General features: G+C 66.3%; 49 protein-coding genes and 5 tRNA genes (2 of these 54 running past the window's edge). 31 read left to right on the top strand and 23 right to left on the bottom strand.

Annotation, left to right across the window (positions count from 1 at the left end; all coding sequences use genetic code 11):
• Positions 1–245, bottom strand: partial view of a ribosome assembly RNA-binding protein YhbY gene (gene yhbY, locus AC5P7E_RS14330; RefSeq protein WP_004152868.1) — the 5' portion only. 61 nt of this gene lie to the left of the window's left edge; 245 of the gene's 306 nt are visible here — the first part of the coding sequence; the start codon lies at positions 243–245; its stop codon lies beyond the left edge, outside the window.
• A gap of 65 nt (positions 246–310) precedes the next feature.
• Between yhbY and rlmE the strand changes: the two genes are divergently transcribed.
• The 15 genes from rlmE (at position 311) to AC5P7E_RS14255 (ending at position 15665) form a co-directional block, all read left to right on the top strand.
• On the top strand, positions 311–943 hold the full coding sequence (rlmE, locus tag AC5P7E_RS14325; protein WP_005409014.1) for a 23S rRNA (uridine(2552)-2'-O)-methyltransferase RlmE: 633 nt from the start codon (positions 311–313) through the stop codon (positions 941–943).
• Positions 944–1012: 69 nt separating this feature from the next.
• Positions 1013–2947 carry an ATP-dependent zinc metalloprotease FtsH gene (ftsH, locus tag AC5P7E_RS14320; protein WP_162792547.1) on the top strand — a complete coding sequence of 645 codons (1935 nt, stop codon included), beginning with the start codon at positions 1013–1015 and terminating at the stop codon, positions 2945–2947.
• A gap of 102 nt (positions 2948–3049) precedes the next feature.
• The gene (locus AC5P7E_RS14315; RefSeq protein WP_005409016.1) at positions 3050–3235 is read left to right on the top strand and encodes a hypothetical protein; all 186 of its coding nucleotides are present in this window, start codon (positions 3050–3052) and stop codon (positions 3233–3235) included.
• A gap of 584 nt (positions 3236–3819) precedes the next feature.
• Positions 3820–4716: a dihydropteroate synthase gene (gene folP / locus AC5P7E_RS14310; RefSeq protein ID WP_114618632.1), complete on the top strand. Its 897-nt coding sequence runs from the start codon at positions 3820–3822 to the stop codon at positions 4714–4716.
• Positions 4716–5669, top strand: coding sequence for a tRNA (adenosine(37)-N6)-dimethylallyltransferase MiaA (gene miaA / locus AC5P7E_RS14305; protein WP_012479733.1), 954 nt, complete (start codon positions 4716–4718; stop codon positions 5667–5669). The genes folP and miaA overlap by 1 nt, the downstream gene beginning before the upstream one ends.
• A gap of 96 nt (positions 5670–5765) precedes the next feature.
• Positions 5766–6041, top strand: coding sequence for an RNA chaperone Hfq (gene hfq, locus AC5P7E_RS14300; RefSeq protein ID WP_004152891.1), 276 nt, complete (start codon positions 5766–5768; stop codon positions 6039–6041).
• 14 nt (positions 6042–6055) lie between these two features.
• Complete coding sequence (hflX, locus tag AC5P7E_RS14295) at positions 6056–7366, top strand: ribosome rescue GTPase HflX (protein ID WP_005412934.1); 1311 nt, start codon at positions 6056–6058, stop codon at positions 7364–7366.
• Between the two features lie 120 nt (positions 7367–7486).
• On the top strand, positions 7487–7981 hold the full coding sequence (locus AC5P7E_RS14290; RefSeq protein ID WP_005409020.1) for a CinA family protein: 495 nt from the start codon (positions 7487–7489) through the stop codon (positions 7979–7981).
• A 34-nt stretch (positions 7982–8015) separates the two neighbouring features.
• The gene (ubiB, locus tag AC5P7E_RS14285) at positions 8016–9698 is read left to right on the top strand and encodes a 2-polyprenylphenol 6-hydroxylase (protein WP_049459647.1); all 1683 of its coding nucleotides are present in this window, start codon (positions 8016–8018) and stop codon (positions 9696–9698) included.
• 207 nt (positions 9699–9905) lie between these two features.
• Positions 9906–10541, top strand: a complete 636-nt coding sequence (gene lexA, locus AC5P7E_RS14280; RefSeq protein WP_005412936.1) for a transcriptional repressor LexA — start codon at positions 9906–9908, stop codon at positions 10539–10541.
• Positions 10542–10745: 204 nt separating this feature from the next.
• Positions 10746–11783, top strand: a complete 1038-nt coding sequence (gene recA / locus AC5P7E_RS14275; RefSeq protein ID WP_005412937.1) for a recombinase RecA — start codon at positions 10746–10748, stop codon at positions 11781–11783.
• 110 nt (positions 11784–11893) lie between these two features.
• Complete coding sequence (gene recX / locus AC5P7E_RS14270; RefSeq protein WP_005409024.1) at positions 11894–12385, top strand: recombination regulator RecX; 492 nt, start codon at positions 11894–11896, stop codon at positions 12383–12385.
• 109 nt (positions 12386–12494) lie between these two features.
• A complete protein-coding gene (gene alaS, locus AC5P7E_RS14265; RefSeq protein ID WP_062607602.1) occupies positions 12495–15143 on the top strand; it encodes an alanine--tRNA ligase in 2649 nt (882 codons plus the stop codon).
• A 147-nt stretch (positions 15144–15290) separates the two neighbouring features.
• A complete protein-coding gene (gene csrA, locus AC5P7E_RS14260; RefSeq protein ID WP_004152909.1) occupies positions 15291–15494 on the top strand; it encodes a carbon storage regulator CsrA in 204 nt (67 codons plus the stop codon).
• Positions 15495–15572: 78 nt separating this feature from the next.
• Positions 15573–15665 (top strand) — tRNA-Ser (locus AC5P7E_RS14255).
• 74 nt (positions 15666–15739) lie between these two features.
• Here AC5P7E_RS14255 and AC5P7E_RS14250 read toward each other — a convergent pair.
• Together AC5P7E_RS14250 and AC5P7E_RS14245 are read right to left on the bottom strand one after the other, a co-directional pair.
• Positions 15740–16201: a DUF4189 domain-containing protein gene (locus AC5P7E_RS14250; protein WP_005412939.1), complete on the bottom strand. Its 462-nt coding sequence runs from the start codon at positions 16199–16201 to the stop codon at positions 15740–15742.
• Positions 16202–16321: 120 nt separating this feature from the next.
• Positions 16322–18652 (bottom strand): TonB-dependent receptor domain-containing protein, encoded by a 2331-nt coding sequence (locus AC5P7E_RS14245; protein WP_114618633.1) that lies wholly within the window; start codon positions 18650–18652, stop codon positions 16322–16324.
• 226 nt (positions 18653–18878) lie between these two features.
• Here AC5P7E_RS14245 and AC5P7E_RS14240 point away from each other — a divergent pair, with 226 nt between their 5' ends.
• A complete protein-coding gene (locus AC5P7E_RS14240) occupies positions 18879–19361 on the top strand; it encodes a hypothetical protein (protein WP_005409028.1) in 483 nt (160 codons plus the stop codon).
• Positions 19362–19419: 58 nt separating this feature from the next.
• Here the strand turns inward: AC5P7E_RS14240 and aceE are convergent, their stop codons facing one another.
• Both aceE and AC5P7E_RS14230 read right to left on the bottom strand, forming a co-directional pair.
• Complete coding sequence (gene aceE, locus AC5P7E_RS14235) at positions 19420–22092, bottom strand: pyruvate dehydrogenase (acetyl-transferring), homodimeric type (RefSeq protein ID WP_114618634.1); 2673 nt, start codon at positions 22090–22092, stop codon at positions 19420–19422.
• Positions 22093–22337: 245 nt separating this feature from the next.
• Positions 22338–22736 (bottom strand): hypothetical protein, encoded by a 399-nt coding sequence (locus AC5P7E_RS14230; RefSeq protein ID WP_005409030.1) that lies wholly within the window; start codon positions 22734–22736, stop codon positions 22338–22340.
• 38 nt (positions 22737–22774) lie between these two features.
• Here AC5P7E_RS14230 and AC5P7E_RS14225 point away from each other — a divergent pair, with 38 nt between their 5' ends.
• The 4 genes from AC5P7E_RS14225 to AC5P7E_RS14210 all read left to right on the top strand — a co-directional run bounded on the left by AC5P7E_RS14225 (position 22775) and on the right by AC5P7E_RS14210 (position 28990).
• A complete protein-coding gene (locus AC5P7E_RS14225; RefSeq protein WP_005409031.1) occupies positions 22775–23290 on the top strand; it encodes an RNA polymerase sigma factor in 516 nt (171 codons plus the stop codon).
• Positions 23287–24309 carry a FecR family protein gene (locus tag AC5P7E_RS14220; protein ID WP_114618635.1) on the top strand — a complete coding sequence of 341 codons (1023 nt, stop codon included), beginning with the start codon at positions 23287–23289 and terminating at the stop codon, positions 24307–24309. The genes AC5P7E_RS14225 and AC5P7E_RS14220 overlap by 4 nt, the downstream gene beginning before the upstream one ends.
• Positions 24310–24450: 141 nt before the next feature.
• The gene (locus AC5P7E_RS14215) at positions 24451–27384 is read left to right on the top strand and encodes a TonB-dependent receptor (protein WP_076739277.1); all 2934 of its coding nucleotides are present in this window, start codon (positions 24451–24453) and stop codon (positions 27382–27384) included.
• A gap of 10 nt (positions 27385–27394) precedes the next feature.
• Positions 27395–28990 carry an alkaline phosphatase D family protein gene (locus tag AC5P7E_RS14210; RefSeq protein ID WP_114618636.1) on the top strand — a complete coding sequence of 532 codons (1596 nt, stop codon included), beginning with the start codon at positions 27395–27397 and terminating at the stop codon, positions 28988–28990.
• A gap of 23 nt (positions 28991–29013) precedes the next feature.
• Here the strand turns inward: AC5P7E_RS14210 and AC5P7E_RS14205 are convergent, their stop codons facing one another.
• Both AC5P7E_RS14205 and AC5P7E_RS14200 read right to left on the bottom strand, forming a co-directional pair.
• Complete coding sequence (locus AC5P7E_RS14205; protein ID WP_114618637.1) at positions 29014–31122, bottom strand: phosphocholine-specific phospholipase C; 2109 nt, start codon at positions 31120–31122, stop codon at positions 29014–29016.
• A gap of 8 nt (positions 31123–31130) precedes the next feature.
• Entirely contained in the window at positions 31131–33509 is a 2379-nt protein-coding gene (locus AC5P7E_RS14200; protein ID WP_114618638.1) for a TonB-dependent receptor, read from the bottom strand.
• 150 nt (positions 33510–33659) lie between these two features.
• Between AC5P7E_RS14200 and AC5P7E_RS14195 the strand changes: the two genes are divergently transcribed.
• Positions 33660–35186, top strand: coding sequence for an OmpA family protein (locus AC5P7E_RS14195; RefSeq protein WP_114618676.1), 1527 nt, complete (start codon positions 33660–33662; stop codon positions 35184–35186).
• Between the two features lie 12 nt (positions 35187–35198).
• On the opposite strand, the gene AC5P7E_RS14190 is transcribed toward AC5P7E_RS14195, so the two are convergent.
• Positions 35199–36125, bottom strand: a complete 927-nt coding sequence (locus tag AC5P7E_RS14190) for a c-type cytochrome (RefSeq protein ID WP_111174226.1) — start codon at positions 36123–36125, stop codon at positions 35199–35201.
• Positions 36122–37468 (bottom strand): c-type cytochrome, encoded by a 1347-nt coding sequence (locus AC5P7E_RS14185; RefSeq protein ID WP_111174227.1) that lies wholly within the window; start codon positions 37466–37468, stop codon positions 36122–36124. The genes AC5P7E_RS14190 and AC5P7E_RS14185 overlap by 4 nt, the downstream gene beginning before the upstream one ends.
• 183 nt (positions 37469–37651) lie before the next feature.
• Here AC5P7E_RS14185 and AC5P7E_RS14180 point away from each other — a divergent pair, with 183 nt between their 5' ends.
• On the top strand, positions 37652–38770 hold the full coding sequence (locus tag AC5P7E_RS14180) for an alpha/beta fold hydrolase (RefSeq protein ID WP_049459638.1): 1119 nt from the start codon (positions 37652–37654) through the stop codon (positions 38768–38770).
• An 81-nt stretch (positions 38771–38851) separates the two neighbouring features.
• Here the strand turns inward: AC5P7E_RS14180 and AC5P7E_RS14175 are convergent, their stop codons facing one another.
• Complete coding sequence (locus AC5P7E_RS14175; RefSeq protein ID WP_114618639.1) at positions 38852–39991, bottom strand: MFS transporter; 1140 nt, start codon at positions 39989–39991, stop codon at positions 38852–38854.
• A 184-nt stretch (positions 39992–40175) separates the two neighbouring features.
• On the opposite strand from AC5P7E_RS14175, the gene AC5P7E_RS14170 reads away from it, so the two are divergent.
• Together AC5P7E_RS14170 and AC5P7E_RS14165 are read left to right on the top strand one after the other, a co-directional pair.
• Positions 40176–40871, top strand: a complete 696-nt coding sequence (locus AC5P7E_RS14170) for an alpha/beta hydrolase (RefSeq protein WP_114618640.1) — start codon at positions 40176–40178, stop codon at positions 40869–40871.
• A gap of 131 nt (positions 40872–41002) precedes the next feature.
• Positions 41003–43207 carry a TonB-dependent siderophore receptor gene (locus tag AC5P7E_RS14165; protein ID WP_099472931.1) on the top strand — a complete coding sequence of 735 codons (2205 nt, stop codon included), beginning with the start codon at positions 41003–41005 and terminating at the stop codon, positions 43205–43207.
• 44 nt (positions 43208–43251) lie between these two features.
• Here the strand turns inward: AC5P7E_RS14165 and AC5P7E_RS14160 are convergent, their stop codons facing one another.
• The gene (locus AC5P7E_RS14160) at positions 43252–43953 is read right to left on the bottom strand and encodes a pirin family protein (RefSeq protein ID WP_099472933.1); all 702 of its coding nucleotides are present in this window, start codon (positions 43951–43953) and stop codon (positions 43252–43254) included.
• 140 nt (positions 43954–44093) lie between these two features.
• Between AC5P7E_RS14160 and AC5P7E_RS14155 the strand changes: the two genes are divergently transcribed.
• Positions 44094–45014 carry a LysR family transcriptional regulator gene (locus AC5P7E_RS14155; protein ID WP_005409044.1) on the top strand — a complete coding sequence of 307 codons (921 nt, stop codon included), beginning with the start codon at positions 44094–44096 and terminating at the stop codon, positions 45012–45014.
• Between the two features lie 598 nt (positions 45015–45612).
• On the opposite strand, the gene AC5P7E_RS14150 is transcribed toward AC5P7E_RS14155, so the two are convergent.
• From AC5P7E_RS14150 to AC5P7E_RS14105, 10 genes are all read right to left on the bottom strand, one after another.
• A tRNA-Arg gene (locus tag AC5P7E_RS14150) sits at positions 45613–45689 on the bottom strand.
• 32 nt (positions 45690–45721) lie between these two features.
• Positions 45722–45798: transfer RNA gene (locus tag AC5P7E_RS14145), tRNA-Arg, on the bottom strand.
• A gap of 58 nt (positions 45799–45856) precedes the next feature.
• Positions 45857–45933: transfer RNA gene (locus tag AC5P7E_RS14140), tRNA-Arg, on the bottom strand.
• Positions 45924–46850, bottom strand: coding sequence for an alpha/beta hydrolase family protein (locus AC5P7E_RS14135; protein WP_114618641.1), 927 nt, complete (start codon positions 46848–46850; stop codon positions 45924–45926). The genes AC5P7E_RS14140 and AC5P7E_RS14135 overlap by 10 nt, the downstream gene beginning before the upstream one ends.
• Complete coding sequence (gene thiD / locus AC5P7E_RS14130) at positions 46847–47656, bottom strand: bifunctional hydroxymethylpyrimidine kinase/phosphomethylpyrimidine kinase (RefSeq protein WP_329761758.1); 810 nt, start codon at positions 47654–47656, stop codon at positions 46847–46849. Before thiD ends, AC5P7E_RS14135 begins: the two co-directional genes overlap by 4 nt.
• A 64-nt stretch (positions 47657–47720) precedes the next feature.
• On the bottom strand, positions 47721–48389 hold the full coding sequence (locus tag AC5P7E_RS14125; RefSeq protein ID WP_114618643.1) for a YoaK family protein: 669 nt from the start codon (positions 48387–48389) through the stop codon (positions 47721–47723).
• Between the two features lie 12 nt (positions 48390–48401).
• Positions 48402–48908: a hypothetical protein gene (locus AC5P7E_RS14120; RefSeq protein ID WP_005409048.1), complete on the bottom strand. Its 507-nt coding sequence runs from the start codon at positions 48906–48908 to the stop codon at positions 48402–48404.
• Positions 48905–50305 (bottom strand): PhoH family protein, encoded by a 1401-nt coding sequence (locus AC5P7E_RS14115; RefSeq protein ID WP_005409049.1) that lies wholly within the window; start codon positions 50303–50305, stop codon positions 48905–48907. The genes AC5P7E_RS14120 and AC5P7E_RS14115 overlap by 4 nt, the downstream gene beginning before the upstream one ends.
• An 84-nt stretch (positions 50306–50389) precedes the next feature.
• Positions 50390–50869, bottom strand: coding sequence for a peroxiredoxin (locus AC5P7E_RS14110; RefSeq protein WP_111174230.1), 480 nt, complete (start codon positions 50867–50869; stop codon positions 50390–50392).
• Positions 50870–50961: 92 nt separating this feature from the next.
• Complete coding sequence (locus tag AC5P7E_RS14105; protein WP_005409051.1) at positions 50962–51522, bottom strand: glycine cleavage system transcriptional repressor; 561 nt, start codon at positions 51520–51522, stop codon at positions 50962–50964.
• A 164-nt stretch (positions 51523–51686) separates the two neighbouring features.
• On the opposite strand from AC5P7E_RS14105, the gene dapA reads away from it, so the two are divergent.
• Both dapA and AC5P7E_RS14095 read left to right on the top strand, forming a co-directional pair.
• Positions 51687–52580, top strand: coding sequence for a 4-hydroxy-tetrahydrodipicolinate synthase (gene dapA, locus AC5P7E_RS14100; protein ID WP_005409052.1), 894 nt, complete (start codon positions 51687–51689; stop codon positions 52578–52580).
• 32 nt (positions 52581–52612) lie between these two features.
• Positions 52613–53128, top strand: coding sequence for a hypothetical protein (locus tag AC5P7E_RS14095; protein WP_005409053.1), 516 nt, complete (start codon positions 52613–52615; stop codon positions 53126–53128).
• Positions 53129–53293: 165 nt separating this feature from the next.
• On the opposite strand, the gene fdxA is transcribed toward AC5P7E_RS14095, so the two are convergent.
• A complete protein-coding gene (fdxA, locus tag AC5P7E_RS14090) occupies positions 53294–53617 on the bottom strand; it encodes a ferredoxin FdxA (protein ID WP_005409054.1) in 324 nt (107 codons plus the stop codon).
• A 192-nt stretch (positions 53618–53809) separates the two neighbouring features.
• Between fdxA and AC5P7E_RS14085 the strand changes: the two genes are divergently transcribed.
• Complete coding sequence (locus AC5P7E_RS14085) at positions 53810–55234, top strand: sugar porter family MFS transporter (RefSeq protein ID WP_114618644.1); 1425 nt, start codon at positions 53810–53812, stop codon at positions 55232–55234.
• 271 nt (positions 55235–55505) lie between these two features.
• Here AC5P7E_RS14085 and AC5P7E_RS14080 read toward each other — a convergent pair.
• Positions 55506–55580, bottom strand: a tRNA-Glu gene (locus AC5P7E_RS14080).
• 52 nt (positions 55581–55632) lie between these two features.
• Between AC5P7E_RS14080 and pcnB the strand changes: the two genes are divergently transcribed.
• The 3 genes in view from pcnB to panB are tightly spaced (at most 34 nt apart) and all read left to right on the top strand, a layout consistent with a single transcriptional unit that may run on beyond the window.
• Positions 55633–57012, top strand: coding sequence for a polynucleotide adenylyltransferase PcnB (gene pcnB, locus AC5P7E_RS14075; RefSeq protein ID WP_032965757.1), 1380 nt, complete (start codon positions 55633–55635; stop codon positions 57010–57012).
• Between the two features lie 3 nt (positions 57013–57015).
• A complete protein-coding gene (gene folK / locus AC5P7E_RS14070) occupies positions 57016–57501 on the top strand; it encodes a 2-amino-4-hydroxy-6-hydroxymethyldihydropteridine diphosphokinase (RefSeq protein ID WP_059033994.1) in 486 nt (161 codons plus the stop codon).
• A 34-nt stretch (positions 57502–57535) separates the two neighbouring features.
• Positions 57536–57671, top strand: partial view of a 3-methyl-2-oxobutanoate hydroxymethyltransferase gene (gene panB / locus AC5P7E_RS14065; RefSeq protein WP_114618645.1) — the 5' portion only. Its footprint extends 680 nt past the window's final position; 136 of the gene's 816 nt are visible here — the first part of the coding sequence; its start codon is at positions 57536–57538; the stop codon falls past the right edge of the window.

The raw sequence follows: 57671 nt of genomic DNA, 5'->3' as shown, positions 1-57671 counted from the left end.
TGGCCGATGCGCTGCACCAGCGCGCTTTCGGTGGCTTCGACGATCTCGCCGATCATCACGTCACGGGCGTCGCGGTCTTCAGCAGCGACCTTCACCTTGACCAGCTCGTGGCGCTCCAGCACTTCGTTCAGCTCAGCGATGAAGGCCGGGGTCACACCCTTGCCGCCGGTCTGCAGCAGGGCCTTCAGGTCGTGGGCTTGGCCGCGCAGGAAACGGGTCTGGGAGGCGGTCAGGGCGATGGACATGCAGGAAAACACGGTTGAATGGGGCGATCAGGGTATCATGAGGACCCCATCAGCCCCTATTTTCAATGGCTACCCGCAGCAAAAGCAGCCAGCGCTGGCTCAAGGAACACTTCTCCGACCCCTTCGTGAAGAAGGCCCAGGCCGAAGGCATGCGCTCGCGCGCCGCCTACAAGCTCGAAGAGCTGCTGGAACGTGACCGGTTGCTGAAGCCGCACATGGTGGTCGTCGACCTCGGTGCCGCCCCGGGCGGCTGGTCTCAGCAGGTGCGGAGACAGATCGGCGACACCGGTCGCGTGCTGGCGCTGGACATCCTGGACATGCCGCCGCTGGCCGGCGTGGAGTTCCTTCATGGTGACTTCAGGGAAGAAGCCGTCCTATCGCAGTTTGAAGCCATGCTCGGGGATCAGCCGGTAGACCTTGTGCTGTCGGACATGGCCCCCAATAAGAGTGGTGTAGGCGCGGTCGACCAGCCGCGGATGATGCACCTGGCGGAGCTGGCCCTGGATTTTGCCGACAACCACCTGAAGACCGGTGGGGCGTTCCTGATCAAGCTGTTCCAGGGTGAAGGCTTTGACGACTACGTGCGCGACATGCGCCGCCGGTACGACAAGGTCTCCATCCGCAAGCCGGAAGCGTCGCGCAAGCGCTCTCCCGAGGTGTATGCCTTGGGTCAGGGAAAACGCGCCCACATGAAGTAAGCTCGCAACGTACGCAAGTTCGACCCCAACGCAACGCCAGCACTGAGAGGAACACCGGAGCCAATGAGGATGAACGACTTGACCAAGAACCTCCTGCTATGGGTGGTCGTCGCCGTCGTGCTGATGGTGGTCTTCCAGAGCTTCTCGCCAAAGTCCTCCGGGGCCGGCGCGCAGGGCGCGTCTTACTCGCAATTCCTGGACCAGGTGGACAGCGGCAACGTGCAGAAGGTCGCCTTTGGCGGCGACATGCGTGGCGGCACCAGCCAGCTGACCTACACCACCCGCGGTGGGCAGTCGTCCACCATCACCGCGCCGTTCGATCGTGACCTGATCAACGTGCTGCGTACCAAGAACGTGGAGATCGTGCAGGAGGAGCCGTCCAGCGGCATTTCCCTCGGCGCGATCCTGATGAATTTCCTGCCGGTCATCCTGATCATCGGCTTCTGGTTGTTCATCATGCGCCAGATGCAGGGCGGTGGCGGCGGTGCCAAGGGCGCGATGTCCTTCGGCAAGTCGCGCGCCAAGCTGCAGGGCGAAGACCAGATCAAGGTCACCTTCGCCGACGTCGCCGGCTGCGACGAGGCCAAGGAAGAAGTGGGCGAACTGGTCGACTTCCTGCGCGACCCGTCCAAGTTCACCAAGCTGGGCGGCAAGATTCCGCGCGGCGTGCTGATGGTGGGCCCGCCGGGTACCGGCAAGACGCTTCTGGCCAAGGCCATCGCCGGCGAAGCCAAGGTGCCGTTCTTCTCGATCTCCGGTTCGGACTTCGTGGAAATGTTCGTCGGCGTCGGCGCCAGCCGCGTGCGTGACATGTTCGAGCAGGCCAAGAAGCACGCGCCGTGCATCATCTTCATCGACGAAATCGACGCCGTCGGCCGCCACCGTGGCGCCGGCCTGGGCGGCGGTCACGACGAGCGCGAGCAGACCCTGAACCAGCTGCTGGTCGAAATGGACGGTTTCGAGGGTGGCGAAGGCGTGATCGTGATCGCCGCGACCAACCGTCCCGACGTGCTGGACCCGGCGCTGCTGCGCCCGGGCCGTTTCGACCGCCAGGTCGTGGTCGGCCTGCCGGACGTGAAGGGCCGCGAGCACATCCTCAAGGTCCACATGCGCAAGCTGCCGCTGGCTGACGACGTCGAGCCGATGGTGATCGCGCGTGGTACCCCGGGCTTCTCCGGTGCGGACCTGGCCAACCTCTGCAACGAGGCGGCCCTGTTCGCCGCGCGTGGCAACGAGAAGGAAGTCCGCATGGACCACTTCGACCGTGCCCGCGACAAGATCCTGATGGGTGCCGAGCGCCGCTCGATGGCCATGAGCGAGGACGAGAAGACCCTGACCGCGTACCACGAGGCCGGCCACGCCATCGTCGGCCGCCTGGTGCCCGAGCACGACCCGGTCTACAAGGTCACCATCATTCCGCGCGGCCGCGCGCTGGGTGTGACCATGTACCTGCCGGAAGGCGACAAGTACTCGATGAACCGCGTGGCGATCCAGTCGCAGCTGTGCTCGCTGTACGGCGGCCGCGTCGCCGAAGAGCTGATCTTCGGCGAGGACAAGGTCACCACCGGCGCCTCCAACGACATCGAGCGTGCCACCAAGATGGCCCGCAACATGGTCACCAAGTGGGGCCTGTCCGAGCAGCTCGGCCCGATCGCCTATGGCGAAGAGGACGACGAGGTGTTCCTGGGCCGTTCGGTCACCCAGCACAAGAGCGTGTCCAACGACACGGCGCGCCGGATCGACGAGGAAGTGCGCAACATCCTCGACAAGGCCTACGCCCGCACGACCCAGCTGCTGACCGAGAACATCGACAAGCTGCACGCGATGTCGCAGCTGCTGCTGCAGTACGAGACCATTGACGCGCCGCAGATCGACGCGATCATGGAAGGCCGCGATCCGCCGCCGCCGGCGGGCTGGAGCAAGTCGAACAAGGATGGCGGCAACGACGAGGGCGGCGACGCCCGTCCGCTGCCGCCGATCGCAGGCCCGGCCGAATCGCACTGACGGCCCGCTGCAGGTGACACCAGACGAGGCCGGGGCAACCCGGCTTCGTCGTTTCCGGGCCACTGGCCCATCCCGAAGAACCGATCTGACGCTGGAGCCCGCATGTCCGCCCCGAAGCCCGAACCGATTTCCCACACTGCCGAAATGGTGATCGCCACCGTGGTCGGCGTGGGTGTGGGCCTGGGGGCCGACAACCTGCTGCTGGGCTGCGTGGTGGGTATCGGGGTCGGCATCGTGCTGAGCATCGCCAAGACCCTGTACGTGGACCGCAAGCGCCGCCGCCGTTGAGAGGGTGTCGGCAGGGCTTCGCCCTGCACCCGTAGTAGTGCCGGCCGCTGGCCGGCAACCTCAACAGCAACAGCGACAGCGGCATTCCGTGGTTTGGCGGGGCGGTGTGGGTTGGCAGGACACGCCGTAAACCCGTCCCTGGGGGCTCGATGGCGCCATCCATGGCGCCAACGGTCCTGCCAGCCCACACCGCCCCACCTCTGACAGATTCCTGCTGCTGTTGGTAGGTGTCGACCTTGGTCGACACGGTAGATCCACGCCATGCGTGGATGCATTTCGATTCCAATTCGAAATATTCGATTCCGATGGAGATTCATCCACGCATGGCGTGGATCTACTGCAGATCGCGGAGATCTGTCGAAGGCGGGGTGGGTCCGGTTGCGGGGGCGTGAGCCGCATGGATGCGGCGACCGAGCTTACATGGACGTACTTGCAGCGGCCCCCGCAACCGGACCCACCCCGGCTACCCTCAGGAAACCAGCTTCTGCTGTTGCTCGGGCTTTTGCTGTGGCCGTTGCCTCTGCGGGTGCAGGGCGCCGCCCTGCCGAACTAAACTACCCGCCGTTGTCCCTGCAGGATTGCCCATGTTCGATACCTCGCCCCAGCTCGATTGCGCCGGCCGCATCCTGCGCCTCGACCGTGCCCGGGTCATGGGCATCGTCAACGTCACCCCGGACTCGTTCTCCGATGGCGGCGCGCACGACACCACCGAGGCTGCGGTCGCCCATGGCCTGAAGCTGGTCGAGGAGGGCGCGGACCTGCTCGATATCGGCGGCGAATCGACCCGGCCGGGCGCTGCGCCGGTATCGGTGGAGGAGGAACTGCGCCGGGTGATCCCGGTGATCGAGCAGCTGGCCGCACGCACCCGGGTGCCGATCAGCATCGACACCTTCAAGCCGGAAGTGATGCGCGCGGCCGTGGCGGCTGGCGCCGGCATGATCAATGACATCTACGGCCTGCGTCAGGAAGGGGCGCTGGACGCCGCCGCTGCAACCGGCGTGCCGGTGGTGCTGATGCACATGCAGGGCGAGCCAGGCCACATGCAGGCCGATCCACATTACGACGACGTGGTCGCCGAGGTGCACGGCTTCCTGGTCCAGCGCCTGTTCGCTGCCGAGATGGCGGGCATTGCGAAGAAGAACCTGCTGATCGATCTCGGTTTCGGTTTCGGCAAAACCACTGCCCACAACATGACCCTGCTGGCACGCTCCGAGCGGTTCCTGGAGCTGGGCGTGCCGATGCTGGCTGGCCTGTCGCGCAAGCGCAGCCTGGGCGAACTGACCGGTCGCGACACGCCGTCCGAGCGCGTGGCCGCCTCGGTGGCCGCGCACCTGATCGCGGTGCAGCGCGGCGCACGCATCGTGCGCGTGCATGACGTGACCGCCACCGTTGATGCACTGAAGATCTGGCAGGCAGTCGAGGCCGTGCCAACGCCGCGCGCCGACGCCACGCCGACGATCCGCTGGCCGGACGAAGACTGATGGGCATCGACCGGCGGCCACTGGCGATCGCCGTGATGGGGCCGACCGCGAGTGGCAAGACCGCCACCGCGATCGCCCTGGCGAAGCAGCTGGATGGCGAGATCGTCAGCGTCGATTCGGCGCTGGTCTACCGGCATCTGGATATCGGCTCGGCCAAGCCGGATGCGGCCGAGCGGGCGCAGGCGCCGCACCATCTGCTGGACCTGCGCGATCCGTGGCAGACCTATTCGGCGGCCGAGTTCGCCGCCGATGCCGGCCGCGTCGTGGCCGACATCGTGGCACGCGGCAAAACGCCGATCCTGGCAGGTGGCACGGGGCTGTACTTCCGGGCCCTGTTGCAGGGCCTGTCGCCGATGCCGGAGGCCGACCCGGTGATGCGCGAAGCACTCAGCACCGAAGCGGCCGAGCGGGGCTGGGCGGCACTGCACGCAGAACTGGCCAAGGTCGATCCAGCCGCAGCCGCACGTATCCATGCCACCGACCCGCAACGCATCCAGCGGGCGCTGGAGGTCTATCGCCTCACCGGCACGCCGATCAGTGAATGGCAGCGCCGGCCGGGCGTCGCGCCATTGCCGGTGCGCACCCTCAAGCTGATCCTCGCCCCGCGTGACCGCGCGGTACTGCACCAGCGCATCGAGGCGCGCTTCGACGCCATGCTGGCGCAGGGCTTCCTGGACGAGGTGCGGGCACTGCGTGCAATGCCGGAAATGGCCGCCGTGACGGCGCCGCTGGACCTGCCGGCGGTGCGTGCGGTTGGCTATCGCCAGGCCTGGGAATACCTGGACGGGGAGGGTGATGCCGCCCGTTTCCGTGACAAGGCGATCTTCGCCACCCGGCAGCTGGCCAAGCGCCAGCTGACCTGGCTGCGCGGCGAGCTTGATGCGCGCTGGTTCGACCCCCATGTCGATGGGGAGCGCCTGGCCGGCGCGGTGTCGACCTTCGTCGCACGCTGAACCCCCGCCAGCCGTGTAACATCATCGGTCGGCGGGCGGCTCGGGGGCCGTGGCAACCGTCGGCAACCCAATAAGAACAATAATCAGGAGTGTGCAATGTCCAAGGGGCAATCGCTGCAGGATCCTTTCTTGAACGCACTGCGGCGCGAACGCGTGCCGGTTTCGGTGTACCTGGTCAACGGCATCAAGCTGCAGGGCACGATCGAGTCGTTCGACCAGTTCGTGGTCCTGCTGCGCAACACGGTCAGTCAGATGGTCTACAAGCACGCCATTTCCACGGTCGTTCCGGCACGCAACGTGAAGGTTGGCCCGGGCGGTGGTTACGTGCAGTCGGGTGAAGGTGGTCAGGCAGGTGATGAAGCAGACGAGTAATACCGGAGCGGTGAATGTTTGACCGCTCGAAAAAGGGCGAACACGCCCTGTTGATCCAGCCCCATTTCGGCAAGCTGGAAGACGATGTGCTGGAAGAATTCGGTGATCTGGCCCGCTCGGCTGGGGCCAGCATCGCCGCGACGATCACTGCACGCCTGGACCGTCCGAATCCGTCGACCCTGATCGGCAGCGGCAAGCTGGACGAGATCAAGGCCGCAGCCGACGCCAGCGGTGCGGACCTGATCCTGGTCAACCATGCGTTGAGCCCGGGCCAGGAGCGCAACCTGGAACGATTCCTCGAGCGCCGGGTGATCGACCGTACCGGCCTGATCCTGGACATCTTCGCCCAGCGTGCGCACAGCCACGAAGGCAAGCTGCAGGTCGAACTGGCGCAGCTGCGTCACCTGGCCACGCGGCTGGTGCGCGGCTGGACCCATCTGGAGCGCCAGCGCGGCGGTTCGATCGGTCTGCGCGGCCCGGGTGAAACCCAGCTGGAAACCGACCGCCGCCTGTTGCAGAAGCGCGTGGAGCAGCTGCAGAAACGCCTGGAAAAGGTCGAAGTGCAGCGCACCCAGATGCGCCGTGCGCGTGTGCGCAGCGAGCTGCCGCGCGTGGCCCTGGTGGGCTACACCAACGCCGGCAAGTCGACCCTGTTCAACGCCATGACCGGCGCCGAGGCCTATGCCGCCGACCAGCTGTTTGCAACGCTGGATCCGACCGTGCGCCGCATTGCGGTTCCGGGTGGCAACGTGGTCCTGGCCGACACCGTCGGCTTCGTCCGCGACCTGCCACATGACCTGGTTGCGGCGTTCCGCTCGACCCTGTCCGAGGCGCGCGAGGCGGATTTCCTGCTGCACGTGGTCGACGCCGCCGATCCGCACCGCGAGGAGCGCATCGCACAGGTCGACGAGGTACTGACCGCAGTCGGTGCCGGTGACCTGCCGCAGTTGCTGGTGTTCAACAAGATCGACCGCATCGACGGTGCCGACGTCCGCCACGACGGCCAGGATGGCATCCCGGACGAATCGCGCCGCGAGCGGGTGTGGATTTCCGCACGCGACGGGCAGGGCCTGGAGCTGCTGCAGGCGGTGCTGGGCAAGCGCCTGGGCCTGCAGCACGTCACCGGCGAACTGCGCCTGCCACCCGATGCCGGCCGCCTGCGCGCGCGGCTGCACCAGCTGGAAGTGATCCGCAGCGAGCAGGCCGATGAAGACGGCTGGCTGCTGCAGGTCGACCTTCCGATCGCCGAAGCCGAAAAGCTGGCCGCCAGTGCCGACGGCGCGCCGATCCGGGCGCTGCTGCCGGAGAAGCTGCCGGAGTGGTGAGGTAGCGGCCAATCCCCGGTAGTGCCGGCCGCTGGCCGGCAACCACCGTGCTGGAGGGGCGCGACATCCGCCTGTCATCTGCGGTACAACGTGCAGGTTCTTCACCCCACCGTCATGCCGATGTCCATCCCCACCGACGCCGACCTCAACGCCCAGTCCGCCGCGCTCGGGCAGCGCCTGCAGCAGGCCTCGCTGCAGCTGGTGACCGCTGAAAGCTGCAGTGGCGGCTGGATTGCCAAGTGCATGACCGACATCGCCGGTTCCTCGGCGTTCTTCGACTGCGGCATGGTGGTCTACAGCTACGAAGCCAAGCAGCGCCTGCTGGGCGTGCGTGCGCAGACGCTGGAGCAGTTCGGCGCGGTCAGCCGCGAAACCGTGCTGGAAATGGTGTCCGGCGCACTGGTCAATTCCGGTGCCGGCATCGCCGTGGCGGTGACCGGCATCGCGGGTCCTGGCGGTGGCAGCCCGGACAAGCCGGTCGGCAGTGTCTGGATCGGCTGGAAGCGCCGCGGCGGCTACGCCCGCGCCGAACTGTTCCAGTTCGATGGCGACCGCGAAGCCATCCGCCGGCAAACCGTGGCGGCGGCATTGCGCGGTATCGACGCCCAGCTGTGACATGCTGCTCCGGTAATCGTCCGGAGCACGCATGATGTGGGAAACGCTGGGCACGGTCCGCGACCTGGGCCGACTGCAGGAAATTGCCGTCGTCCTGATCCGCTATGGCTTCGGCGACGTGGTGCGGCGCATCGGCCTGGCCAGTACGCTGGAGCGGGCAGGGCGCCTTCTGCACTGGAACGAGGAGCGGCAGGAACTGTTGCGGATGACCGCACCAGTGCGCGTGCGCAGCGCGATGCAGGATCTCGGTCCCACTTTCGTCAAGCTCGGGCAGGTGCTGGCGACGCGCGTTGACCTGCTGCCGCCGGAATGGATCGCTGAGCTGTCCGAACTGCAGAACGCGGTACCTGCGCTGCCGTATGCGGACATCCGTGAGCAGCTTGAGGCCGACCTTGGCGCACCGCCTGCAGAGGTGTTCGCGTTCCTCGATGAAACCCCGATGGCTGCCGCCTCGCTGGCGCAGGCCCATCGCGCGCGCCTGCATGATGGTCGCGAGGTGGTGCTGAAGGTGCGGCGCCCCGGCATCCGCGATGTGGTCGAGGCCGACCTGCGTCTGCTGGCCCGCCTGGCCGAGATCGTCGAGGCGCGCCTGCCGGACCTGCGTCGTTACCGCCCGGCCGAGGTCGTGCAGCAGTTCACCGTGTCGCTGCGCCGCGAACTGGATTTCGCGGCGGAATGCCGCAATGCCGAGCGCATCGCGCGCAACTTCAGCGGCCGTGACGACATACTGATTCCGAAGGTGCACTGGCAGTGGACCTGCGAGAGCCTGAACGTGCAGGACTTCGTCGAGGGCATTCCTGGCCGAGACCTGGCCGGCGTCGATGCGGCGGGCCTGGACCGGCGCGAGCTGGCACGGCGTGGCGCCGGCATCGTGCTGAAAATGGTGCTGGAGGACGGCAGCTTCCACGCCGATCCGCACCCGGGCAACATCATCTATGTACGTGATGGCCGCATCGGCGTGATTGATTTCGGCATGGTCGGCGCCTTGTCGGAAGTCCGGCGTTTCCAGGTGGCGCAGCTGCTGCACGGGCTGGTCGAGCAGGATCCGCAGGGCGTGGCCGACGTGCTGCTGGACTGGGCCGGCGGTGTTGAGGTGGACGAGAACAGGCTGCAGCACGACATCAGCCAGTTCGTAGATCAATACCGTGGCGTGCCGCTGAAGGACCTGCGCATCGGCCTGATGCTGGGCGACATCACCCAGCTGCTGCGCAGCTACAGCCTGACCCTGCCGGCTGACCTGGCGCTGATGATCAAGGCGTTCCTGACCCTGGAAGGCATGGGCCGGCAGCTGGACCCGGATTTCGACATGGCCAGTGCCGCGCGCCCGTTCCTGGAGCGGGTGGTGCTGCAGCGCTATGCGCCCAAGGCGCTGCTCAAGCGCGGCCGCCGCAGCCTGCTGGGCCTGGTCGACTTCGCCGGTGAGCTTCCCCGCGACCTGCGCAAGCTGGTGCAGGCGGCGCGCCGGGGACGCCTGCAGTTGAAGGTGGAAACCACGGCGCTGCAGGGCTTCGGCGAACAGGTGAACCGCGCAGCGAACCGGTTGGTGATGGGCATCGTCACTGCTGCGCTGATCATCGGTTCCTCGATCGTGATGCACAGCGTCGGCGGCGTCTCCAGCCGCTGGCTGCTGGCGCTGGGCGTCTGCGGCTTCATCGGCGCCGGCTTCTGCGGCGTGTGGATCCTGTTCTCGATATGGAGAAGCGGTAAACACACCTGAGTGTGTTTACCGCAGCGGTTCCCAGCGGGAACCGCGGAATCGCTGCGCGATTCCTGTAGAGCCGACCGCTGGTCGGCTGCCTTTGCTCCTGGTGCCGGGCCATACCCGGCGACGCTTGCCGAGCATGCCTCGGCCCAACAGGCCCGCGCCACTCCATGTCGTTTGCGGCACTTGCAGTCCCGGATATTAGTAGTAATACTACTAACCATGGACCTGACCGACACCCAGCAGGCGATCCTGCAGTTGATCGCCGAGCGTATCGAGAGCGAAGGCGCGCCGCCCTCGCAGACTGAAATCGCACGTGCGTTCGGCTTCAAGGGCGTGCGCGCGGCCCAGTACCACCTGGAAGCCCTGGAGCAGGCCGGTGCGATCCGTCGCATCCCCGGCCAGGCCCGCGGCATCCGCCTGGTGCAGGCGCCGCCGGTCGAGAAGCTGGCCGAGCCGGGCCTGCCCGACAGTGTGCTGCGCCTGCCGGTGCTGGGCCGGGTTGCGGCCGGCCTGCCGATCGGCGCCGACATCGGCTCGGACGATTTCGTGGTGCTGGACCGGGTGTTCTTCTCGCCAGCGCCGGACTACCTGCTGAAGGTGCAGGGCGATTCGATGATCGACGAGGGCATCTTCGACGGTGACCTGATCGGCGTGCACCGCACCCGCGACGCCCATTCCGGGCAGATCGTGGTGGCCCGCATCGATGACGAGATCACGGTCAAGCTGCTGAAGATCGCCAAGGATCGCATCCGCCTGCTGCCGCGCAATCCCGATTACAAGCCGATCGAGGTACTGCCGGATCAGGACTTCGCGATCGAGGGGCTCTATTGCGGCCTGCTGCGGCCCAACCGTTGACCCGTTCCATAGCGCATTACCCCGCGGTCTTTTGTGGCGATTCTCTGGTTCCACTGAGGTTGGTACGGATGTCCGATAATTCTTTTCAGAGCGCCGGGCAGAATCTCAGCCTGTGCGATACGTCCGACTTAAAGTGAACCCATGGCAAAGAAGACCCCCAAAGACAGCACCTCCAACGACACGACCTCTGCAAGGACCAATCCGATGGACGAGAACAAGAAGCGCGCCCTCGCTGCAGCTCTGGGCCAGATCGAAAAGCAGTTCGGCAAGGGCTCGGTGATGCGCATGGGCGACCGCGTGGTCGAACCCGTCGAAGCCATCCCGACCGGTTCGCTGATGCTCGACATCGCGCTGGGCATTGGTGGTCTGCCGAAGGGCCGTGTCGTCGAGATCTACGGGCCGGAATCCTCGGGCAAGACCACCTTGACCCTGCAGGCCATCGCCGAATGCCAGAAGATGGGCGGCACCGCGGCCTTCATCGACGCCGAGCACGCGCTGGACCCGATCTACGCCGCCAAGCTGGGCGTGAACGTGGACGACCTGCTGCTGTCGCAGCCGGACACCGGTGAGCAGGCGCTGGAAATCGCCGACATGCTGGTCCGTTCGGGTTCGGTCGACATCCTGGTGATCGACTCGGTTGCCGCGCTGACCCCGAAGGCCGAAATCGAAGGCGAGATGGGCGACCAGCTGCCAGGCCTTCAGGCCCGCCTGATGAGCCAGGCGCTGCGCAAGCTGACCGGCAACATCAAGCGCTCCAACACCCTGGTGATCTTCATCAACCAGCTGCGCATGAAGATCGGCGTGATGATGCCGGGCCAGAGCCCGGAAACCACCACGGGTGGCAACGCGCTGAAGTTCTACGCCTCGGTCCGCCTGGACATCCGCCGTATCGGCGCGATCAAGAAGGGTGACGAGATCATCGGTAACCAGACCAAGATCAAGGTCGTCAAGAACAAGCTGGCACCTCCGTTCAAGCAGGTCATCACCGAGATCCTGTATGGCGAAGGCATCAGCCGTGAAGGCGAGCTGATCGACATGGGTGTGGATGCCAAGCTGGTCGAGAAGGCTGGCGCCTGGTACAGCTATGGTGAAGAACGCATTGGCCAGGGCAAGGACAACGCCCGCGGCTACCTGCGCGACAACCCGACTGTCGCCGCCAAGCTCGAGGCCGAGCTGCGCGAGAAATTCCAGCCGGCCGAAGCGGCCCGCGAGGAAGGCGACGACGAAGGCGAAGACGAATAAGGCTTGCTGTGGGGCAGGGTGGCGCCGTCAGTGACGTTGCCCTGTCCCGCAGGTTCGAATCGCCCAGGGATGGGCTGGGCGCCACGGATGGCGCCACCCTTGGAGTACCCATGTCCGACGCCGAAGACATTCCGACCGGCCGCAAGCGCCGGCCGCGTGAGCAGACCCCCGTGCAACGGGCACTGGGCCTGCTGGTCCGCCGCGAGCACTCGCGCAAGGAACTCACCCGCAAGCTGACCGCCCGTGGCATCGAAGACGAAGCCGCGCAGGCCGCTGTCGCCAAGTTGACCGAGGCCGGCTGGCAGGACGACACCCGTTTTGCCGAGAACCTGGTGAGGATGCGCGCCAACACCGGTTATGGGCCGATCCATGTCCGCGCCGAGCTGGGGACCCACGGCCTGGACAGTGCCGCGATTGCCGCAGCGATGGACAGCTACGAAGGCGACTGGCAGGAAAACGCCCGTGATCTGGTCCGCCGACGCTTTGGCGAGGCCGGCCCGCAGGACCTGACACAGCGGCGCAAGGCTGCCGATCTGCTGGCCCGGCGGGGCTTCGACGGCGACAGCATCCGCCGCGCGACCCGCTACGACCCGGATGACTGAGACTGGCGGCGCCGGGCCTGATACCCTTTAGGTTTTCGGCGGTCCCTCGCGACCCTGGCCAACGCGGCCGGTGGTCCGGGTCCGCCGGCCCGCAGACTGCCAGCCCCCAATGAACGCATCCGCCAAATTCACGACTTCCCAGATCCGCAGCGACTTCCTTGAATTCTTCAAGGGCAAAGGCCACACCATCGTGCCGTCGGCGCCGCTGGTGCCGGGCAATGATCCGACCCTGCTGTTCACCAACTCCGGCATGGTGCAGTTCAAGGACGTGTTCCTTGGCGCGGAAAAGCGCAGCTACGTGCGCGCGGCCGACGTCCAGCGCTGCCTGCGCGCGGGCGGCAAGCACAACGACCTCGACCAGGTCGGCTACACCGCGCGCCACCACACTTTCTTCGAAATGCTGGGCAACTGGTCGTTCGGCGACTACTTCAAGAAGGACGCGATCGCCTGGGCCTGGGAACTGCTGACCCAGGTCTGGAAGCTGCCGGCCGAACGCCTGCTGGTCACCGTCTACCAGACCGATGACGAAGCCTACGCGCTGTGGCGCGACATGGTCGGCGTGCCGGAAGAGCGCATCGTGCGCATCGGCGACAACAAGGGCGCACCGTTCGCCTCGGACAACTTCTGGCAGATGGCCGACACCGGCCCGTGCGGCCCGTGCACCGAAATCTTCTACGACCACGGTGACCATATCGCCGGTGGCCCCCCGGGTTCCCCGGATGAAGACGGCGACCGCTTCATCGAAATCTGGAACCTGGTGTTCATGCAGTTCGACCGCCAGCCCGACGGCACCCTGGTGCCACTGCCGGCGCCGTGCGTGGATACCGGCATGGGCCTGGAGCGCCTGGCGGCGATCCTGCAGCACGTGCACACCAACTATGAGATCGACCTGTTCCAGGCCCTGATCCGCAAGGCCTCCGAGCTGACCGGCACCGCCGACCTGGAAAACAAGTCGCTGCGCGTGATCGCCGACCACATCCGTGCCTGTTCGTTCCTGATCGTCGATGGTGTGCTGCCGTCCAACGAAGGCCGCGGTTACGTGCTGCGCCGTATCATCCGCCGCGCACTGCGCCACGGCTGGATGCTGGGCGTGCGCCAGCCGTTCTTCAGCAAGCTGGTGCCGACCCTGGTCGAGCAGATGGGCGAAGCCTATCCGGAACTGCCGGCTGCGGTGGACACCGTCACCCGTGCGCTGCAGGCCGAAGAAGAGCGTTTCGCCGAAACCCTCGACGCCGGCATGAAGATCTTCGAGGACGTCGCGGGCAAGGTCAGGAATGGCGTGATCCCGGGCGTTGACGCCTTCCGCCTGTACGACACCTATGGTTTCCCGCTCGACCTGACCCAGGACATCGCCCGCGAGCGCGACCTGACCGTCGACATTGCCGGCTTCGATGCCGCGATGGAGCAGCAGCGCGAGACCGCGCGCGCGGCAGGCAAGTTCGGTGGTGGCGTGACCCTGCCCGCCGAGCTGGTGGCGACCCTGAGCCCGACCCTGTTCCTGGGCTACGACCGCCTGCAGGCTGACGGCCTGACCGTGCTGGCCCTGCTCAAGGACGGCCGTCCGGTGCAGTCGGCCGATGCCGGTGACGCAGTCATCGTCATCACCAACCAGACCCCGTTCTACGCCGAGTCCGGCGGCCAGGTCGGTGACACCGGCGTACTGACCGGCAACGGCGTGCGCCTGGCGGTGGACGACACCCAGAAGTTCGCCGGCCAGTTCCATGGCCATGTCGGCACCCTGTCCGAAGGCGGCCTGAAGGTCGGCGACGTGCTCTCCGGCCAGGTCGATGGCGAGCGCCGTGGCGCCACCATCCTCAACCACTCGGCCACCCACCTGCTGCACGCCGCCCTGCGCGAAGTGCTGGGCAGCCACGTGCAGCAGAAGGGCTCGCTGGTCGCTCCGGACCGCCTGCGTTTCGACTTCTCGCACTTCCAGCCGATCAGCGCGGAAGAGCTTGCCGTGATCGAGCGCAAGGTCAACCAGCAGGTGCGCGCCAACAACGCCGCCGAAGTACACAACATGGGCATGCAGGAAGCGCTGGACTTCGGCGCGATGGCCCTGTTCGGCGAGAAGTACGGCGAGCACGTGCGCGTGTTGAAGATGGGTGACTACTCCACCGAGCTGTGCGGTGGTACCCACGTCAACCGTACCGGCGACATCGGCCTGTTCAAGATCACCTCCGAGGGCGGCGTCTCCGCGGGCGTGCGCCGCATCGAGGCTGTTACCGGCCAGGGTGCGCTGGATTACGTGGACGCCGAAGAGGCCCGCCTGGCCGAGGCCGCTGAACTGCTCGGTGGCAGCGCTGCCGACGTGGTCGAGAAGATCCGTGCCCTCGGCCAGCGCCAGAAGCAGCTGGAGCGCGAACTGGAGGCCGTGAAGGCCAAGGTCGCCGCCGGTGCCACGGCCGATCTGTCCGGCCAGGCCGTCGAGGTTGCTGGCGTGAAGGTACTGGCTGCCCGCCTGGAGGGCTTCGACGCCAAGGCCCTGCGTGACGCCATGGACCGCCTCAAGCAGCAGCTGGGCGACGCGGTGATCGTGCTGGCCGGCGCCCAGGACGGCAAGGCCGCCCTGGTCGCGGGTGTGAACGGCAGTGCAATGGGCAAGGTCAAGGCCGGGGAACTGTTGTCCCATATCGCCAGTCAGATCGGGGGCAAGGGCGGCGGACGCCCGGACCTCGCCCAGGGTGGTGGCGAGGACGGGCCCGCCCTTGCCACTGCGCTGGCTGCAGTCGTCGAATGGGTCAGCCCCCGCCTGTGATGAACCTGGCCGTCCCCCTCCTTGTAGGAGCGGGACGGCTGACGGTACCATTGCGAATCTTTTCCCTTTGTCGTGGTAGCGCTTCTTGACGGAGCGTCAAGCCGGTGGGGGATACCCTTCCACACGGTTCCATGGAGACTTACAAAAATGTTGATCCTGACTCGCCGCGTCGGCGAAACCCTGATGATCGGAGACTCGGTGAGCGTCACCGTGCTTGGCGTCAAGGGTAACCAGGTGCGTATCGGCATCACCGCGCCGAAGGACGTTGCTGTGCATCGCGAAGAGATCTATCAGCGCATCCAGCGCGGTGACGAAGCCGGTGGCACCGGTAGCGAAAATTCTGCCGAATAACGCTTTACCTTCGCACTCGATTAACGTTATGATTCACGCCCCGCTGAGGTGCAACGCACCAGACGCGGAGAAAACCCCGGAGTGATGCCCGAGTGGCCGAAGGGGCTCCCCTGCTAAGGGAGTATAGGGTCAAAAGCTCTATCGAGGGTTCGAATCCCTCTCACTCCGCCAGATACAAAGAAGCGCCTGCAGATCCTCGATCTGCAGGCGTTTTTCTTTATCCGACACTCGCAGCGTGGAGCTGACTATCCTGGCTGATCGGTGCGGGAGGCAGGCGTTGGCATGAGCGCAGGTGTCATCGCCGGTGCCGGAGCGGGTGTACCCGGCAGCTGTGGCGGTTCAATGTGACGAGGTGGAATTTCCCGCCACAGCAACGCGAGCGTGCAGTCGTTGGCACGTTCCCTGCACATTCTTTCAGCCTTCCGCTGCGCGGCGTCCGCCGTCTTCTCGCCCAGTGCAAAGCCCAACGCAATCGTGCCGGTCGCTATGGCCGAATAGCCTTCGCTGGTGGTGCTGGCGGACTGACCGCAATTGCGCGATCGCGCTGCGCAGTAGTGCAGCGACTGCTGCATCGCAGTGGTGAGGGAAGACTGGTTCATCGAATAGCCGTAGCGGCCATCCTTGTCGTAGGTGATCGCAGACGCAGCACTTGCGGCTGATGAAACGGGCAACAACAGCGCCAGTGAAACCGCATGCTTCCAGTTCATCACGCTCTCCTCTTTTGCCGATGGTGAATCAACCGGTGAATGTGGCGCAACCCCGCCGGGGGGCGGGTGAGAACGCCTGCAGGCCATTTGCCCGCAGGCGCGTACCGACGCGTTCGATCGTCAGAGCTTCACCGTCACGCCCACCTGGAAACCGCGCCCGGGCAGCGGCGCGATGTACTTCAGCGGCGAGTTGTGCGGCCGTGCTTCTTGATTGAGCAGGTTGCTGCCGTTGACGAACACCTCCATGCCGGCGATGTAGCTGTTGCGTACCGGCAGCTCACGGCTGACCTGCAGGTCGACCAGGTTGAACGCATCCAGCGGCACTTCCTCGCTCACGTTGCGGCCGAGGTACTTCTGCGTGTCGTAGTAGGTGCTGGACAGCCGCGCCTTCCAGCCCTCGCGCTGCCACTGCAGGGTGGCGCCGTAGCGGTTGGTCGGCATGTTCGGCAGGTACTCGCCGTCATTGTGGGCACGCAACGAATCCGGGTGATCGGCCTTGTTCTTCACCACGTCGGCGAAGGCGGACACGTTCAACGTGCCGTAGCGGCCCAGGTCCAATGCCTGCGAGGCATCGATCTCGAAGCCCTTCACCGTGGTGTCGGTCTGCTTCCAGTACTTCAGCGGCAGGCGGTTGGCGGTCTGCACGCCCGAGTAACCCAGGTACAGATAGTTCTCGTACTTCATCCGGTACGCGGTGGCCGACAGTTCGAAACCACCAAGGTGGAACAGGCCGGTCAGTTCCAGGTTCTTCGCGCGTTCCGGCTCGAGGTTCTGGTTGCCTTCTTCCTGGGTCATCACCGAATAGTGGGCATTGCTCGCATACAACTCGTTGATCTCCGGTGCGCGCTGGGAGGACGAGTAGCGCACCTTGGCGGCGAACAACGGACCGAGCTCGACATACGATCCCAGGCTGTAGCTGTTGAGCCGGTAGTCGCGGTCCTGCAGTTTCGTGTTGGCGGCATTGCGCGCGGTCTTGAAGCGGCTTGGTTGCAGGTCATGGTCAACGCGCTCGTGGCGCACGCCAGCGTCGAAACTGGCCCAGCCGAAGTCCAGCGTCTCCTTCAGGAACACCGCGTTGCTGCGGGTGTCGACGTCAGGCAGGTAGCGCAGCGAGCCACTGCCGGTGACATCACGCGACTGGTGGCTGAAACCCAGCATGCCGCTGAGCGGACCTACGCGCTGATGGCTGAGCAGCAGCTCGGCCTGGGTGCTCTCGAAATCGTAGTCGTTGGCGCGGGTGGCACCCAGCCGCTCGCCCGAGGTGTTGTCCAGCTTGGAAACGCGCAGTTCGGCGCGCTCGAACCACGGCAGCGGATCGCGCAGCAGGGCTTCCAGTGCATAGCGTTCCTGCTTGATCACCACCCCTACCGGCAGCCCGTTGGCATAGTTGGAACCGAACGACAGGTTCTGCATCGAGAACCCCGGCACGCCGTACTCGCTGTCCTTGGCATCGATGCTGATACCCACGTAACCACGGTCGAAAAACAGGGTCGACCCGAGCGCCACCTGCGAATTTCTCGCGTAGCTGTTGCCCAACCGGTGATGGTAATCGGGCGTCACGTCGTTGTTGATCTGCTTCTGCACGTACGAAGGCGTGCCGGGTACGTAGGCCGGGTTGACCGGATTGATGTAGGTGCGGCGCTGCCAGACCGAAGTCGGATTGTTGGTGTAGAAGGAGAAATCGCCGTCGGCCCAGTCCGGGTTTTCGGTCATGAACTGGTCGATGTAGGGCTGCGACGCCTTGTTGTAGATCTGCTGGACGCGCGCTTCCTTCTGGCAGCTGTCGGCCAGCGCAGAGTTCACGCCACCGGTCGGCGGGAACAGGCGCGTGTTGCAGACACTGGCCTTGCTGTTGCCGGGGATGTCGTAGTGCGAGATGCGCTGACGCGAGACCTGCAGGTTGGTCGAGAAGTTGCGCTGGTTGTTGAAGTTCATGCGGAAGCCCTGCGCGTCGGCGGCGTTGAAGCCCTTGCGCAGGACCAGTTCCATCGACTGGTCCTTGTCTTCCATGCTGCGCGAGATCAGGCCCGAATCGATCTCCACGCTGCCGCCGATCGCATTGCCGCCGTAGCGCACGGTGTCGGAAGACTTGTTGACGGTGACGCTGCGTACGAACAGCGGATCGAACGGGATGTTGATGTCGCCGCTGATCGCGTTCATCCCGAGGATGGACTGGCCGTCCTGCAGGATCTGCACGCGGTTGCCGCTGAGGCTGCGGATGACCGGGGCCCCCGCGTTCGGCCCGAAAGCACTGTTCTGCACGCCGGAGACGTGTTCGAGCAGGCCGCCCAGGGTGCGGTTCTGCGCCTGTGGGTTGTCGACGGTGACCCGGCTGTCGATACGGGAGGGCTGGCTGGCCTGGACCTGGAGGGTGGGGAGGGTGGGTTCGTCCGCGGCCTGGGCGCTGTGGACGGCGAACAGAAGGGCGGTAGCAAGGAGATGGCGACGCATGGCACGGTCCGTGAAATTGACGTGAAATGTTATAACGTAACCGTTCAGGTCAACAAGAGCGGAAACCGCCTCGATTCAATGGGGCAGGGTGCTTTGGCCTCTCGGGATGGGACGGAGTCTCCCTCGTTCAGCGCACCGCCTTGCGCGTGCTGCTGGCGACCGGCACGATCTGGGCACTGCCCCGCAACGCCCCACGCAGAGCTTCCTCATTCAAACGGAGCCCCGTATGAAGCTGTTGTCCGCTGTGTTGTTGTCTGCGCTTTCGCTCTCCGCCGTTCCGGCGCTGGCGGTGGAAGCTTGGCCCTCACCGTTGCTGGGGCGCTGGTCGCTGGATATCGCCACGTCTGCGTTACCCGAAGCACAGCGCCCGAAGCAGGTGGTGCTGGAGTTCAAGGACGCCGGTGCGGGGCGGTGGAGTTCACACGTTGACATCGTCCTGCACGACGGCAAGACGATGAAATCCGACGGCACGTTGGCGCTGGACGGTACGCCCGGGCCCTTGTCCGGCACCTACGGCGCGGACAAGGCCAACCTGAAACTGCCGGCGCCGAATACCCTGGTGATGCAGCTGGTGGACCATGGCACGCCGGCCTCCACCCGCATCTATACCGTGGCGGCGGACCGTACGACGATGACCGAGACCAAGGCGTTCTACGGCCACGACGGCACGCCGATCCTGCAGACCAACCTGTTCAAGCGGATACCGTAGCGGCGCCGCCTGCGCCATGCCCACGGGGAGGGAATCCGCGGGCATGGCACCGGCAGCCTTACACCGAGGCCGGGTCGCGCTTGCCGGTGTCGGTGCCGTACTTGTCGATGGCCTCCTGCATCCGCGAGCGCTCGATGCGGCCTTCGTCGGCCAGCGACTTCAGGGCGGCCAGCACGATGAAGTGGCGATCCACTTCGAAGAACGTGCGCAGCGACTCACGCGTGTCGGAACGGCCGAAGCCATCGGTACCGAGTGCGATGAAGCGGCGGTCGTTGATGAAGGGACGGATCTGGTCGCCGACGATCTTCATGTAGTCGGTGGCCACCACCACCGGGCCATCATGGCCCTGCAGGCACTCCTGCACGTAGGGTACGCGCGGTTCCTCAGCCGGGTGCAGCAGGTTCCAGCGTTCGGCGGCCAGGCCGTCGCGGCGCAGTTCGGTCAGGCTGGTCGCGCTCCACACATCGCTGGCGATGCCGAAGTCCTGCTGCAGCAGTTCTGCCGCGGCTTCCACTTCGCGCAGGATCGAACCGCTGCCCATCAGCTGCACGCGTGGCTGCGAGTCGCTGTCGGCGGCCGCCGGGTGCAGCAGGTAGAGGCCCTTCAGGATGCCGGCCTCGGCGCCTTCGGGCAGTGCCGGCTGCGGGTAGTTCTCGTTGAGTACGGTGATGTAGTAGTAGATGTCTTCCTGGTCGACATACATGCGGCGCAGGCCGTCATGGATGATCACCGCCAGCTCGTAGTTGTAGGTCGGGTCGTAGGACACGCAGCTGGGAATCACCGACGACAGCACGTGGCTGTGGCCGTCATCGTGCTGCAGGCCTTCGCCCATCAGCGTGGTGCGGCCCGACGTGGCACCGAGCAGGAAGCCGCGGGTACGCGCATCGGCAGCGGCCCAGGCCAGGTCTCCGACGCGCTGCAGGCCGAACATCGAATAGAAGATGTAGAACGGGATCGTGGCCAGGCCGTGGTTGCTGTAGGCGGTACCGGCGGCGATCCACGAACAGATCGCACCGGATTCATTGATGCCTTCCTGCAGGATCTGGCCGTCCTTGGCTTCCTTGTAATAGCTCAGCTGGCCGGCGTCCTGCGGGGTGTACAGCTGACCCAGGTAGGAGTGGATGCCGATCTGGCGGAACAGGCCTTCCATGCCGAAGGTGCGCGATTCATCGGGCACGATCGGAATCACCAGCTTGCCCAACTCCGGGTCCTTCAGCAGGCTGGTGAGGATGCGCACGAAGCCCATGGTGGTGGATTGGCCGCGATCGCCGCTGCCCTGCAGCTGGGTGTTGAAGATCGACAGCGGCGGCAGCGGCAGCGGATCGACCTTGGCCAGGCGCGCCGGCAGCTGCCCACCCTGGATGCGGCGGCGCTCGGCGAAGTAGGCTGCTTCGGCGCTGTCCGGTTCCGGGCGCAGATAGGGCATCTCCTCCAGCTGGTCGTCGCTGACCGGCAGGTTGAAGCGGTCGCGGAAGGCGCGCACCGCATCGGCGCTCATCTTCTTCAGCTGGTGGTTGATGTTCTGGCCTTCGCCGGCTTCGCCCATGCCGAAACCCTTGACCGTCTTGGCCAGGATCACCGTCGGCCGGCCGCTGGTGTTCACCGCCTGCTGGTAGGCGGCGTACACCTTCTGCGGATCGTGGCCACCACGTGCCAGCGCCCAGATGTCGTCGTCGCTCATGTGCGCGACCAGCTCCAGCAGCTCGGGGTAGCGGCCGAAGAAATGCTCGCGCACGTAGGCGCCGCTCTGCGACTTGAAGGTCTGGTAGTCGCCGTCCACGCATTCCATCATGCGCTGGCGCAGCAGGCCGCTGTGGTCGCGGGCCAGCAGGTCGTCCCAGCCACTGCCCCAGATCAGCTTGATCACGTTCCAGCCGGCCGCGCGGAAGGTGCCTTCCAGTTCCTGGATGACCTTGGCGTTGCCGCGTACCGGACCGTCCAGGCGCTGCAGGTTGCAGTTGACCACGAACACGATGTTGTCCAGCCGCTCGCGGCCGGCCAGGGAAATTGCCGCCAGCGATTCGGGCTGGTCCATCTCGCCGTCGCCGAGGAAGGCCCAGACCTTGCGGCCCTGGTGTTCTTTCAGGCCGCGGTATTCCAGGTAGCGCATGTAGCGCGCCTGGTAGGCGGCGGTCAGCGGGCCCAGCCCCATCGACACGGTGGGGAACTGCCAGAACTCCGGCATCAGGCGCGGGTGCGGATACGAGGACAGGCCTTCGCGACCGGCTTCGCGGCGGAAGTTGTCCATGCGCGCTGGATCGATGCGGCCTTCCACGTACGCGCGGCCGTAGATCCCCGGCGCGGAGTGGCCCTGGATGTAGATCATGTCGCCGTCGAAGGTGTCAGTACGGCCACGGAAGAAATGATCGAAGCCCACGTCGTACAGCACAGCCGCCGACTGGTAGGTGGCGATGTGGCCGCCGACGTTGGAGTGCTTGCCGGCACGCAGCACCATCACCATCGCGTTCCAGCGGATCATCGCGTTCAGGCGGCGCTCGATGGCCAGGTCACCCGGGTAGGCCGGCTGGCGCTCGGGCGGGATGGTGTTGACGTAGGCGGTCCAGGCACGGGTATGCAGGTCGCCGTGCTGCCGGGCGTCCAGATCGCTCAGCTGGTCGATCAGGTAGTGCGCGCGCGGCCGGCCGCCGGCCTGCATCACCGCCTCCAGCGATTCACGCCACTCCTGGGTTTCCAGTGGATCGGTATCGAAGGGAATGAGGGCTTGGTTCATGGCTGTCTCCAGAGGGCGCCGGTCGGACGTCTGCCTGGGCGACAACACCGGCAGGGCGCACGGCACTGGAGCGGGGTCGCAACGGCGGGCGCCGTGACGCGAAGGGCGACCGTGGCGGCCACCGAGAAGACAAGCGTAGGCCTGCCCCCCACGCTTCGGTAGGCGTGCAAGGCTTGGGTCTCTGGCAAGCAAGGGTTGGTGCCGCGCGCCGTATCATGGGCCGATGCGCTGGGCGCGGCCACTGATCAGGCCGGGGACAGCCCCGGCAGGAACACCGGGATGATCGCCACGCCGACGCCCAGCAGGCACCAGGCGACGATGGGCAACCAGCGCGCCAGGCGTTGGGCGGGTTCCGGTGCACGACGACCGCCGATCCACAACAGCAGCGTGAGCACACCCAGCGCATAGGCGAGGACGACGATCACCGGATGCACATGGATGACCCGGCTGGGCGGCCACATCTGCTGCTGGTAGGCGGTGGTGTGGGCGACCAGCAGCAGGAACAGCAGGCTGCTGAAGGTGTTGATGGCGGTGCGTGCGTTGATGGGAGCACTCCTTGTGCGGGCTGCCGGGACATTGCAGGGGCCGCATTCTAGCGGCTGCCTGCCGGTCGTTGAAACGCCACTGTCATCGATGGCGGTCACCCTGCGGGGCTTTCCAGCCTCGGGGTGGTTGGCCGGCCGTGAACAGCGTGAGGATCTGGGAGAAGAGCTACGAACTGCGGCGCCGGCTGCTGCGTGGCTTCTTCCTGCGTCGCGGTTCGGCCAGCGAGGATGCCGAAGACCTGGCGCAGGAGGTCTACCTGCGCCTGCTGCGCAGCACCGGCGAGGATGCCGATGCGGTCGAGAACCCGGAAGCCTACCTGTTCACCGTGGCGGCCAACCTGGCGCGCGAGCATGCGCGCGCGCGGTCGTCGCTGCCGCCGCTGGAAGACGTCGACCTGCTGGCCGAAGTGCTGAAAAGCGAAGAAGACATCGAAGGCGAATTCGAGCGTGCGCAGCGCTGGAACGACATCCGCAGCACCATCGCACGACTGCCGGCGACCACGCGGCGGGTGATGGAGCTGCATTACCGCGACGGGCTGGACTGCCCGCGAATCAGCCAGCAGCTGCAGGTGTCGGTGCACATGGTGCGCAAGCACATCGGCAAGGGGCTGGAGGCATGCAGGAAGGCGCTGGGCGCCAGGGAGCTCACATGAACCGGACCTCATCGCCCGTGGCCGACGACACGATCGCCTGCGAGGCCATGATCTGGTTCCTGCGCAATCGCGAGGGGCCATTGGATGAGGCCGGGCGCCTCGCGTTCCTGGACTGGATGAAGCGCTCGCCGGAGCACGTGCGCGCCTACATGCACGCCCTTGCGTTGCACCGGCAGGTGGGCGAGGCGCTGCAATCGCCGTTGCCTGACGACGCGGCGGTTCCACCGCGGCAGGTCGCCGCCAAGGTGGTACCGCTGTTCGGTAGCGTGCACGCGCCGCCGCGCGCTGTGCCGCGTCGCGGTCGTGCGCGCTGGTGGGTGGCGGCTGCCGCAGCCTGTATCACCCTGCTCGGCGTGGGCCTGGTTCCGCAGGTGATGCCCACCGAGCAGCTTTACAGTGCCGGACAGGGTGAACTTCGCGACCTGGTGCTGCCCGACCAGACCCAGGTGCGGCTCAACGCGGACAGCCGCCTGCGGGTACGCATGGGCCGGTTCAGCCGCAAGGTGGAGCTGCTGCAGGGTGAGGCAACGTTCGACATCGCCCGCGACCGCCGTCCGTTCGAGGTGGCGGTGAACGGTCTGGAGATCCGCGACATCGGCACGGTGTTCGATGTATCGCGACGGCTGCAGAGCACGCGCATCGGCGTGGTCTCCGGCGAGGTGGAGGTATGGAGCCTGGGTGTGGACACCCGGCGTCTTGCGCAACTGGGCGAAGGCCGGGTGGTGCAGGTCGACGCGCGCAGCCATGCGGTCGAGTCATTGGACCTGCCATTGTCGATGCTGCTGGACTGGCAGCAGCGCAAGGTGTCCTTCCTCGACGAGCGGCTTGACGAGGTGGCCGCTGCCTTCAACCGGCACAACCAGGTTCAGGTACGCGTGCTGGACGAAGGTGCGGCATCGGCACGGTTGTCCGGCAGCCTCGATGCGCATCGCATCGGTGCGCTGGAGGCCTTCCTCGAACGCGACCCGCGCTTCGTGGTGAGGCGCGAAGGCGACACCGTGCGGGTTGGCAGCCGCTGAGGCCCGTGCGGTCGTGGACTGTCAGAAAAAATTCATCGAATCCGCGTTCTCCACTTCGGTGGATGCCGGCTCTTACTTGGGAGAAGCCGCTGCCGATCCGCGCAGGGGCACCTGCTGCCTTCTCTCTTCCAAGGACCCGTGATGCGCAACACGCTCTACCTGTCGATCATCCTCGCCCTGTCCCCCTGCAGCGTGCCGCTGGCCTTCGCCGCCGGTGCCGATGGCCTGGAGGCGCGTATATCCACGCCGATCGCGGCGCAGCCGTTGGCGCGTGCGCTGGAGCAGCTGTCGCGCGGTTCCGGGGTGCAGTTCCTGTACTCGGCCGGCGGTGATGCCCGCATGGCCGGTGCGGTGCCGCGCGGTGCCACCGTCAGGCAGGCGCTGGACGCGCTGCTGGCCGGTACCGGCCTGGGGTACACCGTGGTGGATGGCAATGTCATCGCCATCGATCCGGCGCCAGCTCGCAACCAACCGAAGCCGGCCGCGCCGAAGCCGCGCGAGGCCGAGGCAATGGTGGCGCCGACCCTGGACACGGTGAAGGTGATTGCCGCACATGAGGTCATCGACCAGAAGAAGTCGTCGCCGGTGATCAAGGATTCGGTGGTGTATGACGAGATGGACAGCTACGGCGACGAGACCCTGGCCGAGAGCCTGATGGCCGCTCCAGGGCTGAGTGCGGTGGAGGATGCCGGCGAGCCACGTTACGTGACCGTGCGCGGCGTGCAGGCCAACCTCAACTACACCACCATCGATGGCATCGCGATTGCCAGCGTGGGGGGCAGTGGCTCGGGCGAGCGCATGAACAACCTGCAGCTGATTCCCAGCGACATCGGCACCCGTACCGACATCTACAAGAGCTTCAGTGCCGAGCAGGCACCGGATGCGATCGGCGGCGTGATCGACATCATCAGCCGCAGTGCCTTCGACCGGTCAGGCAAGTACGTGTTTGCCGATGTGGCAGGCATCTATTCCACCGCCGAGACCAACGTCGAGCGCAGCGCAGGCGGCAACCACGAGACCCTGGGCCACTTCGGCAAGAGCGCCAAGATGGTGTTCTCCAACCAGTTTGGTGTCGACCAGGAGTTTGGCATCGTTGCGGTGGCACGCTACGAGCAGCGTTCGCGCAACAGCGTCAAGCGCTGGGTGGAGTCGAACTACTACTACAACGACGCTGGCAAATACCTTACCGACGGTACCACGGGCCCGGACCAGGCCAAGGGCTGGAACGGGCTGCGTGCGCCTGGCAACTTCAGCACTGGCACCTATACCAACTTCATCACCAACTTCGGTGGCTCCGCCAAGCTTGAGTGGAAGCCCTCGGATGATCCGTTCTACGCATCGTTGCTGCTGTATTCGTACCGGTTCTACGAGAACTCGACGATGAACAAGACGGATCTGTACGGCAACGCCAAGTTTCCGGTCCGCAACCAGACCGAAGACAGCGGCACCACCCAGATCAACAGCATCTACATCAAGAACCGCCACGACCGCTGGGACCGCAGCAACCGTGGCGCCATCGCCAGCTTCAACTGGGACATGGGTGACCGTTCGCGGCTGACCCTGCGCGGTGGCCATACCGAAGAGACCTTTCACAACAGCCAGGTCTACTGGGGCGTGCGCGCCTATCCAAGCAATCTGTTCGTCGACTACGAGAACGACAGCCACGGATTCCCCAACGCGGTGGCCGTTTCCGATTCCAGCCTGCTGACCAGTTCCGCATTCAAGCTCAATCCGGCGCAGGCCTACGTCTCCCCGCGCGATGCCAAGGAGAGCATCGACAACCTGCGCGCCGACTTCAGCTACAACATCGACGCCGATGCGAGAGGTTTCGGCCTGGCCGCCGGCGCCGAGTACCGCCACCTGAAGATCTGGCAGGACATCGACTTCGACTATTTCAAGAGCAGTGCCACGCTCAACGACTACCTGTATCCGGGTTCGACGCTGCTGGGCAGCGTGCCGGGCTTCCCGCTGATCGACAACCGCAAGTGGAACGAGCAACTGCTGCCGAAACTGGGCAACAACAATGCGGCGTATCCGAATGCCAACTTCACCAGTGACTACAAGTACGTGGAGGACATCACCAATGCCTATGTGTCCGCGCACTACGCCTGGGACCGGCTGCTGCTGATCGGCGGCCTGCGCTACGACCACACCCGCTTCGACGCCTACAGTCCGTTCAGCGATGATGGCGGCACTACCTATACCTCCGCCTTCCGCAATACGAGTGGTGGCTACAACAACCTGCTGCCCTCGTTGAATGCGACGTTCAAGCTCACCGAGGACCAGCGCCTGCGCTTCTCCGCCAGCCGCACGCTGGGCCGGCCGACGCCGAGCAACATCGCCCAGGCCACCAGCACCAGCTGTGGCGATGACGAGGAGGGCAGGGGCTTCTGCAGCATCAAGCAGGGCAATGCCGACCTGCAGCCGCGCCGTTCCACCAACATCGACCTGGCGTGGGACCTGTATTTCAACGGCAACAACGGCCTGGTCTCGGTGGCGCTGTTCGACAAGGTGATCAAGGACGACATCTACACCCTGACCACCTTCGAGAACGTGGGTGATACCCGCTACCGGGTGACCCAGCCGATGAACACCGATGAGTCCAAGCTGCGCGGTGTCGAGTTCGCGGTGGCCAACCGCAACCTGCAGTGGGGCCGCCAGCGCTTCGACATGTACTTCAACGCCACGCGGCTGGAAGGCCAGACCAACTACCGCATCAGTGATGGCACCGAGCGCCGCCTGGACCGGCTGCTGTACCAGCCGGACTGGTCGCTCAACGGTTCGGTGATCTGGCGCATGCCGTGGAAGAGCGCGCAGCTGCGCCTGTCCGGCACCTACCGCAGCCGGATGCTGGTCGACTTCGGCGACACCCAGTGGCTGGATTCGTACTACGACCCGTACATGACCTTCAACATGGGCTTCAGCCACAAGGTCAGCAAGCACGTGACGCTGAAGTACGAGGCCAAGAACCTGTTCAACACCCAGCCGACCTACAGCACCGGCCCGAACGGGCGCTTCCGTACCGAGATCGACGACTACGGCCGCTTCTTCTACTTCCACATCATCTACAACTGAGGGCACAGCCGTGGAGACGATCAATCGCAGGCGATTCCTGGCCCTGGCCGGCCTGTCCGCTGCCGGTGCCTGGATGGGCACGGCACACGCGCTGGCCGCGCAGGGCGATGCCACCGCGCTGAACCCGCGCAACCTGCTGGCCAAGCCGCGCTTTGCCAGCACACCCTTCACCCTGGGCGTGGCCTCGGGTGATCCCTCGGCCGATGGCATGGTGCTGTGGACGCGCCTGGCGACCGAACCGCTGGTGTTCGGCGGCGGCATGCCGACCCGGCCGATGCTGGTCGAGTGGCAACTGGCCGCAGACGAAGGCATGCGCAGGGTGGTACGCCAGGGGACGGCGATGGCGCATCCCGAACTCGGCCACGCCGTGCACGTGGAGCTGGACGGGTTGGCGCCCGGACGGCCCTACTGGTACCGCTTCAGTGTCGGTGGCCACGCCAGTGCGGTCGGTTGCACCCGCACGCTGCCCGCAGCCACGGCCGCGGTGGATCGCGTGCGCTTTGCGGTGGCCGGTTGCCAGCACTACGAAGAAGGCCACTACACCGCGTGGCGGCGCATTGCCGAGGAACCGCTCGATTTCGTCTTCCACTATGGTGATTACATCTACGAAGGCGAAAGCCAGCCGGGCCTGCGGAAGATGAACGGCCAGCCGTTCACCAACCTGCGCAACCACGTCGGCCCGCAGATCTACACGCTGGATGATTACCGCCGCCGCTACGCCCAGTACAAGAGCGATGCGGACCTGCAGGCCGCGCATGCGGCGGCACCGTGGTTCGTCACCTTTGACGACCACGAAGTGGACAACAACTGGGCCGGCGCCGAAGACCAGGATGACACGCCCAGCGAAGTATTCCTGCTGCGCCGCGCACAGGCGTTCCAGGCCTACTACGAGAACATGCCGTTGCGCCGTTCGGCATTCCCGCGCGATGGCCACATGCAGATGTACCGACGTGCACGCTACGGCACGCTGATGGACCTGCACCTGCTCGACACCCGCCAGTACCGCAGCAAGCAGGTGAACATGGCGCTGCGTGACGAGGTGGAATCGCCGGAGCGCAGCATTGTGGGGGCGAAGCAGGAGCGCTGGCTGTTCGACGGCCTGGCCGATGCCGCACCGCGCTGGCACACCATTGCCCACCAGGTGGCGCTGGGCAAATACATGCGCGAGAAGGACGGGGTGGTGCAGTCGTCCGACGACCAGTGGTCGGGCTATCTGGACAGCCGCCGGCGCCTGCTCGACCACATCCAGAAGGTGGGCTTCGGCAACGTGGTGACCGCCTGCGGCGACGCGCATCGCCACTATGCCAGCGATCTGGTACAGGACCACCGTGACTCGGGCGTGGTCTCCAGCGAGTTCCTCGCCACGTCGATCACCTCCGGCGCCGATGGCCAGGGTGTGGACGCGTATGCCAGGAACCAGCTTGCGCACAGCCCCTATCTGAAGGCGACCACCGACAAGCGTGGCTACGTGCTGTGCGATGTCACCCGCGATGCGTGGATCGGCGACATGAAGACGCTGGATACCGTGATGCAGCCGAATGGCGCGGTGCAGAGCTGGAAGCGCTATGCGGTGGAGCACGGCCGGCCGGGGCTGCAGGAGGCCTGAATCTACCGCTCTACAGAGATCCTTCAATCCTGCTCGAACCGCAACGGCTCGCTGCCCATCGCCGGGTCACTGGTGCCGGGGCGCCCATCCTCGGCGCGACCGGCCAGGCGCAGCATGCTCTCGCCCGCGCCGATCTGCAGGTCATACCAGCCCGCCGTGGGCGTTGCGTCCCACGCCAACGCGGTTTCTGCGTGTGCGGGTAGTACCAGCGCCTGATCGGGCATGTGCCCGGCATAGGCACCAGGCTGCACACGCACCTGCTGCGCGCCGTCACCCAGGTTGCGCAGCCGCAGCCGCAGTTGGCCATCCGTGCGATCAATTGAAGCCTGCAGCGCAGGATCCTTGGCCGCCCCCTGGAAGTGGCGGTGGAAGCCGTTCGGGCCCAGCAGCCACAGGTCATAGCGGCCCTGGGCATCAAGCGGCCAGCGCTCGCGCAGCGCCATGCCCGGGAGCAGCGTGTAGCGGCGCGGCACCGCATCCAGCCGCAGCCGGTCGTAGACATGCAGCACTGCCGCCGCGCCTTCGCAGGATAGCGCCAGATCCACGCCCGAGGCGTCCACCGCAGCCATCGATGCCTGCGGCCGATAGGGCAGGGCGCGCGCCGGGCGTATGCCGACTTCCTGCTTCGCTGGTTTCAGCCCCTCCGGCAGCGCGGGCACGGTTCGCCCTGGCAACGCAGCGGCGCGTGCGGCCACCGCGCTCACGTCGGGCAGGCCGCGTACGAACGGGCGGGTATCGCGCTGGGCGAAGTCGAAGGCACCCGTCAGGTCACCGCAGACCGCGCGGCGCCACGGCGAGATGTCCGGTGCGGCCACGCCAAAGCGGCGTTCGATCAGTCGAATGACCGAGGTGTGGTCGTAGACCTGCGAGTCGACCCAGCCACCCCGACTCCATGGCGAGATCACATACAGCGGCACGCGCGGGCCCAGTCCATACGGGCGGCCGCGCAGTTCGGCGGCATCGTACTTCTCGTCGCCCGGTGCGGGATGGCGGTGGTATTCGCCCTCGGTACTGACCGAGGACGCACCCGCCCAGCCGCCATCCACCGGCGAAGGCGGTGCCGGTGGCGGCATGTGGTCGAAGAAGCCGTCGTTCTCATCGAACATCAGCAGCAGGGCGGTGCGGCTCCAGACTTCCGGATCGGCAGTCAGCGCATCCAGCACGCGCGCGGTATAGGCCGCGCCCTGCGCCGGACTGGAGGGTCCGGGGTGCTCGCTGCCGGCCGCGTCGGCGATGATGAAGCTGACCTGCGGCAGGCGCCCGTCGAGTACGTCCTGGCGTAGCTGTGGCAGGCCACGGGTGCTGACCCCGCGTGCGCGCAGTTGCGGGTCATGCCCGGGTGCAGCACTGTACGCCCGACGGAACGCCTCGAAGCCGGCCAGCGGGTTGTCGGTGAAGTTGTCCGCCATGTCCTGGTAGATCTGCCAGGACACGCCGGCCGTCTGCAGGCGCTCGACATAGCTGGTCCAGTGGTATGACGCCGGATGCCCGCCGTGTTCGGGGAAGTTGTCATGCGAGTTGGCGATCACCGGGCCGCCGGCGCGGGCCTGTGCATCGTTGTGGCCGGTCCACAGGAATACCCGGTTCGGATTGGTGCCGGCCTGCATCGCGCAGTGATAGGCGTCGCAGATCGTGAACGCATCGGCCAGCGCGAACTGGAACGGCATGTCGCTGCGCTGGAAGTAGCCCATGGAGTGGTTCTGCTTGGCCTTCGGCCAGTGCCCCATGCGCCCGTGGTCCCAGGCACGCTGGGCGTCTGCCCAGGTGTGCGGCGTGCCTTCCACCCGCATGTAGCCGAAGTGCGCGGCGGTATCCAGCGGGAACGGTGCGATCGCCCGCGTGCCACTGGCATCGGGCTGCAGCCACAGGTTGCGCGCGCGGCCACCGGCCTGCAGCGCGGGGGCCGGGGCCACGAAGCGGTCACCGAAACCACGTACGCCCGGCAGCGTGCCGAAGTAGTGGTCGAACGAACGGTTCTCCTGCATGAACACCACGATGTGCTGCAGGTCTTCGAGGCTGCGCGTCTGCGCGGCGGGGGCGATCGCTGCGGCCCGGGCGATGCTCGGCAGCAGCGGAGAAAGGCCGGCGGCAACGCCGGCCTGCAACAACCGGCGTCGGCCGATATCGGTCACGGGCTCACTCACAGGTCCACGCGGAAGGAGATGCCGACGGTGCGCGGGGCGCCGATGAAGGCGTTTTCACGGCCGTCCACCCCCGCAAGATACCGCTTATCGGTGAGGTTGCTCACCACCAGGTTGGCACCCATGCCCTTCAGGCGCGGCGACAGGCCCTGCAGGTCGAAACCGATGTTGGCATTGAACACGGTGGCCGAGGGCAGCTTGTTGACGTTGGCGGCATCAAGGTAGCGCGTGCCCAGGTACCGTCCGGAGAGGCCGAAGTTCCAGTTGGCGCCCTGCCAGTCGGCCGACAGCACTAGGGTGTTCTCCGGCTGGCCGATCACCTTGGCGCCGTCGACGATGCCCAGCTGGGTATCGCGGGCGGCATTGCCACTGCCCAGGTATTTGGAGCGGTTGTAGGTGTAGGCCGCGTTGATCCGCCAGCCATTGTCCCACCCATAGCCGAACGCCGCTTCCAGGCCGTTGCTTTCCACGCCACCGAAGTTCTCATAGACGCCGTCGGTCTCGCCCAAGTAGTCGATGCCGCTGACGAAGCCCGCCGGCAGGTAGACGATGCGGTTGTCGAACTTGATGTTGTAAAGCGTGACCGAGGCGGTCAGCGGCCAGCGGCTGATGCGCATGCCCACTTCGATGTTGTCGGCGGTCTCCGGTTCGACATTGCGGAAGCGCTGCGGATCGGTCTCGCCAAGTACGCCTGATGGAATGGCGGCGAAATTCTGCGAGAAGCCGGCGAACAGCTCCATGCCTTCCACGCCCGGTGCCCAGGTGAAGCCGGTGGACAGCAGCGGATCGGACCTGGAATCGGATTTGACGTGCTCGCTGGCACCGATCACGCGGCGGCGCGATTGGTCGACGAAGAACTGCTTCACGCCCACGCGGGCACTGAACGGCCCGAAGCGGGCCACGTCCTCGACGTAGTACATCTGCTCGTCAACCTTGTACTTGTCCTCGAACTGCACCCAGTACGGCTGATGGTCGAAGGCGATGTCCTGGCCGACATTGAGCAGGCGGTGCCAGTCACGGCGTGCCGAACGGTCCAGCTTCTCCACCCACAGGCCGCCACGGATGGTGTTGTCGATCGCACCGAAGGTCTGCCGCCATTCGACGTCGGCGGTCACGCCCATGCGGTCGTTGTCGTAGTGGGTGTGGCGGTAGGACTGCGCGCCCAGCACGTTGCCCGCGTAGCAGTTCGGATCGTACTCGGCGGTGAAGCCCAGGCGCGGGGTGCAGCTGGCCAGGCGCTGCGCGGCGCTGCCATCGGGATTGACGAAGAAGATCTGGCCACGGTTGCTGCCGCCGTACACGGTCCTGCCACCGAGATATTCCGATTCGGGGCGGCCCGCACCCTCATCGCTGACCTGCGCCAGGTAGGGTGGCAGCCAGTCGCCACGACCTTGCATGCGGTGCCCGTAGGCGGCCACCGAGGCCTTGAACCCGTTGCCGCCGTCGAAGGCCGCACGCAGGTAACCAAAGGTGTTCTCGCGCAGCGCACGCGAGCCGGAACGGTAGTTCTGGTCCAGATACGGAATGCCGGTGAGGGTGCCGACCAGGTTGTCGCGATCCGGATTGGTGGCAAAGCCCTTCGGTGAGACGCTGGTGTATTCCGGCTCGTCGGCATCGTTGTAGGACAGGTAGCCGGTCAGGGTCCAGCGATCCAGTTCGGTGATGAACTTGCCGGCGATGTGGTCGTTGCTGGCGTGGCCGGTGCCGTCGATCCAGTCGTGCACCTTCGACGAGGAGGCGCTGATCCACGCGCGGGTGTGGCCGCCGAGCAGGCCGGTGTCGTAGCGCACGTAGTACTTGCGCGCCTCGTTGTCACCGGCACCGACCACGAAGCGCAGGCGGCTGTCCTGCAGCGGGTCGCTGGTGAGGAAGTTGAGCGTGCCGCCCAAGGCCTCGTTCGAGCGCGAGGAGATGTCAGCGGTGCCCTGGCTGACTTCCACCGTTTCCAGGTCCAGGGTGTCGATGTAGCGGTTGGCCAGCGAGCCGCCGCCGTAGCCGGAGCCGCCGTTGGGCAGGCCGTCGATGGTGGTGCCGATCTGCTGGGTGTCGCGGTTGGTGACGAAGCCACGCATGCTGATCTGCGTACCCCAAACCGACGAGCCGGTGGCATCGGCTTCGCTGACCACCACGCCAGGTACCTCGTTGAGCGCGTCGTTGACGCTGCTCATCACGGTCTGCCGGTTCAGCGTTTCCGCACGCACCGAAGTCTTCGCATAGCTGGTGGCCTGGCCGATCACCTGTACCTGGTCGAGGGTACGCGCATCGCTGCTGCGCGCTTCGCCCGTATCGCCCTGCGGTGCTTCTGCGAGGGCGTCCAGGGTGGGGGCGATCAGCAGGGCAAGCAGCGAAACACGGGGAAAGCGCGCAATCGTTCGCATTGATACCGGACCTTCAGAGGGAGGAAACCCCGGAGTGTCGGCAGCGCCAATGACATCGGCATGACGTGCCAGCGCAGGAACGATGGCACTGTGGGGGCGGTCACGACCTTCGGGTATGCTCGGCGCTTCAATGGACCTGAGGTGGTGGCGATGCAGAAGCGATCGACGATCTGGCTGGGCGGCGCAGCCCTGGTGCTGCTGGCAGGATGCAACCGGACGCCCTCGGACGGAGAGGTGGTACCGCCTGTGCCAGCTACGGCGGACGAGACCGCAGCACCGGCCGCCGCCCCAGCCGGTTCAACAGCCGCCGCCGATGGCGCCGCACTCACCGACCGCGAGGGCAAGGCTGTGCCGCTGGTGCCCTTCGACCCAGCCAGCGTGCCGCTGAGCGACGCCCCGCTGGGCAAACTGCCGTTCTTCAGCCTGCCGCCGGGCTATGCGTCGCAGAACGCCCACCCACGCGCCTGGGCGCGCTTCCCGTTCCGGATGGGCAACGGCGTGCATTGGGTGGAAGGCCCGAGCTGGTCGGCACGTATCGTGACCGACGGCGATGGCGCACCGGACAAAGCGTTTTCCGCACTGGAAGTACAGCGCAACTTCGACGGCGTGATCACCGCCGCCGGTGGCCGCAAGGTCTTCGAAGGCGCGCTGCTGCGCGACATCTACTACGGCCCGCAGCTGGAAGGTGAGATCGGAGGTGGTTTCATCGATGCGGTGAACGGCGAGCAGGAGGCTCCCACCACGGTGTACGTGCTGCGCCAGGCCAATCGCACCGTGTGGTTGCAGCTGGCAGTGGACAGCAATGGCGCTGGACTTGTGGTCGTGGACGAAGTGCCGTTCAAGGCCACCGCGCAGTGGTCGGACAGCTTCCCGCACCTGTCCCTGCCGGCCGGTTATCGTGACCGGAACAAGCCCGAGCAGCGTGATTTCGATGCCTTCCCGTTCTGGACCGGCGATCAGTTCGAACTGGTTGAGGGCCGCACCTTCGCTGCCGATTTCGACAAGGGCGAGCGCGAGTACTCGATGCAGGAAGTCCGTCGCAATCTCGAGGCGATGATGGCCCAGGTCAACGGCACCAAGGTGTTCGAGGGGCGCATCCCGCACGAAGCGGCCGAGGGCGTACCGAAGCAGGTGCAGTCGTCCTACGGCAATGCGACCAGCTACAGCTGGGACAACTACGACACCGTGATCTACCGCGTGGATCTGGCTGATGGTCGCCAGGTGTGGGTGCACGCGCGCCTGGAATACCTCAGCGCAGGCTGGGTGGTGGCCGAGCGCAAGGGCTTCACCCAGACCGCGGCGCTGTTGCCGGCCGATGCGTTGAGGAAGAAGCTGGACAGCGATGGCCGCGTGGCGATCCAGGTCAACTTCGCCACCGACAAGGCGCAGATCCTGCCGACGTCCGAACCACAGCTGGCGCAGGTGCTGGACCTGCTGCGCGCCGACCCGTCGCTGAAACTGTCGATCGAAGGCCACACCGACAACAGCGGTGCGGCCGCGCACAACCGCAGCTTGTCCGAGGATCGGGCGCGGTCGGTGCTGGCCGCGCTCACCGCAAAGGGCATCGCCGCCGACCGCCTGCAGGCGGTCGGATTCGGCGCCGACAGGCCGGTGGCTGACAACGGCAGCGGAGAAGGCAAGGCACGCAACCGGCGGGTCGAGCTGGTCAAGCGCTGACCCACGGGGTGCTCAGTACCGCGCGTCCTTGGGTTTCGGGTCGCGCGGCCAGTCCTTGGCCTTGTTGGCGAAGTCCGGGCGTGGCTGGTTGATGAAGTAGCTGGCGATGTCCACCGCATCCTGGTCGGGCATCACCTGCTGCCCAAGCGGGGGCTCGCGGGTCACCGCCGGTGGCATGTTGTGCTTGACGAAGCCGGCGGCCTTGTACAGGCGCGCCATGCCGGCGCCGATGTTGAAGCTGTGGTCGCCCCATAGCGGCGGGAAGGCGATGTCACCGCTGGCGTCGCGCCGACCTTCGCCGTTGTCGCCATGGCAGGCGGCGCACTGCACGGCGTACAGCGCCTGGCCGCGGACCGGGTCCGGGGGCAGCGTGCTGTCGATCGGTCCCTCACTGGGGGCGGCTACCTTTGCACCTTCTGGCACAGGACTGCTCAACCACGTCATGTAATCGAGCATCGCGCGCATCTGCGGCGAGTCCTTCGGCAGCGGCTTGCCGTTCATCGAACGCTGCAGGCAGCCGTTGATGCGCTCGGTCAGCCCGATCACCTTGCCCGGACGCGGCATGTAGCGCGGATAGGCGCCGCCGCCGGTATTGAAGTAGTGATTGCCGAAAGGCCGCTTGCCCTCGGCCATGTGGCACGAGTTGCAGTTCAGATCGTTGCCGACATTGTCCGGCAGCAGCCGTGCGGTCTCGTTGAGGATACGGCGGCCGAGCATCACCGATTCGGCATTGCCGAGCCCGGCGATTTCTTCGGCGCTGGGCGCATGGTAGTGGCCGACCACCTTGCCCTGCGCATCGAGGATATCGATCGTGCTGGCCACGGCGGCATCCAGGTCCGGGAACAGATGACGGTAAGCGAGGGTGCCGGCCCCGGCCAGCATCACGAGGGTGATCGCACTGCCGATCAGCAGGCGGAAGCGTTTGCGCGAACGTTTCATCGTGCGGCCTCCTGCGGAACGTAGTGCACCGGCTTGTCGCGCACCACCCGGCGCATGCGCGCCACGTCGACCTCGCTCACGGCACTGGCCTGGTTGCCCCAGCTGCTGCGGATGAAGGTCAGGATCTGTGCCAGCTGCGCATTCGGCAGCTGCTCGAAGCCGGGCATGGTGAAGGCCATGCGGTCATGCGGGGTATGCGGCGTGCGGCCGCCGATCAGGGTCACCTGCACCAGCGAGCTGGGGTCATCGGCGAACACGATCGAGTTGCCGGCCAAGGCTGGATAGACGCGCGGCATGCCGCGCCCGTCGGCGCGGTGGCAGGCCTGGCAGTGCTCGGCATAGGCCAGCGAACCGGCCACGCGGTAGTCGCCGCTACGCAGTGCGGCGGTGGTGGTGTCGGTACCGGGCGACCACTGTGCGCTGCGTCCTTCGCGGGCGGGCAGCTGCTTCAGGTAGCGGGCCATCGCCAGCAGGTCGGCGTCGGACAGGTACTGCGTGCTGTGCTCGACCACGTCGGCCATGCCGCCGAAGGCTGCCGAGCGATCGGTGCGACCGGTGCGCAGGAAGTCGACGATCTCGCCCTCGCTCCAGCTGGCCAGGCCGGTCGACTCGTTGCGCAGGTTCTTCGCATACCAGCCTTCCAGTACCGAGCCGGACAGGAACTGGCGGCTGCCATCATCGGCCATGGCCTTTTCCTGGAACGCCAACCCGCGTGGCGTGTGGCAGGCACCGCAGTGGGCCAGGCCTTCCACCAGTTCGGCGCCGCGCTGCTGGCTGGCATCCAGCGACGGATCCGGGTTGAACGTGCGCGGGCGTGCGAACAGCAGCTGCCACCAGGCCAGTGGCCAGCGCATGTTGGCCGGCCACGGAATCGTGCTGTCGGCGTTGTCCTGCTTCACCGGTTGCACCGAGCCCATGAAGTAGGCGTACAGCGCCTTGATCTCGGCGTCGCTGGCGATCACGTACGAGGCGTACGGCATGGCCGGATACAGCGGCTGCCCATCGTGGCGGATGCCGCGACGTACCGCGCGCTCGAAGTCGGCGTAGTCGTAGGCGCCAATGCCGGTGTCCGGATCGGGCGTGATGTTGGTCGAGTAGATCGTGCCCATCGGCGTCTGCATGCCGAGGCCACCGGCGAACGGCTTGCCGCCGGGCGCGGTGTGGCAGGCCGCGCAGTCGGCCGCGTGCGACAGGTATTGTCCCTGCGCGATCAATGCCGGATCGTGGATGTCGACCTGCGCGGCCTGTCGCGGTGCGAACCAGTAGGGCGTGGTGCGGGCGACGCCGTAGGCGGCGGCCAGCGTGGCGGCCAGGGCAATGGCGAGCTTGAACGAGGTGCGCATGGCGGCACTGTGGGCAATCCCACGCGCGCGTTCATTGATCCGGATCAATGACTGAACAGATACAGCTTGTACACCAAGCTGAATCGTTCCTGCGTTGTCATCAAGCCGTCATCCATGCGCGATAGATGGCCCACGCGCGCGTCGCTAACCTGCCACGCTGTCGCACCTTTTCCCCGATTGCCCATGAAGCGCCTGCTGCTGTTGTTGCTGGCGTGCGCCGGCCTGTGGCTGGCTGCATGCTCGTCCTCGATCAATGCCTCGTCCACCTCGCTCGCCGATCGGCTGATCGCGCCGGGTGGCGTATCGACCCTGCTCGATCGTCCGCGCATTGCTGCGGCCATTGCCGAACTGCCCAATCGCCACGGCTTCGCGCCGGGCCGCGATGGCGTGCCGATCTTCTGGCGTGTGTTCGATCCTGGCGATTACGGCGCGCGTTACCACTACCTGCCGCAGCGCCACGAGAACGGCCTGCCGCTGGATACCGGCCTGAGCCTGGCAGTACCGCAGCCGTTCCGCGCGCAGGCACCGCGCGGCACCGTGGTGCTGCTGCACGGCTGGATGATGAATGGTGATTCGATGCTGCCGTGGTCGTTGCAATTGGCCGAATCCGGCTACCGCGTGGTCACGCTTGATCTGCGCAACCATGGACAGTCCGGTACCGGGCCGTCGGGCTATGGCACCTATGAATCCGACGATGTGGTGGATGTGATCGGCGAGCTGCGCGCCCGTGGTGAAGTGACCGGCCCGCTGTACCTGTTCGGCGTGTCCTATGGCGCCGCCACAGCGGTATTCACCGCCGACAAGCTCGGCGACCAGGTGGAAGGGGTGGTGGCGATGGAATCGTTCGCCAATGCCGGTGTGGCGATCCGCACGATGATTCCGCACCTGATGGGACTGCAGCCGGAAGGCCTGAAGGCGCAGGCGATGGCGTCGTACGCGCGCTGGCGCTACGGCGGCCAGGACATCAACCAGGTGATCGCCGCCGCCAGCCGCCGTATCGACGTCGATCTGGACCGCGTGGATGTAGCGCGCGCGCTGGCCGATACCCGCGCCTGCGTGCTGCTGCTGCACGGGCAGGGCGACCAGCACATTCCGGTCAGCCAGGGCCGCGAACTGGCCCAGGCCAATCCGCGCGCGCATTACATCGAGATGCGCGGCGAGGACCACATCACCCTGCCGCTGCGGCTGGACCTGCTGGCCGGCGTGGTCGACGACTGGATGGCGCGCGATGAGCGCCACCCGAAGAGCGCCTGTCCGGCCCCACAGCTGCCGGCCCAGGCCGAATGGCTGGCCCACCGCTGAGAAAAGGGGACGGAGGGGATTAAGTCGTTTCCCGCACAGCTGGGCCAGAAACGACTTAATCCCCTCCGTCCCCTATTTCTGTCAGGCCACCCGTCTTGCCAGCGAGCGGGCAGACGCTGCGACGCCCAGCAGCAGCGCGGCCACGCACAGGAAGGCGAAGCCGAGGCTGGTGGCGTGTGCCAGTGCACCGATCGCTGCCGGGCCGGCGAGGATGCCGGCGTAACCCAGCGTGGTGACTGCGGTGATTGCGATGCTCTCCGGCATCACCCGCTGCTGGCCGGCCATTGAGAACAGTGCCGGCACGATGTTGGCGCAGCCCAGCCCGACCAGCACATAGCCCGCCAGCGCCACCGGGAACGAGGGCACCAGCGTGGCCAGGGTGAAGCCTGCTGCGGCGGTGATGCCGCCGAAGACCAGGGTGCGGGTGCGGCCGAGGCGCTCGACGATGCCGTCGCCGAACAGGCGCATCGCGGTCATCGCCAGGGTGAACAGCGCGAAGCCGGCGCCGGCCTGGTCACGCGGCACCTGCCGCACTTCGGCCAGGAACACCGCGCTCCAGTCCAGCATCGAGCCCTCGGCGAGGAACACCACGAAGGCCAGCACGCCGATGAACAGCACCACGCCGTGCGGCAGCGCCAGCAGTGGGCCGTCGTGCAGGATCCGTTGCGGGCGCCAGTGCGGCGCCGACAGCACCGCGACCAGCAGCAGTGCCGCCACCGAAACCAGCGCGGCCAGCCACAGCGGTGTACCCAGGATCAGCAGGCCGGTCATGCAGCCGGCGCCGACGAAGCCACCGATGCTGTAGAAGGCGTGGAAGCCGGACATCATCGCGCGCCCGGCGTCGCGCTCGACCGCGACCGCCTGCATGTTCATCGCACAATCCAGCGCACCGACGCCGGCGCCGAACACGAACAGCGCCGCGCCCAGTGCCACCGGCGAAGGCGCCAGCACCAGCAGGGGCAGGGCGCACAGCATCATCGCGCAGGTGATCACCATCACCCGGCGGCAGCCCAGCCGCCCGGTCAGCGCACCCGCCAACGGCATCGCCAGCAGTGAGCCGAGCCCGAGGCACAGCAGCACGGCGCCGAGGCTGGCGTCGGACAGTCCGGCCTTGGCCTTGGCGTAGGGCACCATGGGCGCCCACGCGGCGGTGGCGAATCCGGGAATGAAGAAGGCGGCGCGGGTGGCGTGCTGCTGGGCACGTGGGGATGAAGGCCTCATGCGCGATGCGAAGCTCCAGGGAACAGTCATGAAAACGATTTCAGACTGACTCGGCAAGTGCCATGCGCGACATCGGGCGACGCATACGATTGCAGTGACCCGATTGCGTCACCAGCGATTAACGCCACGCGCGGACAGTGGCTGCACGGTCTGCATTCCGCCGGCCGCTGCCGGAGACCTGTACATGAGCACGACACCGACCATCCTCCTCGTCCATGGCTTCTGGGGCGGGGCCGCACACTGGGCCAAGGTGATCCTGGAACTGCATCGCAACGGCCACGACCGTGTGCAGGCGGTGGAACTGCCGCTGACCTCGCTGGCCGACGACGCAGGGCGCACCCGGAAAATGATCCGGCAGATCGACGGGCCGGTGCTGCTGGTCGGCCACTCCTATGGTGGCGCGGTGATCAGCCAGGCCGGTAACGAACCCAACGTGAAGGGCCTGGTCTACATCGCCGCGTTCGCGCCCGATGCCGGCGAGAGTCCCGGTGGCATCACCCAGCAGCACCTGCCGGAGGCGGCGCCGAACCTTGCGCCGGACAGCGATGGCTACCTGTGGCTGCGTGCGGACAAGTTCCATGAGAGCTTCTGCCAGGATCTGAGCGAGGACGAAGGCCGGGTGATGGCCGTTACCCAGAAGGCACCGCTGGCCAGCACCTTCGGTGATGCGGTCAGAGACCCGGCGTGGAAGCACATGCCGAGCTGGTACCAGCTGTCCCGCCAGGACCGCATGATCGCGCCGGAAAACCAGAAGGCCATGGCCGCAAGGATGCAGCCCAAGCGCCTGCTGGAGCTGGATGCCAGCCATGCCTCGCTGGCTTCGCAGCCGAAGGAAGTGACCGCGCTGATCCTGGAGGCCTGCGCCGCCATTGGCGGCTGATCCCGCGTCAGCACACCGCACGACAGCCGCGGCGCAGGGGAGTACACTCCTGCGCCGCGGCTGTCCGGCCGCGTCCCTCTCTTCCCTCCAGCCGCCGCCAGAGGATCCCACCCTATCGTGGAGGTCCCGCCGTGCTGTCTGTGCCTGTTGTCCATACGCCGTCCCCCTTGCCGCGTCGCCGCGCGTTGCCGCAGGCGCTGGCCCGGGGTTTGCTGATCGCTGCTCTGGGCAGCAGCGGTATTGCTGTTGCGCAGTCCAGTACGGATCCAGCCAAGGATTCGCAGGCGCCTGCATCACAGACCCTGCAGACCGTGCAGGTCACGGCCAACCTGCTCGGTACCATCACCGAGGGCAGCGGCGCCTATACGCCCGGCACTATTGCCACCGCGACCCGCCTGGTGCTGACGCCACGGCAGACCCCGCAGACCATCAGCGTGATCACCCGCGCACAGATGGATGACTTCGGCCTGCACGGCATCGACGACGTGATGCGGGTGACCCCCGGCATCAGCATCGTCACCTACGACAGCGAACGCACCGAGTACTACGCGCGTGGTTTCGCGATCCAGAACTTCCAGTACGACGGCATTCCGATGTCGCGCAATTCGGCGTACTCCGCCGGTAACACGCTCAGCGATACCGCCATCTACGACCGCATCGAGGTGCTCAAGGGCGCGACCGGCCTGTTGACCGGCATGGGCGATCCGGGTGCGACCATCAACCTGGTGCGCAAGAAGCCGGGCAAGGACTTCGCCGGCAGCGCCTCACTGGGTGTCGGCCGCTGGGACGACTACCGCGCCGAGCTCGATGTCGGTGGTCCGCTGACTGCCGATGGCCGCGTGCGTGGCCGCGCCGTGGGTGCCTGGGAAGACAAGCGCTCCAACCTGGACAACTACCAGCGCACCAGCAAGGTCGGCTATGCCGTGGTGGAAGCCGGTCTGGGCGAACGCACGCTGCTGTCGGTTGGTGGCGACGTGATGGACAGCGACCCGAAGGGGTCGACGTGGGGCGGCATTCCGCTGCTGGACAGCGCCGGCAACTTCAACCGCATGCCGCGCTCGTTCAACAATGGTGCGCAATGGGCCGGCTGGCGCCAGTACGTGCGTACCGGTTTCGCCACGTTGGAGCACACGTTCGCCAACGATTGGATTGCCAAGCTGCAGCTCAACCACCAGGTCAATGGCTATGACGCCGCACTGGCCGGTGCCGCCGCCGGCAATCCTGATCCGTTGACCGGCGAGGGCGTCAGCCTGTGGCTCGGCAAGTACGTTGGCAAGACCGTCAGCAATGCCGCCGACTTCTATGTGAGCGGGCATTTCGGCCTGTTCGGCCGCGAGCATGAGCTGGTGGTCGGTGGCAGTGCCTCGCGCAAGCGCTGGACCAATACCGGCTACGGCCCGCAGGCGGGGTTCCCGGATACCGTGCCGGACTACAGAAGCTGGAATGGCGACATTGCCGAACCGCAGTGGCAGCGCACCTATGACAACAATGAAGTGACCCGCGAGAATGGGCTGTACGTGGTCGGCCGCTTCGACGTGGCCGATCCGTTGAAGCTGATCGTCGGCAGCCGCCTGGCCAGTTACCGCTCGCCGGACACGCGCGAGACGGGTGTCCATGTGCCCTATGCCGGCGTGGTCTACGACCTCGGCGAGCATTACTCGGTGTATGCCAGCTACAGCACCATCTTCAAGCCGCAGGGCGAGCGTGACGAGCAGGGCAAGGCACTGGATCCACTGGAGGGCCGCAGCTACGAGGTTGGCCTGAAGGCCGAGTTCTTCGATGGACGCCTCAATGCCAGTGCGGCGCTGTTCCAGCTTGATCAGGACAACTTCGCCCAGCCCACCGGTGGCAAGACACCGGATGGCCAGGATGCCTACCGCGCCTTGATGGGCGTGCGCACCAAGGGTTACGAGCTTGAAATGTCGGGTCAGCTGGCCGAGGGCTGGCAGGTGCAGGGTGGGTTCTCCCACAAGATCGCCCGCCAGGCGGGCACCAAGGTGACCACGCTGGAACCGGAGAGCCAGTTCAGCCTGCACACCCGCTACCGCCTGCGTGGCGCTTGGCAGGGGCTGACGCTGGGTGGTGGCGCACGCTGGCAGGATTCGACTTTCGGCGAGATCACCAACCCGGCCACGCGGGCCAAGGTGGTGCATCGCACGCAGCCGTACTGGTTGCTTGATGCGATGGCGCGCTACCAGTTCAACGATCGCCTGTCGGCCACGGTCAACGTCAACAACCTGCTCGACAAGCGTTACTACACGATCTTCAACTGGTACAGCACCTACACCTGGGGTGAGCCGCGCAACGTGCGGTTGAGCTTGAATTACAGGTTCTGACGCAGATGCGCCCGCGATGCTCTGCAGCATCGCGGGCGATGGGGTTACAGCGGCAGGTCGAACACCAGCACTTCGGCATCGTTGCCGTTTTCCAGCGTCAGCTGGGCTTCGTCGCTGACCTGCAGCGCATCACCGGCTTCCAGGGTGATGCCGTTGACCTGCAGCTGCCCACGGGCCACCTGCACATAGGCGCCACGACCGTTGCCAAGCGCATGGTGCAGCTTCTGGCCGCCATCGAGGATGGTGGCGAAGATGCGGGCATCCTGGTGGATGCGCAGCGAACCATCGGCACCGTCCGGCGAGGCGATCAGGCGCAGCTGGCCGCGCTTGGTTTCCGGGGCGAAGTGGGTCTCCTCGTACGACGGCGTGATGTTCTCGGTGTCCGGGAAGATCCAGATCTGCAGGAAGTGCACGGTCTCGCCGGCCGAGTGGTTGAACTCGCTGTGGGTGACGCCGCTGCCGGCGCTCATGCGCTGCACGTCGCCGTAGCGCAGCACTGAGCCGGTGCCCATCGAGTCCTTGTGTTCCAGCGCACCGCCCAGCACGTAGGAGATGATTTCCATGTTGCTGTGGCCGTGGGTGCCGAAGCCCTGGCCGCCGATCACCTTGTCTTCGTTGATCACCCGCAGCGGGCCGAAGCTGACGTAGCGCGGGTCGTAGTAGTTGGCGAAGGAGAAGGTATGGCGCGAGGACAGCCAGCCATGCTCGGCCAGGCCACGGGTAGCGCTCTTGCGGATCTGCAGCATGATGGAATCTCCTTGTTCGATGGTTTCGATGGGGCGGGGTGGGCTGGCAGCCGCTGTGTTTCCCCGTTGGAGAGAAGTATCCGCTTGCGCCTTGGGTTTGAAAAACGGATAGTTTTGACAGCCATCATCGAAAAATTCGAATGCTCAAGCTCAGCCTCGATGCCCTGCAGATCCTGGATGCCATCGACCGGCGCGGCTCCTTTGCCGGCGCCGGCAAGGCCCTGCACAAGGTGCCCTCGACCATCTCCTACACCGTGGCCAAGCTGGAGGAGGACCTGGGCGTTCAGCTGTTCGACCGGGTCGGCCCGCGCGCCGAACCGACCGAGGCCGGCCGCGCGCTGCTGGACGAAGGCCGGCACCTGCTGCGCGCCGCCCGCGAGCTGGAACTGCGGGTGCGCCGGGTGGCGTCGGGCTGGGAGACCGAACTGACGCTGGCGGTGGATTCGGTGTTCCCGACCTGGCTGCTCGGCCCGGATATCGCCGCGTTTCGCGAGGCCGAGGCACCGACCCGGCTGCGATTGATCGGCGAGGCCCTGTCCGGCACCTGGGAGGCCCTGCTGGACCGCCGTGCCGACCTGCTGGTCGGCGCGCCGGGTGAGGGTCCCAGTGGCGGTGGTTACGTGGTCGAGCCGCTGGGCACGGTGGAGTTCGTGTTCGCGGTCGCGCCCGGTCATCCGTTGGCCGCAGTGCCGGGTGTGCTGGGTCGCGAGCAGCTGGTCGAGCACTGCGCGATCGCGGTCTCTGATTCCGCGCGCAGGCTGCTGCCGCGCACGGTCGGCTTGTTGATGGGGCAGGAGATGCTGACGGTGCCGGACATGGCCAGCAAATTGAAGCTGCAGTGCGAAGGCGTGGGATTCGGCTTCCTGCCCGAGCCGTGCGCACGCGCTGCGGTGGCGCGCGGCCAACTGGTGATCCGCGAGGTGGAGGAACACAAGCCGGAAGAGACCTTCTGGCTGGCCTGGCGCACCGGAGAGGATGGCGCCGCACTGCGCTGGTGGCGCGAGCGCCTGCGCAGGCCGGAGCTGCTGTCGCAGTGGTGGCAGGCAATGGCCAGGGGGTAGGGGTTTGGCAGGGCTGCGCCCTGCACCCGCTACGATCCAGAGCAACAGCAACAGCAGAAGCTGGTTTCCTGAGGGATGGCGGGGTGGGTCCGGTTGCGGGAGACGCCGTAAACCCGTCCTTGGGGGCTTGGCCGCGGCATCCATGCCGCGGACACTCCCGCAACCGGACCCACCCCGCCTTCGACAGTTTCCGCGATCTGTCGGAACGGCGTACTGCTCTGGTAGGTGTCGACCTTGGTCGACACGGTAGATCCACGCCATGCGTGGATGCTCTTCGATCAATTGTCGAAATGTTCGAACTCGATGCAGATTCATCCACGCATGGCGTGGATCCATCAGATCGCGGAAATCTGTCAGAGGTGGGGCGGTGTCGGAGTGCGGGGTGTCAGCCGCATGGATGCGGCTGCCAAGCCTACATGGACGTACTTGCGGCGTCCCCGCACTCCGACACCGCCCCGCCATCCCACGGAATGCCAGCTTTTGCCGTGGCCGTTGAGGTTGCCGGCCAGCGGCCGGCACTACCAGGGTGCAGGGCACAGCCCTGCCGAAAAACACACATAAAAAAAACAGCAGGCCGAGGCCTGCTGTTTCGGTGTAATGGTGCGCCCGGAGAGATTCGAACTCCCGACCGCCTGGTTCGTAGCCAGGTACTCTATCCAACTGAGCTACGGGCGCCAATTACATGAACTTGTTGTGCTGACTGTGTATGGTGCGCCCGGAGAGATTCGAACTCCCGACCGCCTGGTTCGTAGCCAGGTACTCTATCCAACTGAGCTACGGGCGCGCGGTACACAATCAAATTTTACTGCATTTCCAGCGGCGGATGCTGGAAACCTGTCGAGTGGTGCGCCCGGAGAGATTCGAACTCCCGACCGCCTGGTTCGTAGCCAGGTACTCTATCCAACTGAGCTACGGGCGCCCTGCGACAGGAGCGGAATTATGCGGATGTCGGCGCGTACCGTCAACAGTTTTGTGAAAATTTTCATCCAACTGAATGAAAAAGCTGTCAGCCACAGCATCAGGGGCCTTCAGCCACGCGAAATGATCGGCGCGCGTGCCCAGTTCCTGCGCGGACAGCACGCGCAGCTGCGCGTCCACATTCGGCAGCTTCGCCAGCAGCGTCTGCATCGATCCGGTGGGGGCCAACCAGTCGTGCTCCATCAGCACCGCCTGTGCGCTGCCATGCACACGCGCCATCTGCGCATCGAGGTCTTCGTCCATGCCGACGGCGGCGTAATGGTTGTTCAGGCCGACGCGCGCCCAGTCGGCGATCAGCCCGCGCGCTTCGGTGCCACCGAAGCCGAGGCGACGGCCATGCAGCACGCCCTGGCGCTGTGCGATCCACGGCAGGAAGCGGTAGACCAGCGGCAGCAGCCAGCCACGCGGTGGTGGGAATCCGCGCCAGAACGGTGAGCCGCTGGCGGCCAGCCACAGCCGGTTGAAGCGCTGCGGGTTGCGGCCGGCATGCACGCAGGCCAGCTGCCCGCCCAGGCTATGGCCGCCGATGATCCAGGGCAGGGCGTCGCCTTCGTCATCCGCTGCGGCCAGGACGGCCTGGCTGGTCGGCAGATCCTGTTCGAGTACCTCGCGATAGCCCCAGTCCTGCGTGCGCGATGGGCGCAGCGAACTGCTGCCGTTGCCGCGCCACTCGTGCAGGTAGACCGCCACGCCCTTCGCCGCCAGCGCCAAAGCCAGTGGCAGGTAGTGGCGCGCGGCCACGCCCAGTGCCGGCAGCCACAGCAGGCGTGCGATGGGCTGTGCGGGCACGCAGGCGATCACCTCGAAGCGATGGCCGTCGTCGCACTGCACGGCAAGGACGCTCGGCGTCGGGCTCATGCGTGGGGTGCCGCGCCGAAGTGGTCGAGCACCAGCACCTCGCTGCGGCCGGGGGCATAGCCCTGCTGCAGGCCGCGTGCAACGTAGTCGATACCGGCTTCGCAGGCGTTGGCCAGGCTCAGGCCATTGCACAGCTGCGCGGCGATGGCCGAGGCCAGCGTGCAGCCGGTGCCATGTGCGTCCAGCGGCAGGCGCGCGTGGATGAATTCTTCGCTGCTGACGCCGTCGAAGTAGCGATCGATCACGCGATTGCCCTCATGCAGGTGGCCACCCTTGAGCAGCACTGCGCCGGCACCGAAGTCGAGCAGGGCCGAGGCGGCCTGTTCTGCGTCTTCGCCGTTGCTGATCTTCCGGCCGACCAGCAGTTCTGCTTCCGGCGTATTGGGGGTGATCAGCGTGGCCAGCGGGATCAGGCGCTCACGCATGGCCTGCAATGCGCTGTCTTCCAGCAGGCGTGCCCCACTGGTGGCGACCATCACCGGGTCCAGTACCACGTGTGGCGGGCGGTGCTTTTCGAGTGCATCAGCGACGGCATGGATCACTTCGGCGTTGGCCAGCATCCCCAGCTTCACCGCGTGGATGTCGAAGTCGTCGAAGCAGGCATCCAGCTGCGCGCGCAGGAACTCGATGGTTGGCACGTGCACGGCGATGACGCCGCGGGTGTTCTGCGCGGTCAGTGCCGCAATCGCGGAAAGGCCATGCACGCGGTGTGCGGCGAAGGCCTTGAGGTCAGCCTGGATGCCGGCGCCACCGCCGGAGTCGGAGCCGGCGATGGTGAGGGCGGAAACGGGAGTGGTCGGGCTCATTGGTTGATTGTGCCGTGGTCCCGCAGGGGAAGGTAGATCCACGCCATGCGTGGATGTCCTTGATTCAATGCCGCCAACGCGCCCACTGCTGGTACAGCACATAACCCAGCCCGGTCAGGCCAGTCAGCAGGGCGGGGGCGAGCAGGGCGTCGTACTGCCAGCGCATGAACAGCCAGGCGCCGAGGACGCCGCCGGCGAGGAAGCCGCTGATGATCAGGCCGCTGAGGGTCAGCCGTCGCAACTGCAACGGCAGTCCGCGCAGCAGGTGGCCGAGGCCGATGCCGAGGTCGGTGAACATGCCGCTGAGGTGGGTAGTGCGTACGACCGCGCCGCTGAAGGTGGTGGCCATCGCGTTCTGCAGGCCGCAGGCCATGGCGGCGGCCAGGGCACCCCAGATCTGATGCTGTTCGAACAGGGGGATGGCCACCAGCAGCAGGGCCGATTCCAGTGCCAGCGCGACGCCGTAGCGGCGGCCCAGCTGCAATGCGCTGTCCTGGATCAGCAGGCCGCTGAGCATCGCGCCCAGTGAGAACGCGATCAGCAGTCCCCACAGATGGCCGACCGTGCGCCAGTCACCCTGGGCCAGCGCCATGCCGAGCTGGCTGGTGCTGCCGGTCATGTGGCTGACCGCCTGGTGCTCGAACCCGAGGAAGCCGACCACGTTGACCATGCCGGCCACGCACGACAGCGCGACCGCACCGATCCAGACCCAGGTGGGCAGGCGTATTCCCATCGGCGGGGCCCCTCAGGGCCCGCCGAAGCCGCCGTTGAACTGCAGCTCGCTGAAGGTGTTGCTTGCCGGGTCGAACACCGCGCCCCAGAACTGCGTGCCGCCGTCACAGACGCGGATCGCTTCGCGCGCCGGATTGATGCCGCTGTCGTCGGGCAGGTGGAAGGCGTTGACGTAGATCAGCCGCTTGCCGGCGCTTTCGATGCCGACGTACTGGCGGTCGAAGTCCAGCACTTTTGGTACCTGTGCCTCCAGCGACGACAGCTGTGCCTCCAGCTGATCGATCTGCTGCCGGCTGGGAGCCCAGTAGCCGCTGACCCGCCCGGCCTCGCGGCCGGGGCTGGCGCGCGAGCAGGTGTCGAGCACCTGCGCGGCGATGATCGGGCGGGTGACCACCCAGGACTGCCCGGTGCGCTCGGCGGTCGGCACACTGGCCGGGCCGCGCGTGGTGGTGCAGGCGCCGAGCACGGCTGCGAGGGTGATCGCAGCCGTGGGCAGCAGCAGGCGGGTGCAGCGGTTCACAACACCTCCGAAGCGTAATCGGCCAGGCGCGAGCGTTCGCCTCGGCGCAGGGTGATGTGCGCACTATGCGGCCAGTTCTTGAAACGATCCACCGCGTAGGTCAGGCCCGAGGTGGTCTCGGTCAGATACGGGGTGTCGATCTGCTCGACGTTGCCCAGGCAGACGATCTTGGTGCCGGGGCCGGCACGGGTGATCAGCGTCTTCATCTGCTTCGGGGTGAGGTTCTGCGCCTCGTCCAGGATCAGGTAGCGCGACAGGAAGGTACGGCCGCGCATGAAGTTCATTGAGCGGATCTTGATGCGGCTGGCCAGCAGGTCGTTGGTGGCCTGGCGACCCCAGGTGCCGCCTTCCTGGTTGTGCGTGAGCACTTCCAGGTTGTCGGTCAGCGCGCCCATCCACGGCGTCATCTTCTCCTCCTCGGTACCCGGCAGGAAACCGATGTCCTCGCCGACGCTGACCGTGGCGCGGGTCATGATGATCTCGCGGTAGCGCTGCTGGTCCATCGTCTGCGCCAGGCCGGCAGCCAGCGCCAGCAGGGTCTTGCCGGTGCCGGCGGTGCCCAGCAGCGTGACGAAGTCGATCTCCGGGTCCATCAGTGCATTGAGCGCGAAGTTCTGCTCGCGGTTGCGCGCACTGATACCCCAGACGGCGTGGCTGCCGTGGCGGAAATCATCGACCAGCGACAGCACTACCTTGCCGTCGCCGACCACGCGGCTGACGCGCAGTTCGACTTCGTCTTCGCCGGGCAGGTAGACGTACTGGTTCGGGTACCACTCCTCGCCGTCCTGCGCCTGGATTTCGTAATGGCTGCGGCCCTTGTCGCTCCAGCTGCGCAGGTCGTCACCGTGGCGCTTCCAGAAGTCTTCCGGCAGCTCGGTGGCGCCGGTGTAGAGCAGGCTGAAATCGTCCAGCGCGCGGTCGTTTTCGTAGTCCTCGGACACGATGCCGGCGATGGCGGCCTTGATCCGCAGGTTGATGTCCTTGGAAACGAACACCACCGGCAGGTCCGGCGTTTCTTCCTTCAGCGCCAGGATCGCGCCAAGGATGGCATTGTCGGGAATGACCTTTCCAAAGCTCTTGCCCGCGTCGAAGTGGCTGGTCTGGAAGCGCAGCTTCCCGGCGCTCTGCTTGCCGCGCAGCTGCAGGCCGTTGGGGCGCTGCAGCGGAATGCCGTCGGCCAGGTTGTCCAGGCCGGATTCCTGCACCAGCTCGTTGAGGAAGCGGCTCACCTGGCGGGCGTTGCGGCTCGCTTCGGAGGTGCCCTTCTTGCCGTTGTCCAGCTCCTCGATCACCTGCATGGGCAGGTAGATGTCGTGCTCCTCGAATTTGAACAGCGCGGTCGGATCGTGCATCAGCACGTTGGTATCCAGCACGTAGATGCGCTTGCCTCGGGTCATCGTCGATTCCTGGTTACGGACAGGGAAAAACCACCACGGCCTGCTGCGGGGCAGGGTGATGGCAGACACAGTAGGCAGTGGGACTCACTTGGACTGGGAGGCCTTCAGTTCGGCGAGAACGGCATCGGCATGGCCGGCAACCTTGACCTTGCGCCAGGACTGCACGATGCGGCTGTCGGGGGAAATCAGGAAGGTACTGCGTTCGATGCCACGTACCTGCTTGCCGTACATGTTCTTCATCTTGATCACGTCGAAGGCGCTGCACAGCGCTTCGTCGCCATCGCTGACCAGCGGGAAGTTGAAGCCCTGCTTGGCACAGAAGTTGTCGTGCGACTTCACCGAGTCGCGAGAGACGCCGAGCACGACCGCGCCGGCCTTCTTGAACTTCGGCAGCAGGGCGTTGAAGTCGATGCCTTCGGTGGTACAGCCGGGAGTGCTGTCCTTGGGGTAGAAGTACAGCACCAGCCACTGGCCGGCATAGTCGCCGAGAGTGGCCTGGTCGCCACCGGACAGCGCCAGCGGCAGGGAAAGGGTGGTGCTGTCCAGGGTATCGCCGTTGTTCATGAGGTCCTTCTGTCGAGCCTGGGTTGTTTCTACGACAATTGCATGAAACGCCACGCGCCCGTGAGAGGCGCGCGAAAAATCCGCACTCCCAATCAGAATTTCATCGGGTCCATGATCGCGTCCAGGTTCAGGTGGTCGCAGAACTCAAGGAAATCGTCGCGCAGCGCGGCGATGTGCATGTTGGCCGGCACGCCGATGGTGACCTGAGCACTGAACATTTCCGCACCGGTCTGCATGGCGCGGTAGCGCGTGCTCTGCAGGTTCTCGATGGTGATGCCCTGGCGGTCGAAGAAATCGGCCAGCTGGAACAGGATGCCCGGCTTGTCGGCGGCGATCACTTCGACAATGTACGGCAGCAGGTTGGACTGCGCCTGCTTGGCCGCGGTGCGGTACCAGACCAGCTTCAGGCCTTCCTCGCGCTCCAGCCGGGTCAGCATCGCCTCCAGCTTGGCCACCGAGTCCCAGGAGCCGGTGGCCAGGGCGGTGACCGAGACATCGCGGCCGACCGTGGCCAGGCGTGCGTCCACCAGATTGCAGCCGCTGTCGGCGATGCGGCGGGTGACGGACAGCAGGGGGGACTCCGGATGCGTCGTATAGGCGTTGATCAGGAGGTGGTTTTCGCTCGGCGCGGGGCGCGGGGTGGTGTCGGTCAAGGCGATTCCGGGTAATGCATGCGTTAGTCTGAATGCCCGCCAGAGGCGGGGATCCACCGGTGTCCAGCATACTTGCCCGTGCTTTCGCGCCGCAAGTAACATTCAGGTCGCCCCCGGCCTTTCGTGGCGGGCGTTTTCCCTTTCCAGCCAAGAGCAGCACGTCCTTGTCCCTTTCCGGCCTCATCACCGCGCTGGCGACCCCGTTCCGGGCCGACGGCGCCCTCGATCCCGACGGTTGGCAGCGCCTGCTGCACCTGCAACTGGAAGGTGGCGTCCATGGCGTTGTCGTTGCCGGCTCGACCGGCGAAGCGGCAACCCTCACCGATGCCGAGTACGACCTGCTGCTGGCCAGCGCGGTCGAACGCATTGGCGGCCGCATCCCGGTCATGGCCGGCACCGGCCTGTCCGGTACCGCCAAAACCATCGAACAGACCCGTCGTGCGGCCGCGCTTGGCGCCAGCCATGCACTGGTGGTCACCCCGCCTTACGTGAGGCCGACCCAGGCCGGCCTGATTGCCCATTATCGTGCGGTCGCCGACCAGGGCGGGTTGCCGGTCGTGCTGTACAACGTGCCCGGCCGTACCGGTTGCGACATGCAGCCGGAGACCGTGGCCGAACTGGCCAGCCACCCCAACATCGTCGGCATCAAGGAGGCGGTGGGCGACACCGGCCGGGTGCAGGCGCTGCTCGCACTGCGCAGCCCGCAGTTCGCCGTGCTCAGCGGCGACGACGGTACGGCCGCGCGTTCGATCCGGGCCGGTATCGACGGCCTGATCTCGGTCGGCTCCAACGTGCTGCCCGGCGCCTACCGCCGCATGTGCGAGCTGGCCGCCGCCCATGACCACGAAGCCACCGAGTCCTGGGATGCGCGCCTGCAGCCGTTCCATGATTTCTGCGGTGTTGAACCGAACCCGATTCCGGTCAAGGCGCTGCTGCGCCGTATCGGCATCGGCCATGACCTGCGCCTGCCGCTGCTGCCGCTGTCGGCGCCGCACCACGCGGCCGCCGACCATCTTGCCGGCGACATCGCCGCCCTTGAAGCCCTTTCCAGCCACTGACCTTTCGTCTTGGTCTGACCCAGGAGATTCACATGCGTCAATCCGTTTCCACTGTCCGCGTGCTGTCCTACGCCCTGCTTGCGGTGGCCGTTGCCGCCGGCACCACCGGCTGCTTCAAGCGTGGCGTCAAGGGCGACTATGCCCTGGCCCCGGAAATGCGTCCGCTGGAAGTGCCGCCGGACCTCAACCTGCCGGCCACCACCGGTGACAACAAGGTGCCGGCGCTGGTGTCGGCCACCAAGCCGGCAGCACCGGCGGCCGCGGCTCCGGCCGTTGGCAATACCGGTTTCACCATCGCTGGTGGCAAGGATGAAGCCTTCGCCAAGGTCGGTACCGCGCTGGAAGGCGTGGAGGGCGTGACCATCGCCAGCCGCGCCCAGTTGCTCGGCTCGTATGACGTGGCCTACGAAGGCAGCAACTTCCTGGTCCGCGTGGTCGCCGTCGATGCCGGCGCCTACATCTCCGCGGTCGACCCGCGTGGCCTGCCGGCCACCGCCGAAGCGCCGGTGAAGCTGATCGCCGCGCTGAAGGCGAAGCTGGCCCAGTAAGGGCTGCCTCTGGTAGAGACTGACCTTGGTCGGCGCTTCTGTGCCAACCAAGGTTGGCACCTACCGGATCGCAAGGTTGGCATGCCGGATCTTGCGGTTGGCGTTCACCGGAAAACAGAAAAGGGCGCCCGTGGGCGCCCTTTTCGTTGCCGCCGTGGGCGCTTCTCAGCGCTCCAGCAGCTTCAGCTTGTCCGGCTTGCCATCCCATTCGCCGGCGTCGGCGGGCGGGTCCTTGCGCACGGTCAGCACCGGCCACTCCTTCGCCAGCTCGGCGTTGAGGGCGACGAAGCCTTCCTGGCCGGCGGGGACATCGTCCTCCGGGAAGATCGCATTGACCGGGCACTCCGGCTCGCAGAGGGTGCAGTCGATGCACTCATCCGGGTCGATCACCAGGAAGTTCGGGCCTTCGTGGAAGCAATCCACGGGGCACACTTCCACGCAATCGGTGTGTTTGCACTTGATGCAGTTTTCGGTGACGACAAAGGGCATGGGCTGGGGGTGGATCGATTCCTGAACCCGCCAATTCTAGAACAGGTTGGCCCCCGGTGTCGGCGCGGGGCGGAAATCGGGCGTCTGGCAGGCGCGGCCGTGGCAGTCATTGGCGGCAGGGCGGGGCCTGTGCGACGCTGCGGGTCAGCCGGCTGCGTCGGGTGGCCGGCCCCCTTCCCAGCAGGATCGTCAATGTCGCCAGCCAAGCCCAGCATCGCACCCCATGGCGGTGAGAACACTGCATTCATCGTCCTGATCAGCTGCGTGGCCACGCTCGGTGGATTCCTGTTCGGCTTCGACAGTGGTGTCATCAATGGCACGGTCGATGGCCTGCGCCAGGCCTTCAACTCCAGCGAGGCGGCGCTCGGTTTCGAAGTCGCCTCGATGCTGCTGGGCTGCGCGATCGGTGCGTTCCTGGCCGGCTGGCTGGGCGACCGCCTGGGACGCCGCGGCGTCCTGATCGTGTCGGCGCTGATGTTCCTGGTTTCGGCGCTGGGCGCCGGCGCAGCCCACGCCTCGTGGCTGTTCATCGCGGCCCGCGTGCTGGGCGGCTTTGCAGTAGGGGCGGCCAGCGTGATGTCGCCGGCCTACATCGCCGAGGTGGCCTCGGCGCGCTATCGCGGGCGCCTGGCCACAGTGCAGCAGATGGCGATCATCTGCGGCCTGTTCGCGGCGTTCCTCAGCAACTACCTGCTGGCCCGCGCCGCCGGGGCGTCGACCGAGCCGTTGTGGCTGGGTCATGAGGCCTGGCGCTGGATGTTCTGGATGCAGGCGCTGCCGTCGGGGCTGTTCCTGCTGTTGTTGCTGGTGATTCCGGAAAGCCCGCGCTTCCTGGTCCTGAAGGGGCGCCAGCAGCAGGCGAGGGCGGTGCTCGCGCGGCTGTACGGCGATACCGTGGCGGCGGCCAAGCAGGCCGAGATCGAAACCAGCCTGGCCCAGGACCAGCACAAGCCGCGCTTCGGCGACCTGCGCAACAAGGCCACCGGCAAGCTGCGCCCGATCCTCTGGGTGGGTATCGGCCTGGCCATGTTCCAGCAGCTGGTCGGCATCAACGTGGTGTTCTACTACGGCGCAGTGCTGTGGCAGGCGGTCGGCTTTTCGGAAAGCGACGCGCTGTTGATCAACGTGCTGTCCGGTGGGCTGAGCATCGGTGCCTGCCTGCTGACGGTGCTGTTGATCGACCGCATCGGGCGCAAGCCGCTGCTGTGGATCGGCTCGGTCGGCATGTCGGTGGCGCTGGTGCTGATGGTGGTCGCGTTCGCCAGTGGAAGCCTGGCCGACGGTCGCCTGCAGCTGTCCGACGGCATGGGCCGGCTGGCGCTGGTCGCGGCCAATGTCTACGTGGTGTTCTTCAACATGTCCTGGGGCCCGGTGATGTGGGTGATGCTGGGCGAGATGTTCCCCAACCAGATCCGCGGCCCGGCGCTGGCGGTGGCGGGTGCGGCGCAATGGACCTCGAACTTCGCGATCACCGTGACCTTCCCGATGCTGCTGGCCGGCATCGGCCTGGCCGGCGCCTATGGCATCTACGCGGTCGCGGCGATCCTCTCGATCGTCTTCGTGGTCCGCCACGTACGCGAGACCAAGGGCAAGGAGCTGGAGCAGATGGAAGGCTGACGGCGACTGGCTTCGGTTGTGTTCCGTTGGCGCCTGCTTGTCCAGAGTGTGAGGGGGCAGGCCGCCCTCTCCAGGACACGCAAGAGCCCATCCATGGGTGCTCGATGGCGCCATGGATGGGTTTACGGCGTGTCCTGCCCTGGGTGACCCCACCGGCTCAAGCCGATTGCAGGGGGGGCGCCAAAGCGACCAACCCGACCGCAACCACTGCAATCCCGGAAAACAGAAAAGCCCGCATAAGGCGGGCTTTTTCGGTTCCTGCTGCGGCGACTGGCGCTCCCTAGGGGACTCGAACCCCTGTTTTAGCCTTGAGAGGGCCACGTCCTAACCACTAGACGAAGGGAGCGTAACTGTGTCGCTGCCGAGGCAGGAGCGCTAGTATATGCACCTCGATGCCATTGGGCAATCCCGAAACTTCAACCGGAAGCGCCAACATCATTTCCTCTGCTACATCACCGTTCAGCCTGCGCGTCATCCCGCGCGACCAGCACACGATCTCCCGCAAGGACATCAGCCCGAACGCCCTGCGCGTGCTTTATCGCCTGCGCGATGCCGGCTTCGGCGCCTACCTTGTCGGCGGCGCGGTGCGCGACCTGCTGGTCAATGGCCAACCCAAGGATTTCGACGTGGCCACCGACGCCACGCCCGAACAGGTCAAGCAGCTGTTCCGCAACTGCCGCCTGATCGGCCGCCGTTTCCGCCTCGCCCACGTTGTGTTCGGCCGCGAGATCATCGAAGTCGCCACCTTCCGCGCCAACAGCGATGACGGCAGTGGCGACCGCGAGATGGAAAACGGCATGCTTGTGCGCGACAACGTGTACGGCACCATCGAAGACGACGCCGTCCGCCGCGACTTCACCTGCAACGCCCTGTACTACGCCATCGAGGACTTCTCGGTGCGTGATTACACCGGTGGCTTCGAAGACGTGCAGGCGCGCCTGATGAAGCTCATCGGCGACCCGGTACAGCGCTACCAGGAAGACCCGGTGCGCATGCTGCGCGCCGTGCGCCTGGCGGCCAAGCTCGGCTTCCAGATCGAAGAGGGCACCGCCGCGCCGATCCCGCAGCTGGCTGGCCTGCTCAACGAAGCCGCGCCGGCACGCCTGTTCGAGGAAGTGCTGAAGCTGTTCCTGTCCGGGCACGGCGTGGCCAGCTTCGAAGGCCTGGAGCGCTACGGTCTGCTCGACGTGCTGTTCCCGGAAAGCGCCAGGGCGTTGAAGTCCAACCGCACCGGCGCGCTGCGCCGCATGCTGGTCGAGGGCCTGGCCAATACCGATGCCCGCGTGGCCAACGACGAGCCGGTCTCGCCGGCGTTCCTGTTCGCGCTGTTGCTGTGGCCGGCGTTCTGCCGCGCCCAGGCGACCCTGCTCAAGCAGGGCGTGGCGCCGGAAGAGGCGCAGCGTCGTGCCGCCGACCGCGTCACCGTGCAGCAGTTGAGCACCATCGCGCTGCCGCGCCGCTTCTCGCTGCCGATGCAGGAAATCTGGCTGCTGCAGTCGCGTTTCAGCTCGCGCCAGCGCAAGCGTGTGTTCCGCACGCTCACCCATCCGCGCTTCCGCGCCGCGTTCGACTTCCTCAGCCTGCGCCAGGTGGCCTCGGCCGAGCACGCTGCCGATGTTGAATTCTGGCGCGAGGCACAGGCCCAGTCCGGCCGCGAGCTGGAATCGTCGCTGGACGCGATGCACAGCGAAGAGGGCGATGACGAGAACGGAGCACCGCGCAAGCGTCGCCGTCGTCGTCGCCGCCCGGGTGCCTCGGCCGGTGCAGCTGGCGAATAAGCAATGATGCCAGCGTGGATCGGCCTCGGCGCCAACCTCGGCGATGCGGCCACGACTGTCGGCGCGGCGATCACTGCGCTGGACGGCCTGCCCAGGACCCGCGTGCTGCAGGCCTCGCGCCTGTACGCAACGCCGGCCTGGGGCAATGAAGACCAGCCACCGTTCGTCAACGCGGTGGCCGCGGTCGAAACGTCACTGGCAGCCGATGAACTGCTGCAGGCGATGCTGGCGCTGGAGCAGCGCTTTGGTCGCGTGCGCGATCCGGCGGTGCACTGGGGGCCGCGCGCGCTGGACCTGGACCTGCTGCTGTATGGCGCGCAGGTGCTCGACCAGCCCGGCCTGCAGGTGCCGCACCCCTACATGCACGAGCGTGCCTTCGTGCTGGTGCCGCTGGCCGAAATCGCGCCAGATCTGGCCATCCCCGGGCATGGCCGCGTGCGGGATGCAGTGATGCGGGTGGATGCCTGCGGGATCGCGCCGATAGGGTGATAATGCCCGGGTTATCTCCCCCGGTTATCAGCACATGAGCACCCACGCAGACAGCAAGCCCTGGACCGTTCCCGCCCTGGCCGAGGCCAAGCGCAATGGCCAGAAGCTGGTCATGTTGACCGCCTACGACGCTGGCTTTGCCCGCACCTTCGATGCCAATGGTGTCGACC

It is taken from the genome of Stenotrophomonas sp. YJH_SMC_25 (assembly GCF_059369595.1).
This window is presented reverse-complemented; position numbering and strand designations above follow the sequence as displayed.

Coding starts and splice junctions, on each gene's coding strand:
- AC5P7E_RS14200 (WP_114618638.1), bottom strand. CDS start 33,509: ATGCGAACGATTGCGCGCTTTCCCCGTGTTTCGCTGCTTGCCCTGCTG.
- rlmE (WP_005409014.1), top strand. CDS start 311: ATGGCTACCCGCAGCAAAAGCAGCCAGCGCTGGCTCAAGGAACACTTC.
- AC5P7E_RS14245 (WP_114618633.1), bottom strand. CDS start 18,652: ATGCGTCGCCATCTCCTTGCTACCGCCCTTCTGTTCGCCGTCCACAGC.
- AC5P7E_RS14185 (WP_111174227.1), bottom strand. CDS start 37,468: ATGCGCACCTCGTTCAAGCTCGCCATTGCCCTGGCCGCCACGCTGGCC.
- AC5P7E_RS14220 (WP_114618635.1), top strand. CDS start 23,287: ATGAACCGGACCTCATCGCCCGTGGCCGACGACACGATCGCCTGCGAG.
- AC5P7E_RS14095 (WP_005409053.1), top strand. CDS start 52,613: ATGCGTCAATCCGTTTCCACTGTCCGCGTGCTGTCCTACGCCCTGCTT.
- AC5P7E_RS14290 (WP_005409020.1), top strand. CDS start 7,487: ATGTCCATCCCCACCGACGCCGACCTCAACGCCCAGTCCGCCGCGCTC.
- AC5P7E_RS14135 (WP_114618641.1), bottom strand. CDS start 46,850: ATGAGCCCGACGCCGAGCGTCCTTGCCGTGCAGTGCGACGACGGCCAT.
- hfq (WP_004152891.1), top strand. CDS start 5,766: ATGTCCAAGGGGCAATCGCTGCAGGATCCTTTCTTGAACGCACTGCGG.
- AC5P7E_RS14125 (WP_114618643.1), bottom strand. CDS start 48,389: ATGGGAATACGCCTGCCCACCTGGGTCTGGATCGGTGCGGTCGCGCTG.
- AC5P7E_RS14115 (WP_005409049.1), bottom strand. CDS start 50,305: ATGACCCGAGGCAAGCGCATCTACGTGCTGGATACCAACGTGCTGATG.
- AC5P7E_RS14190 (WP_111174226.1), bottom strand. CDS start 36,125: ATGAAACGTTCGCGCAAACGCTTCCGCCTGCTGATCGGCAGTGCGATC.
- folK (WP_059033994.1), top strand. CDS start 57,016: ATGATGCCAGCGTGGATCGGCCTCGGCGCCAACCTCGGCGATGCGGCC.
- AC5P7E_RS14085 (WP_114618644.1), top strand. CDS start 53,810: ATGTCGCCAGCCAAGCCCAGCATCGCACCCCATGGCGGTGAGAACACT.
- AC5P7E_RS14215 (WP_076739277.1), top strand. CDS start 24,451: ATGCGCAACACGCTCTACCTGTCGATCATCCTCGCCCTGTCCCCCTGC.
- folP (WP_114618632.1), top strand. CDS start 3,820: ATGTTCGATACCTCGCCCCAGCTCGATTGCGCCGGCCGCATCCTGCGC.
- AC5P7E_RS14250 (WP_005412939.1), bottom strand. CDS start 16,201: ATGAACTGGAAGCATGCGGTTTCACTGGCGCTGTTGTTGCCCGTTTCA.
- recA (WP_005412937.1), top strand. CDS start 10,746: ATGGACGAGAACAAGAAGCGCGCCCTCGCTGCAGCTCTGGGCCAGATC.
- thiD (WP_329761758.1), bottom strand. CDS start 47,656: ATGAGCCCGACCACTCCCGTTTCCGCCCTCACCATCGCCGGCTCCGAC.
- AC5P7E_RS14155 (WP_005409044.1), top strand. CDS start 44,094: ATGCTCAAGCTCAGCCTCGATGCCCTGCAGATCCTGGATGCCATCGAC.
- AC5P7E_RS14160 (WP_099472933.1), bottom strand. CDS start 43,953: ATGCTGCAGATCCGCAAGAGCGCTACCCGTGGCCTGGCCGAGCATGGC.
- AC5P7E_RS14110 (WP_111174230.1), bottom strand. CDS start 50,869: ATGAACAACGGCGATACCCTGGACAGCACCACCCTTTCCCTGCCGCTG.
- ftsH (WP_162792547.1), top strand. CDS start 1,013: ATGAACGACTTGACCAAGAACCTCCTGCTATGGGTGGTCGTCGCCGTC.
- hflX (WP_005412934.1), top strand. CDS start 6,056: ATGTTTGACCGCTCGAAAAAGGGCGAACACGCCCTGTTGATCCAGCCC.
- AC5P7E_RS14180 (WP_049459638.1), top strand. CDS start 37,652: ATGAAGCGCCTGCTGCTGTTGTTGCTGGCGTGCGCCGGCCTGTGGCTG.
- csrA (WP_004152909.1), top strand. CDS start 15,291: ATGTTGATCCTGACTCGCCGCGTCGGCGAAACCCTGATGATCGGAGAC.
- alaS (WP_062607602.1), top strand. CDS start 12,495: ATGAACGCATCCGCCAAATTCACGACTTCCCAGATCCGCAGCGACTTC.
- AC5P7E_RS14170 (WP_114618640.1), top strand. CDS start 40,176: ATGAGCACGACACCGACCATCCTCCTCGTCCATGGCTTCTGGGGCGGG.
- AC5P7E_RS14315 (WP_005409016.1), top strand. CDS start 3,050: ATGTCCGCCCCGAAGCCCGAACCGATTTCCCACACTGCCGAAATGGTG.
- AC5P7E_RS14240 (WP_005409028.1), top strand. CDS start 18,879: ATGAAGCTGTTGTCCGCTGTGTTGTTGTCTGCGCTTTCGCTCTCCGCC.
- lexA (WP_005412936.1), top strand. CDS start 9,906: ATGGACCTGACCGACACCCAGCAGGCGATCCTGCAGTTGATCGCCGAG.
- recX (WP_005409024.1), top strand. CDS start 11,894: ATGTCCGACGCCGAAGACATTCCGACCGGCCGCAAGCGCCGGCCGCGT.
- aceE (WP_114618634.1), bottom strand. CDS start 22,092: ATGAACCAAGCCCTCATTCCCTTCGATACCGATCCACTGGAAACCCAG.
- fdxA (WP_005409054.1), bottom strand. CDS start 53,617: ATGCCCTTTGTCGTCACCGAAAACTGCATCAAGTGCAAACACACCGAT.
- AC5P7E_RS14195 (WP_114618676.1), top strand. CDS start 33,660: ATGCAGAAGCGATCGACGATCTGGCTGGGCGGCGCAGCCCTGGTGCTG.
- AC5P7E_RS14175 (WP_114618639.1), bottom strand. CDS start 39,991: ATGAGGCCTTCATCCCCACGTGCCCAGCAGCACGCCACCCGCGCCGCC.
- ubiB (WP_049459647.1), top strand. CDS start 8,016: ATGTGGGAAACGCTGGGCACGGTCCGCGACCTGGGCCGACTGCAGGAA.
- miaA (WP_012479733.1), top strand. CDS start 4,716: ATGGGCATCGACCGGCGGCCACTGGCGATCGCCGTGATGGGGCCGACC.